This window comes from Ensifer sp. MJa1 (assembly GCF_037026475.1).
Lineage (GTDB): Bacteria > Pseudomonadota > Alphaproteobacteria > Rhizobiales > Rhizobiaceae > Ensifer.
The window spans coordinates 385,597-441,695 of record NZ_JAKUMO010000001.1 but is presented as its reverse complement, the minus strand read 5'-3'; the positions used below and the strand labels follow the sequence as shown (position 1 = coordinate 441,695).

At 63.0% G+C, this 56,099-nt stretch carries 54 protein-coding genes (1 of these 54 running past the window's edge); 17 read left to right on the top strand and 37 right to left on the bottom strand.

Annotation, left to right across the window (positions count from 1 at the left end):
* On the top strand, window positions 1-927 hold the final stretch of the coding sequence (locus tag MKZ91_RS02280) for an arylsulfatase (RefSeq protein WP_336167532.1). 1,464 nt of this gene lie to the left of the window's left edge; 927 of the gene's 2,391 nt are visible here — the last part of the coding sequence; its start codon lies beyond the left edge, outside the window; it ends in the stop codon at window positions 925-927.
* 224 nt (window positions 928-1,151) lie between these two features.
* Here MKZ91_RS02280 and ccoP read toward each other — a convergent pair whose 3' ends face one another.
* The 4 genes from ccoP to ccoN are packed head-to-tail and all read right to left on the bottom strand — an operon-like array spanning window position 1,152 to window position 4,556.
* Window positions 1,152-2,015, bottom strand: a complete 864-nt coding sequence (gene ccoP, locus MKZ91_RS02275; protein WP_336167531.1) for a cytochrome-c oxidase, cbb3-type subunit III — start codon at window positions 2,013-2,015, stop codon at window positions 1,152-1,154.
* Window positions 2,015-2,170, bottom strand: coding sequence for a cbb3-type cytochrome c oxidase subunit 3 (locus MKZ91_RS02270; protein WP_336167529.1), 156 nt, complete (start codon window positions 2,168-2,170; stop codon window positions 2,015-2,017). The genes ccoP and MKZ91_RS02270 overlap by 1 nt, the downstream gene beginning before the upstream one ends.
* 13 nt (window positions 2,171-2,183) lie before the next feature.
* Window positions 2,184-2,915 (bottom strand): cytochrome-c oxidase, cbb3-type subunit II, encoded by a 732-nt coding sequence (gene ccoO, locus MKZ91_RS02265; RefSeq protein ID WP_336167528.1) that lies wholly within the window; start codon window positions 2,913-2,915, stop codon window positions 2,184-2,186.
* Between the two features lie 12 nt (window positions 2,916-2,927).
* Window positions 2,928-4,556, bottom strand: coding sequence for a cytochrome-c oxidase, cbb3-type subunit I (ccoN, locus tag MKZ91_RS02260; protein ID WP_336167526.1), 1,629 nt, complete (start codon window positions 4,554-4,556; stop codon window positions 2,928-2,930).
* 189 nt (window positions 4,557-4,745) lie between these two features.
* Between ccoN and MKZ91_RS02255 the strand changes: the two genes are divergently transcribed.
* The gene (locus tag MKZ91_RS02255) at window positions 4,746-5,246 is read left to right on the top strand and encodes a hemerythrin domain-containing protein (protein ID WP_336167524.1); all 501 of its coding nucleotides are present in this window, start codon (window positions 4,746-4,748) and stop codon (window positions 5,244-5,246) included.
* Window positions 5,247-5,452: 206 nt separating this feature from the next.
* Here the strand turns inward: MKZ91_RS02255 and MKZ91_RS02250 are convergent, their stop codons facing one another.
* From MKZ91_RS02250 to hemN, 8 genes are all read right to left on the bottom strand, one after another.
* Window positions 5,453-6,163, bottom strand: a complete 711-nt coding sequence (locus MKZ91_RS02250; RefSeq protein WP_336167522.1) for a PAS domain-containing protein — start codon at window positions 6,161-6,163, stop codon at window positions 5,453-5,455.
* 371 nt (window positions 6,164-6,534) lie between these two features.
* Window positions 6,535-7,464: a lipid A biosynthesis lauroyl acyltransferase gene (locus MKZ91_RS02245; RefSeq protein WP_336167767.1), complete on the bottom strand. Its 930-nt coding sequence runs from the start codon at window positions 7,462-7,464 to the stop codon at window positions 6,535-6,537.
* Between the two features lie 11 nt (window positions 7,465-7,475).
* Window positions 7,476-8,504 carry a zinc-binding dehydrogenase gene (locus tag MKZ91_RS02240; protein WP_275024109.1) on the bottom strand — a complete coding sequence of 343 codons (1,029 nt, stop codon included), beginning with the start codon at window positions 8,502-8,504 and terminating at the stop codon, window positions 7,476-7,478.
* Between the two features lie 102 nt (window positions 8,505-8,606).
* The gene (locus MKZ91_RS02235; RefSeq protein ID WP_336167518.1) at window positions 8,607-9,893 is read right to left on the bottom strand and encodes a beta-ketoacyl-ACP synthase; all 1,287 of its coding nucleotides are present in this window, start codon (window positions 9,891-9,893) and stop codon (window positions 8,607-8,609) included.
* 9 nt (window positions 9,894-9,902) lie between these two features.
* Complete coding sequence (locus MKZ91_RS02230) at window positions 9,903-11,105, bottom strand: beta-ketoacyl-ACP synthase (protein ID WP_336167516.1); 1,203 nt, start codon at window positions 11,103-11,105, stop codon at window positions 9,903-9,905.
* A 1-nt stretch (window position 11,106) separates the two neighbouring features.
* Window positions 11,107-11,592 (bottom strand): 3-hydroxyacyl-ACP dehydratase FabZ family protein, encoded by a 486-nt coding sequence (locus tag MKZ91_RS02225; RefSeq protein WP_192446370.1) that lies wholly within the window; start codon window positions 11,590-11,592, stop codon window positions 11,107-11,109.
* Between the two features lie 130 nt (window positions 11,593-11,722).
* Window positions 11,723-12,007, bottom strand: a complete 285-nt coding sequence (locus MKZ91_RS02220; protein WP_089044188.1) for an acyl carrier protein — start codon at window positions 12,005-12,007, stop codon at window positions 11,723-11,725.
* A 117-nt stretch (window positions 12,008-12,124) separates the two neighbouring features.
* Window positions 12,125-13,474 (bottom strand): oxygen-independent coproporphyrinogen III oxidase, encoded by a 1,350-nt coding sequence (hemN, locus tag MKZ91_RS02215; RefSeq protein WP_336167507.1) that lies wholly within the window; start codon window positions 13,472-13,474, stop codon window positions 12,125-12,127.
* Between the two features lie 216 nt (window positions 13,475-13,690).
* Here hemN and MKZ91_RS02210 point away from each other — a divergent pair, with 216 nt between their 5' ends.
* Window positions 13,691-14,428 (top strand): Crp/Fnr family transcriptional regulator, encoded by a 738-nt coding sequence (locus tag MKZ91_RS02210; protein WP_336167505.1) that lies wholly within the window; start codon window positions 13,691-13,693, stop codon window positions 14,426-14,428.
* 230 nt (window positions 14,429-14,658) lie between these two features.
* On the opposite strand, the gene MKZ91_RS02205 is transcribed toward MKZ91_RS02210, so the two are convergent.
* From MKZ91_RS02205 to MKZ91_RS02180, 6 genes are all read right to left on the bottom strand, one after another.
* Window positions 14,659-15,048, bottom strand: coding sequence for a L,D-transpeptidase (locus MKZ91_RS02205; protein ID WP_336167765.1), 390 nt, complete (start codon window positions 15,046-15,048; stop codon window positions 14,659-14,661).
* Between the two features lie 187 nt (window positions 15,049-15,235).
* The gene (gene cbiB / locus MKZ91_RS02200) at window positions 15,236-16,207 is read right to left on the bottom strand and encodes an adenosylcobinamide-phosphate synthase CbiB (protein WP_336167503.1); all 972 of its coding nucleotides are present in this window, start codon (window positions 16,205-16,207) and stop codon (window positions 15,236-15,238) included.
* Window positions 16,208-17,233 carry a threonine-phosphate decarboxylase CobD gene (gene cobD, locus MKZ91_RS02195; protein WP_336167501.1) on the bottom strand — a complete coding sequence of 342 codons (1,026 nt, stop codon included), beginning with the start codon at window positions 17,231-17,233 and terminating at the stop codon, window positions 16,208-16,210. It abuts the gene before it with no gap.
* Entirely contained in the window at window positions 17,230-18,534 is a 1,305-nt protein-coding gene (locus tag MKZ91_RS02190) for a cobyrinate a,c-diamide synthase (protein WP_336167500.1), read from the bottom strand. Before MKZ91_RS02190 ends, cobD begins: the two co-directional genes overlap by 4 nt.
* Window positions 18,531-19,370, bottom strand: coding sequence for a uroporphyrinogen-III C-methyltransferase (gene cobA / locus MKZ91_RS02185; protein WP_442892184.1), 840 nt, complete (start codon window positions 19,368-19,370; stop codon window positions 18,531-18,533). The genes MKZ91_RS02190 and cobA overlap by 4 nt, the downstream gene beginning before the upstream one ends.
* Before the next feature lie 136 nt (window positions 19,371-19,506).
* Window positions 19,507-19,974 (bottom strand): cobalamin biosynthesis protein, encoded by a 468-nt coding sequence (locus MKZ91_RS02180; RefSeq protein ID WP_336167496.1) that lies wholly within the window; start codon window positions 19,972-19,974, stop codon window positions 19,507-19,509.
* Window positions 19,975-20,439: 465 nt separating this feature from the next.
* On the opposite strand from MKZ91_RS02180, the gene MKZ91_RS02175 reads away from it, so the two are divergent.
* Entirely contained in the window at window positions 20,440-21,225 is a 786-nt protein-coding gene (locus MKZ91_RS02175; RefSeq protein WP_336167494.1) for a TSUP family transporter, read from the top strand.
* A gap of 51 nt (window positions 21,226-21,276) precedes the next feature.
* Here MKZ91_RS02175 and MKZ91_RS02170 read toward each other — a convergent pair whose 3' ends face one another.
* Window positions 21,277-21,609: a hypothetical protein gene (locus MKZ91_RS02170; RefSeq protein ID WP_336167492.1), complete on the bottom strand. Its 333-nt coding sequence runs from the start codon at window positions 21,607-21,609 to the stop codon at window positions 21,277-21,279.
* A 338-nt stretch (window positions 21,610-21,947) separates the two neighbouring features.
* Between MKZ91_RS02170 and MKZ91_RS02165 the strand changes: the two genes are divergently transcribed.
* Window positions 21,948-22,541, top strand: a complete 594-nt coding sequence (locus MKZ91_RS02165; protein WP_336167490.1) for a methyltransferase family protein — start codon at window positions 21,948-21,950, stop codon at window positions 22,539-22,541.
* A 50-nt stretch (window positions 22,542-22,591) separates the two neighbouring features.
* On the opposite strand, the gene MKZ91_RS02160 is transcribed toward MKZ91_RS02165, so the two are convergent.
* The 7 genes from MKZ91_RS02160 to MKZ91_RS02130 all read right to left on the bottom strand — a co-directional run bounded on the left by MKZ91_RS02160 (window position 22,592) and on the right by MKZ91_RS02130 (window position 32,228).
* Window positions 22,592-23,038, bottom strand: a complete 447-nt coding sequence (locus tag MKZ91_RS02160; protein WP_336167488.1) for an EamA family transporter — start codon at window positions 23,036-23,038, stop codon at window positions 22,592-22,594.
* A 78-nt stretch (window positions 23,039-23,116) separates the two neighbouring features.
* Window positions 23,117-23,761: a cob(I)yrinic acid a,c-diamide adenosyltransferase gene (gene cobO / locus MKZ91_RS02155; protein ID WP_043617391.1), complete on the bottom strand. Its 645-nt coding sequence runs from the start codon at window positions 23,759-23,761 to the stop codon at window positions 23,117-23,119.
* 143 nt (window positions 23,762-23,904) lie between these two features.
* Complete coding sequence (gene cobN / locus MKZ91_RS02150; RefSeq protein WP_336167482.1) at window positions 23,905-27,723, bottom strand: cobaltochelatase subunit CobN; 3,819 nt, start codon at window positions 27,721-27,723, stop codon at window positions 23,905-23,907.
* A 102-nt stretch (window positions 27,724-27,825) separates the two neighbouring features.
* On the bottom strand, window positions 27,826-28,890 hold the full coding sequence (cobW, locus tag MKZ91_RS02145; RefSeq protein WP_336167480.1) for a cobalamin biosynthesis protein CobW: 1,065 nt from the start codon (window positions 28,888-28,890) through the stop codon (window positions 27,826-27,828).
* A gap of 3 nt (window positions 28,891-28,893) precedes the next feature.
* Entirely contained in the window at window positions 28,894-29,418 is a 525-nt protein-coding gene (gene cobU / locus MKZ91_RS02140) for a bifunctional adenosylcobinamide kinase/adenosylcobinamide-phosphate guanylyltransferase (protein WP_336167478.1), read from the bottom strand.
* Window positions 29,419-30,048: 630 nt separating this feature from the next.
* A complete protein-coding gene (locus MKZ91_RS02135; protein ID WP_336167477.1) occupies window positions 30,049-30,675 on the bottom strand; it encodes a class I SAM-dependent methyltransferase in 627 nt (208 codons plus the stop codon).
* 95 nt (window positions 30,676-30,770) lie between these two features.
* Entirely contained in the window at window positions 30,771-32,228 is a 1,458-nt protein-coding gene (locus tag MKZ91_RS02130; protein ID WP_336167475.1) for a cobyric acid synthase, read from the bottom strand.
* A 250-nt stretch (window positions 32,229-32,478) separates the two neighbouring features.
* Here MKZ91_RS02130 and MKZ91_RS02125 point away from each other — a divergent pair, with 250 nt between their 5' ends.
* From MKZ91_RS02125 to MKZ91_RS02105, 5 genes are all read left to right on the top strand, one after another.
* On the top strand, window positions 32,479-32,622 hold the full coding sequence (locus tag MKZ91_RS02125) for a hypothetical protein (RefSeq protein ID WP_336167473.1): 144 nt from the start codon (window positions 32,479-32,481) through the stop codon (window positions 32,620-32,622).
* A gap of 175 nt (window positions 32,623-32,797) precedes the next feature.
* Window positions 32,798-33,160, top strand: a complete 363-nt coding sequence (locus MKZ91_RS02120; RefSeq protein WP_336167471.1) for a hypothetical protein — start codon at window positions 32,798-32,800, stop codon at window positions 33,158-33,160.
* A gap of 323 nt (window positions 33,161-33,483) precedes the next feature.
* A complete protein-coding gene (locus tag MKZ91_RS02115; RefSeq protein ID WP_336167469.1) occupies window positions 33,484-34,482 on the top strand; it encodes an ABC transporter substrate-binding protein in 999 nt (332 codons plus the stop codon).
* A gap of 287 nt (window positions 34,483-34,769) precedes the next feature.
* A complete protein-coding gene (locus tag MKZ91_RS02110; RefSeq protein ID WP_336167468.1) occupies window positions 34,770-35,681 on the top strand; it encodes an ABC transporter permease in 912 nt (303 codons plus the stop codon).
* Window positions 35,674-36,720 (top strand): quaternary amine ABC transporter ATP-binding protein, encoded by a 1,047-nt coding sequence (locus MKZ91_RS02105; RefSeq protein ID WP_336167466.1) that lies wholly within the window; start codon window positions 35,674-35,676, stop codon window positions 36,718-36,720. Before MKZ91_RS02110 ends, MKZ91_RS02105 begins: the two co-directional genes overlap by 8 nt.
* Before the next feature lie 350 nt (window positions 36,721-37,070).
* Here the strand turns inward: MKZ91_RS02105 and MKZ91_RS02100 are convergent, their stop codons facing one another.
* Window positions 37,071-37,940 carry a D-alanyl-D-alanine carboxypeptidase family protein gene (locus MKZ91_RS02100; protein WP_336167465.1) on the bottom strand — a complete coding sequence of 290 codons (870 nt, stop codon included), beginning with the start codon at window positions 37,938-37,940 and terminating at the stop codon, window positions 37,071-37,073.
* Between the two features lie 382 nt (window positions 37,941-38,322).
* On the opposite strand from MKZ91_RS02100, the gene MKZ91_RS02095 reads away from it, so the two are divergent.
* The gene (locus MKZ91_RS02095) at window positions 38,323-39,666 is read left to right on the top strand and encodes an O-antigen ligase family protein (protein ID WP_336167463.1); all 1,344 of its coding nucleotides are present in this window, start codon (window positions 38,323-38,325) and stop codon (window positions 39,664-39,666) included.
* Between the two features lie 83 nt (window positions 39,667-39,749).
* Window positions 39,750-40,766: a betaine--homocysteine S-methyltransferase gene (gene bmt / locus MKZ91_RS02090; RefSeq protein ID WP_336167461.1), complete on the top strand. Its 1,017-nt coding sequence runs from the start codon at window positions 39,750-39,752 to the stop codon at window positions 40,764-40,766.
* A 94-nt stretch (window positions 40,767-40,860) separates the two neighbouring features.
* Here bmt and MKZ91_RS02085 read toward each other — a convergent pair whose 3' ends face one another.
* The 3 genes from MKZ91_RS02085 to MKZ91_RS02075 all read right to left on the bottom strand — a co-directional run bounded on the left by MKZ91_RS02085 (window position 40,861) and on the right by MKZ91_RS02075 (window position 44,992).
* The gene (locus tag MKZ91_RS02085) at window positions 40,861-42,828 is read right to left on the bottom strand and encodes an acyltransferase family protein (protein WP_336167459.1); all 1,968 of its coding nucleotides are present in this window, start codon (window positions 42,826-42,828) and stop codon (window positions 40,861-40,863) included.
* A 223-nt stretch (window positions 42,829-43,051) separates the two neighbouring features.
* The gene (locus MKZ91_RS02080) at window positions 43,052-44,197 is read right to left on the bottom strand and encodes a pyridoxal phosphate-dependent aminotransferase (protein WP_336167458.1); all 1,146 of its coding nucleotides are present in this window, start codon (window positions 44,195-44,197) and stop codon (window positions 43,052-43,054) included.
* A gap of 159 nt (window positions 44,198-44,356) precedes the next feature.
* On the bottom strand, window positions 44,357-44,992 hold the full coding sequence (locus MKZ91_RS02075; RefSeq protein WP_336167456.1) for a helix-turn-helix transcriptional regulator: 636 nt from the start codon (window positions 44,990-44,992) through the stop codon (window positions 44,357-44,359).
* 178 nt (window positions 44,993-45,170) lie between these two features.
* Between MKZ91_RS02075 and MKZ91_RS02070 the strand changes: the two genes are divergently transcribed.
* Entirely contained in the window at window positions 45,171-45,518 is a 348-nt protein-coding gene (locus MKZ91_RS02070) for a hypothetical protein (RefSeq protein WP_336167455.1), read from the top strand.
* A gap of 346 nt (window positions 45,519-45,864) precedes the next feature.
* On the opposite strand, the gene MKZ91_RS02065 is transcribed toward MKZ91_RS02070, so the two are convergent.
* The 6 genes from MKZ91_RS02065 to MKZ91_RS02040 form a co-directional block, all read right to left on the bottom strand.
* On the bottom strand, window positions 45,865-47,925 hold the full coding sequence (locus tag MKZ91_RS02065) for a vWA domain-containing protein (RefSeq protein ID WP_336167453.1): 2,061 nt from the start codon (window positions 47,923-47,925) through the stop codon (window positions 45,865-45,867).
* Window positions 47,922-48,449, bottom strand: coding sequence for an RNA polymerase sigma factor (locus MKZ91_RS02060; RefSeq protein WP_336167451.1), 528 nt, complete (start codon window positions 48,447-48,449; stop codon window positions 47,922-47,924). The genes MKZ91_RS02065 and MKZ91_RS02060 overlap by 4 nt, the downstream gene beginning before the upstream one ends.
* A 133-nt stretch (window positions 48,450-48,582) precedes the next feature.
* Window positions 48,583-49,332 carry a phosphodiester glycosidase family protein gene (locus MKZ91_RS02055; RefSeq protein WP_336167449.1) on the bottom strand — a complete coding sequence of 250 codons (750 nt, stop codon included), beginning with the start codon at window positions 49,330-49,332 and terminating at the stop codon, window positions 48,583-48,585.
* A gap of 307 nt (window positions 49,333-49,639) precedes the next feature.
* Complete coding sequence (locus MKZ91_RS02050) at window positions 49,640-50,167, bottom strand: hypothetical protein (RefSeq protein WP_336167448.1); 528 nt, start codon at window positions 50,165-50,167, stop codon at window positions 49,640-49,642.
* Window positions 50,168-50,421: 254 nt separating this feature from the next.
* Window positions 50,422-51,126 (bottom strand): ferredoxin, encoded by a 705-nt coding sequence (locus MKZ91_RS02045; protein ID WP_336167446.1) that lies wholly within the window; start codon window positions 51,124-51,126, stop codon window positions 50,422-50,424.
* Window positions 51,127-51,233: 107 nt separating this feature from the next.
* Window positions 51,234-52,808 (bottom strand): trimethylamine methyltransferase family protein, encoded by a 1,575-nt coding sequence (locus MKZ91_RS02040; RefSeq protein ID WP_336167443.1) that lies wholly within the window; start codon window positions 52,806-52,808, stop codon window positions 51,234-51,236.
* Window positions 52,809-53,142: 334 nt separating this feature from the next.
* On the opposite strand from MKZ91_RS02040, the gene MKZ91_RS02035 reads away from it, so the two are divergent.
* Window positions 53,143-53,838: a corrinoid protein gene (locus MKZ91_RS02035; RefSeq protein ID WP_336167441.1), complete on the top strand. Its 696-nt coding sequence runs from the start codon at window positions 53,143-53,145 to the stop codon at window positions 53,836-53,838.
* Window positions 53,839-53,994: 156 nt separating this feature from the next.
* Here MKZ91_RS02035 and MKZ91_RS02030 read toward each other — a convergent pair whose 3' ends face one another.
* The gene (locus MKZ91_RS02030; RefSeq protein ID WP_336167440.1) at window positions 53,995-54,153 is read right to left on the bottom strand and encodes an entericidin; all 159 of its coding nucleotides are present in this window, start codon (window positions 54,151-54,153) and stop codon (window positions 53,995-53,997) included.
* Window positions 54,154-54,192: 39 nt separating this feature from the next.
* On the opposite strand from MKZ91_RS02030, the gene MKZ91_RS02025 reads away from it, so the two are divergent.
* The 3 genes from MKZ91_RS02025 (at window position 54,193) to MKZ91_RS02015 (ending at window position 55,959) form a co-directional block, all read left to right on the top strand.
* Complete coding sequence (locus tag MKZ91_RS02025) at window positions 54,193-54,813, top strand: DUF1638 domain-containing protein (RefSeq protein ID WP_336167439.1); 621 nt, start codon at window positions 54,193-54,195, stop codon at window positions 54,811-54,813.
* A 117-nt stretch (window positions 54,814-54,930) separates the two neighbouring features.
* Entirely contained in the window at window positions 54,931-55,110 is a 180-nt protein-coding gene (locus MKZ91_RS02020) for a hypothetical protein (protein WP_336167437.1), read from the top strand.
* 45 nt (window positions 55,111-55,155) lie between these two features.
* Window positions 55,156-55,959 carry a formyl transferase gene (locus tag MKZ91_RS02015; protein ID WP_336167435.1) on the top strand — a complete coding sequence of 268 codons (804 nt, stop codon included), beginning with the start codon at window positions 55,156-55,158 and terminating at the stop codon, window positions 55,957-55,959.
* The last annotated feature ends 140 nt before the right edge of the window (window positions 55,960-56,099 follow it).

The window sequence follows — 56,099 nt, the reverse complement described above, 5'->3', positions numbered from 1 at the left end:
ACAGGCATAACCGCCCCGGTCATGGTCGATGGCGTTGCCCAAAGGCCGATCGAAGGTGTCAGCATGGTCTACAGCTGGGACAACGCCCAAGCTCCATCTGCCCGCAAGACCCAATATTTTGAAATGTTCGGCAATCGCGGCATCTATAGCGATGGCTGGTATGCCTGCACGACACCGCCAGCAGCGCCTTGGTTGATGGGCACGACAGCGATGCCCGAGGTCGTCGATGGCTACAAGTGGGAACTGTACAACCTCACGGAGGACTATTCCCAGAACAACGACCTTGCCGCAAAAATGCCCGAGAAGCTGCGCGAGATGCAGGAACTGTTTCTTATGGAAGCGGCGAAATACGACGTCTTCCCCTTGGACAACTCGATCCTGGAACGACTTACCACGGCACGGCCGAGCGCCACGGCCGGACGGAAGGAGTTCAGCTACGCCGGCGTAATGCCAGGTATTCCGACAAGCAACGCACCCAGCATCATCAACAAGTCCTACACGATCACCGCCGAGGTAACCGTTCCTGAAAGCGGCGGCGAAGGTATGCTCGTTACCACAGGGGGGCGCTTCGGTGGATACGGGTTCTACCTCCTCAAAGGCAAACCCGTATTTCTGTATAACTTCGTCAACATGGAGCGCTTCCGCTGGGAGGGGCAGGACACCCTTTCATCCGGCAAGCACACGCTGGTGTTCGATTTCAAGTCCGACGGACCCGGCATGGGCAAGGGCGGCACTGGCGTCCTGAAGGTGGACGGCAAGGAGGTCGCGAGCGCGCAAATACCACACACGATCCCAGCGCTCATGCCTTGGGATGAGACTTTCGATGTGGGAGTCGATACTCGCACAGGTGTAGAAGAAACTGATTATCAGGTACCGTTCGCCTTCAACGGTGAAATCGCAAAGCTTACGGTCAATCTGCAGCCGTAGACCTTACTGCATGTCTCCTTAAATCGACCTCGATTTAAGGAGAAAGACATGCAGCAAATCAAAGTGTTACAGCGACCTTTGCGCGTCTGATTAGACGCGCGGCGCTGTAGTGTGCGGGCTTTGGGAATTTGCGTCCCAGAGCCCGCAGTCTCACACGTCAGACTTCAGAGTTTACCACGCGATATGCAGCATGGTGGGCCCGGAGGGGCCAGCACCCGTGACTGTCACTCACCCCCGCCCAGCGAATGCACGAACACGGCAAGCTGCTTGACCGTGGTATCGCCAAGCCGCGGCAGCCAGGCCGGCATGACGCCGTGCTTGGGTGCCTTCATCTGGGCGATAATCGCCTGCTCGCCCTCGCCGTTCAGCCACAGCGCGTCGGCAAGATCGGGTGCGCCGAACTCGCGGTTGCCCTTGGCATCCGCGCCATGGCACGAGGCACAGTTGGCGGCATAGAGCGCCTTGCCCGGCTCGACCAGCGATGCATCCGACGGCGTGCCGGTGAGGCTGACGGCGTAGGCGGCCGTCTGCTTGATCTCCTCGGGCTTGAGGATCTCGGCAAAGGACGGCATTTCCGAAACGCGGGTCTCGCCGTCGCCATTGTAGCGGATGCCGTGGGAGATCGTCTGGTAGATCTCCTCGGGCTTGCCACCCCAGAGCCAGTCGTCGTCGTTGAGGTTCGGGAAGCCAGCCGAACCGGCGGCGCCCGAACCGTGGCACTGGGCGCAGTTGACCTTGAACGCCGAGGCGCCGCCGGAGACGGCGAACTGCTGCAACTGCGGATCGGCCATGATATCGGCGAGCGAACTGGATGCGATCCTCTCCAGATTGCCCGCCTGGGCCGCCTTGGCACTCGCAAGCTCGGCACTGACTTCGGCACGGCTCGAATAGCCAAGCACGCCCTTGGTCGCGTCGGTCAGAAGCGGCACCGCCGGATAGACGATCATGTAGCCGACCGCCCAGACGATGGTCGCGTAGAAGGTATAGACCCACCAGCGCGGCATCGGGTTGTTCAGTTCGCGGATCCCGTCCCATTCGTGGCCGGTGGTCTCGACGCCGCTGATTTCGTCGACGTGTTTGTCCGCCATTACAAGTCCTCCTTGAGGGGGATGGCTGCGGCATCATCGGCGGCCTTCTTGGCGCCGGGCCGGAAGATGAAGGCGACAACGCCCAGGAAGAAGAGCGTCATGGCAAGGAGCGCCCAGCTGTCGGCGAACTGGCGCATGGCCGTGTAGGTTTCCATGTTGCGGATCTCCTTAGCGGTAGCCGGTGGTGTCGTCATAGGTGGAGAAGTCGACCAGCGTGCCGAGCATCTGCAGATAGGCCACAAGCGCGTCCATCTCCGTCAGCTTCTGCGGATCGCCGTCGAAGTCGCCGAGCTTGGCCTTCGGATAGCGTGCCTCGACGCCCGACGTGTCGGCATTCGGATCGGCCTGCGCCTTGATGTCGGCAAGCGCGTTGTCGATCATCTCGTCCGTATAGGGAACGCCGACTGCCTTGTTGGCCTTCAGGTTCGCGGCGATGTTGTTCACATCGAGCGGAGTCGCCCTGAGGAAGGCGTAGCTCGGCATCACCGATTCCGGCACCACCGAGCGCGGCTCGATCATGTGCTGCACGTGCCACTCGTTGGAGTAGCGGTCACCGACGCGCGCCAGGTCCGGCCCGGTACGCTTGGAGCCCCACTGGAACGGATGGTCGTACATGGATTCAGCCGCCAGCGAGTAGTGGCCGTAGCGCTCCACCTCGTCGCGGAACGGACGGATCATCTGGCTGTGACAGACGTAGCAGCCTTCACGCACATAGACGTCGCGACCGGCAAGCTCCAGCGGCGAATAGGGCCGCATGCCTTCCACCTTCTCGATGGTGTTTTCGAGATAGAACAGCGGCGCGATTTCCACGATGCCGCCGACGGCGACGACGAGCAGCGAGCCGACGAGCAGCAGCGTTGCGTTGCGTTCGAGCGTGGCGTGTTTGTCGAGTATGGACATTGTCTATGCCCCCTATTCCGCAGCATTCAGCGCCGGCGTCGCTCCGAAGATCGGAGCTTCGTCACGCACGCGGCCGAGGATGGTCATTGTTACGTTGAAGGCCATGAGCAGCGCTCCGGCGAGGAAGAGTGCGCCGCCAAGGGCACGCAGCACGTAGTAGGGCAGCATGGCCGCGACCGATTCCGCGAAGGAATAGACGAGGAAGCCCTGGTCGTCGTATTCGCGCCACATCAGGCCCTGCTGGATGCCGGCGACCCACATGACCGCCGCGTAGACGACGATGCCGAGGGTGGCGAGCCAGAAGTGCCAGTTGACCATGCGCACGCTGTAAAGCCGCTCGCGGTTCCACAGCTTCGGCACGAGATAGTAGATCGCGCCGAAGGTGATGAGGCCGTTCCAGCCGAGCGCGCCCGAATGCACGTGGCCGATGGTCCAGTCGGTATAGTGGCTAAGCGAGTTGACGGTCTTGATCGACATCATCGGACCTTCGAAGGTCGCCATGCCATAGAAGGCAACAGCCATTACCATCATGCGGATGATCGGGTCGGTGCGGATCTTGTCCCAGGCACCCGACAGCGTCATCAGGCCGTTGATCATGCCGCCCCAGGAGGGCATCCACAGCATGATCGAGAACACCATGCCGAGTGTCTGCGCCCAGTCGGGCAGCGCCGTATAATGCAGGTGGTGCGGACCCGCCCAGATGTACATGAAGATCAGCGACCAGAAGTGGATGATCGACAGGCGGTAGGAATAGACGGGGCGGTTGGCCTGCTTCGGGATGAAGTAGTACATCATGCCGAGGAAGCCGGCCGTCAGGAAGAAGCCGACGGCATTATGCCCGTACCACCATTGCGTCAGCGCGTCCTGCACGCCGGCAAAGGCCGAATAGCTCTTCGAGCCGAGGAAGGACACCGGCACCGCCAGGTTGTTGACGATGTGCAGCATCGCGATGGTGACGATGAACGCGAGATAGAACCAGTTGGCCACATAGATATGCGGCTCCTTGCGCGTCAAAAGCGTGCCGAGGAAGACCGCAAGATAGGCGACCCAGACGATGGTCAGCCACAGGTCCACATACCATTCCGGCTCCGCATATTCCTTCGACTGGGTGATCCCCAACAGGTAGCCGGTGGCGGCCATGACGATGAAGAGCTGGTAGCCCCAGAACACGAACCAGCCGAGATTGCCGCCGAAGAGGCGCGCGCGGCTGGTGCGCTGGACGATGTAAAAGGATGTGGCGATCAGCGCGTTGCCGCCGAAGGCGAAGATCACGGCCGAGGTGTGCAGCGGCCGCATGCGGCCGAAGTTGAACCAGGGCTCGATATTAAGGTCGGGAAAGGCGAGCTGCAGCGCAACCACGACGCCCACGAGAAAACCGACGACGCCCCAGAAGACGGTGGCGATCACGCCATATTTGACCACCTCGTCGAAATACTCCGACTTTGGTGGTGGTGGTGGCGTCCTGCCCGCTGAAACCGGGCTGAACTCGATGCGTCGCATCAGCATGATGGTGCCGGCGAGAAGCACGAAGAACAGCACCCACATATGGGCTTCAAAGTGCCGGTCCTGGGCAAAACCTGCGCCGACAAGCGCAAGGAAAGCCCCGACCCCGAGCAGGATCATCTCGAAAGTGTATTTCATGGTTGGGTCCCCAACTTGGTCCGAACGCATGCGGCAACACACCCCTTGGGAAGGCACGCCACCGCAGCTGGCCGGAAAGTGTCAGAATCAGGGCGGCTGCACCTTGATTCAGATCAAGGCTGCTCCACCTCGAATGGATCATCCTCGGCAAACAATAGGGAGCGCCGTGGGAGCTGGCGTCGAAAGCCAATGAAAAAGACTTATGAGCAAGGGCGTATCCGCAGCCGGCTGGAGCCGCCTGCCCGGCCCGTCGCGACGACCGAGCCGTTCGCCTGGCTTGCGCGTGCCCATGAAGAGCAGCTTGCGCTCTGCAACTGTCTCGAGGAGATCGCCGACAGCCTGCCGGGCGAAATCGACCGGCAGAAATGCGTCTACGCCGCCAAGGTGCTTGAGCCGATGATCCGCGAGATGCATTCCGGTGAGGAGAGCCTCGTTTTCCCGTGGATCGAACGCACCTTCCGCGGAGATCCGACCGTTGGCGCGACCCTGGAGAGGCTCAAATACGAGCACTGCGAGGACGAGTGCTTCGCCGAGGAATTGACGGAAATGCTGGAGCGCCTTGGCGCCTCCGACCAGAGCGTCAATGCCGAGACCGCCGGCTATATGCTGCGCGGCTTCTTCACCAGCCTGCGCCGACATGTTGGCTTCGAACAGGAATGTCTGCGCAGTATGACGGCGCCGGCGGGGTGAACGGCCTTCCGGCGACAGCGCGGGCGTCTTGATCGGATGCGCAACGGTCGCCGTGCGACTTTCAACGGCTGCCGTTTCTGCCGTCACCTCGGCTAGGCTTTAGGGAAACAGGCAGCCGGCAAGCGCCCGAAAAACAGAACGCCGCGCGACCGTTTTTCGGGCGCGCGGCGTCGTCATTTTCCGATCCAATATTCAAAGGCCGCCTATCAGGCGGCGATCGCCCGCCGGCGGTCGGCATGTTCCTGGATCACCAGGATCGCGCCGATGAGCTTGCCGGTACTGGACGTGCAGGGCGTCATCCGGCAGCGAACCACCACGGTGCGCGCATCGACGGTCTTGGCAAAGGTGTAGTCGACGATCTCGCCGGCGAAACAGCGGTCGAGATAGGACTTTACCCTGAGCTCGAAGCGCTGGATGCCGATGAACTCGACGATATGCCGGCCGATCAGGTCCATCGGGCGGCTGTCCAGATGCCGGGCATTGTGCGGATTGGTGTAAAGATAGCGATAATCCGGCGTGATGACGGCGATGCGATCGGGAAGACTGTCGAGGATCGCCTCGTTGAGCAGGCCTTCGTCCGCCCTGCCCTTGTGCGGCTGCACCGGCAGCCGCTCCAACTGCAGGTCGGCCAGCTTGACCGCGCCGGTGGCCGCGAAATAGCGGTTGATCAGCGACTGCAGAAGCTGCGAATGTCTGAGCACGCAGGAGATATCGTCGGCTTCGACGCGCAGGATATCAATCAGGAACTGAAACTGAAGACGGGCATCCTCGACGCTCACTGCCTTCTCGTCGTAGACGGAACGTAGGATCGGATCCAACTCGCGATCCAGGATGCCGATCAGGTGCTCGTCTGCTGTACGTACGGCATACTGCAGCTGCGAATATTTGAACCAGAACAGCTCAATCAGTGCGTTCAATTCGAAACCCCAATTCCCCACGGCAAAGCCGCTTCGATGCACTTAAAACTCAGGCGTTGATGCTGCGTACACTGATGTAGACTTTGATGATTCCCCACTCTTTTCGCGTAAAACTGTGCCGCTTCAGCCACCCAAAGCGCTTGCAGTCTTTCCCCCGCGAGCCAGTTAAGAGTTTACACTCATTGCGTTAGCGTTCAACAGCAGAAAGAAAAACTCGCTGGCTTGAAGCGTTTTCAGGAAAAACCAGCTGCCGACGTTGCGAAATGCCCGATGAATTCGGCACTCCGCCAGGCGATATCACGCTTGCGAGAGTTTCAAGCAGGGCGTGCAGAACGCTGCAATTGGGAAGGACTGGCGCGCGCCGAAGGGAATCAGTCCTTGAGATACCGCTTGATGTGCCAGCGATCGTGGTACCAGAGCCATTGGCCCGGATATTCCCTGACCCAGCTTTCGACCTTGTCGTTGAGCAACTGCGCCGTGGCGGTGACGTCGACATTGCCGTCGGCCCTGCGCGGGATCTCGATCGCCGGCTCCAGCTCCAGCCGGAAGCGGCCGCCGGGCAGCCGGATGCAACGGGCCGGATAGACCTCGCAATTGAACTGGCGGACGAGCTTGGCCAAGAGCGGATTGGTCTGGACGTCCTGGCCGAAGAACTTGGTCTTCAGCCCCTTGCGGAACTTCTGGTCGACGAGTACGCCGACACCAAGACCGCGCTCGAGCTGGCGGGCAAGCGCAAAGGACGAGCCGGCATGGGACGGCACGAGGTTGCCCATGCGCTCCTCGCGGAACTTGAACACCTTTTCGGCGACATAAGGATTGTTCGGCGGGCGGAAGAGCACGGTGACGTCAAGGCCGAAGGCGGAGCCTGCAACCGGCAACATCTCGAAATTGCCGCTGTGGGCGGTAAAGACGATGAAGGGCCGCGGATTGTCGCGCAGCTCGAGGAACAGCGGGATACCCGAAACCTCGACGCGGCCGGGCGTCGTGCGCTCCGGATCGAAATCGAACAGTCGATCGAGGAACACGTACTCGGCCGCCATGCGGCCCATATTGCCCCAGCTTTCGAGCGCGATCTCGTTGATCTCCGCTTCGCTCTTTTCCGGGAAGGCATTGCGCAAATTGGTCAGCGTCAGCTTCTGCCGGCTGGTCTTTGGGCCGATGAAGCGCACGGCGCGGTCCATGAAGTTGATCGCGCCGTCGGCGGGAAACATCTTCAGGACCGTCAACAGCAGGAAAACGAACTGCGCGATCAGCCACTGGCGGGTACGATCCGCCGCCAGCACCAGCCGTGTGATCAGCATGCGCACGTCGATCAATCCATCTTCAGGATGATCTTGCCGAAGATCTGGCGCGATTCCATGCGCTCCAGCGCCCGGTCTATCTGATCGAGGGTGATTTCGGTGTCGATCACCGGATGCACGAGACCGCGCGCCATCTTCTGCATGGCGTTGGCCATGTTCTCCATGCGGCAGCCGAACGAGCCGAGCAGCTTCAGCTGCTGCTGGAAGAGCATCATCAGGTTCATGTCGGTCGAGACACCCGAGGTGGAACCGCAGGTGACGAGACGGCCGCCGCGCTTCATGCAAAGCATGGAACCGGCCCAGGTGTCCTTGCCGACATGTTCGAACACGACGTCGACGCCCTTCTTCTTGGTGAGCTTGCGCACGACGCCCTCGAAGCGGTCGGTGCGGTAGTTGATGACGTGATCGGCGCCGAGCGCCTTGGCCTTCTCGATCTTGTCGTCGGAGCCGACGGTCGTGATCACGGTGCAGCCGATCTTCTTGGCAAGCTGGATCGCCGCCGAACCGATGCCGGAGCCGCCGGCGTGAACGAGGATGGTTTCGCCCGGCTCGAGCTTGGCATTGTCGAACAGCATGTGCTCGACGGTCCCGAAGGTGACCGGAGCAAGGGCTGCGGCAACAGCATCGACGCCCGGAGGGGCCGGAACCAGCAGACGCGCCGGCAGGTTGATCTTTTCCTGCGCGAAGCCGTCGAGATGGAAGCCGTGCACGCCGCCGACATGTTCGCAGAGATTGTCACGGCCTTCCTTGCACGGACGGCAGAGACCGCAGGTGCGCGCGCCATAGATCGAAACGAGCTGGCCCGGAAGCACGCTCGAAACGCCCGGACCGATGCTATCGACGACGCCCGACGCTTCTGCGCCGATGACAAGCGGCATCTTGCGCTTGGCGAACGCCATGCCGCGCCAGCCCCAGACGTCGATGTGGTTGAGCGCAACCGCCTTGACGCGCAGCGTCACCTCGCCCGGGCCCGGTGCTTCCGGTTCCGGAATGTCGGTGATTTCGAGCTTGCGGTCATCGAGCAGTTGCAGGGCGCGCATGGTTCTTCCTCTGCCTTGGCGGCATGTTTGCGTCTTGAATTTTCACAGCGCCGCGCATCCATCGGGACGCGCAAGGGCGCTGCAACTCGTTACGTTTCCGGCTTAGGCCGGCTCGGCGGTCATGACAAGGCTGGCGTTCTGGCCGCCGAAACCGAAGGAGTTCGACAGAACCGCAGTCACCTGCTGGTTGCGCTTCACGTTCGGCACCACGTCGAGCACGATCGCCGGATCGGGGTTCTGGTAGTTGATGGTCGGCGGCAGCGTGCCGGTCAGCATCGTCTGGATCGAGAACACCGCCTCGACGGCACCGGCGGCCGTGAGCGTGTGGCCGATCATCGACTTGTTGGACGAGACCGGGATCGACGGCAGGCGCTCGCCGAAGACGGCCGACATCGACAGGTATTCCATCTTGTCGTTTTCGGGCGTCGAGGTGCCGTGGGCGTTGATGTAGCCGATGCCGTTCTCATCGATGCCGGCGTCGGCAAGGGCCGCACGGATCGTCGCGATCGCAGGCCCACCGTCCGGAGACGAGCGCGTGCGGTGGAAGAGGTCGGCCTTCTCGCCGCAGCCCTTCAGGATGCCGTAGACGCGGGCGCCGCGGGCAACGGCCGCTTCGAGTGATTCCAGGACGAGCGTTGCCGCGCCTTCGGCAATGACGAAACCGTCGCGATCCTTGGTGAAGGGCTTGGAGGCCTTTTCCGGCGGATCGTTCTGGGTGGAAAGGGCCGAAAGCAGCGCGAAGCGGATCAGTGCTTCGGCGCTGACCGAACCGTCGGTCGCAACCGTCAGCGCCCGGTCGGTGCGGCCCTGGCGGATCGCCTCGACGCCGAGCTGGATGGCGGTCGCCCCCGATGCGCAGGCGGTCGACAGCGTCACCGGCAGGCCGCGCGTGCCGAAGCGGTCGGCCAGACGCTCGGAGATCGAGCCGAAGAGCACGGCCTCATGGAACACCGGATCGGCCTTCTGGCGCATGGCGGCGAGGAAGCGGTTATAGGCGTCGCCCGGGCGCTCGGACGGCGGCGAACGGTCGGCAAGCTCGAAACGGGCGCTCCATTCCGGCTCGACCGGCGGGGCCGCCAGGAACAGGGGGCCGTTGAAATCGCCGGAAATGCCGGCCTGCGCCAGCGCCTCAAGCGTCGTTTCGCGCGCCATGGCATAGGAGCGCTCGACGGAGTTATCAGCCGGAATGTCGATGAAATCGACCGTGCCGGAGATGCGGGTGTTCAGCCCTTCCGTCGGGAAGCGGGTGATCTTGTGGATACCCGAGACGCCGCCCGAAAGCGCTGCCCAATTGTCTTCGACGCCCTGGCCAAGCGAGGTGATGACACCCATGCCGGTAATCGCGATGATCGGGCGGCCGAGATGGTCCTTGTAAGCGTTGCTCATCATCCGCTCCTGTTATTCGGCCGAAAGAACGGCGACGCCTTCGCCGCGCGAATGGCCGATGGTGGTGACCACCGCCGCCTTGGCTGCCGATGTCATCGGCTTTTCCGCACCGGCGTCGAAGGCCGGCACCTTGGCGCCTTCGCCCAGCGTCAGCGCGGCGAGCGCCAGGCCCAGCGGGAACTGCGCCTCGATGCTGTGGCCGACAAGGCCGCCATAGGCGCGCACCGGCGCACCGGCGAATGTCTTGTCGAGAAAGGTCTTCTCGCGCGCCACGAGATCATGGAAACCGGAGGTACCGGAGAAGATCACGGTCGAAGACGTGTCGAGGTCGGACGCAGGCTTGGCGAGGTCGGCAAGGCGGGCTTCCAGCTTGCCGCCATCGCGCGCGCCGCGGTCGCCGCCGATCGCGTCGATCGTGGCATAGATGCGGGCGCCGCGGGCTTCGGCATATTCGCGCGATTCCAGGACCAGGAAGGCACCGACCGAACCGAGGATCATGCCGCCGCCATTGTCCTTCCTGCGCGACCAGATCGGGTGCCAGTCGCCAAGCGCGTGGCCCTGGATCGCTTCGATCAGCAGAATGATGTCGAGACGCTCGGCCGAGAACGCACCGCCGACGAGCGTGTGCGTCGACTGTCCGGCCTTGATCCGGGCAAAGGCGGTTTCGATCGCCGAGATGCCGGCCGCCTCTTCGCCCATGAAGGTGCGCGACGAGCCGGTGACCTTGTGGACGATCGAGATGTTGCCGGCAAGAAGGTTGGAGAGCTGGGCGAGGAACAGCGTCGGGCGCAGCTCCGTCGTCAGCTTCTCATTCAGAAGCTGTTCGCGGTCGTTGCGCTTCAAGGCTTCGTCGACGATCAGCGAATCGACATTGATGTCGCGCTCGCCGCCGCCGGCAGCGACGATCATGTCCATGCTGCCGCAGGCTTCGAGATTGTCCTTGAGGCCGGCGTCATCGAGCGCGAGACCAGCGGCAAACACGCCGAGGCGCTGCCAGTTTTCCATCTGGCGCTGGTCGCCGCGCTTGGCGATCTGCTGCGACCAGTCGATTTCCGGCAGCGGATGCACCGGATAGGGGCTGAACTTCTCGGTCTCGACCCTGACGGCCGGCGATGTCCCGGCGGAAAGCAGCGCCAGATGCGGCTCAACGCCGACGCCCTGGCTGGTGACGATACCGACGCCGGTAATGACAACGTCGTTTGCAGATTTGCTCATCTTACTTCTCCGAACCGGCTGCCGCCGAAAGAGCTGCCATCAGACCCACTTCGCCTGCCCGTTTGCGCACGATATCGCCGAGCGGAACCTGGTCGAACGGCATGGTCCGCAGTTTGAGCTGGGCGTCGCAGACCTTCTTGCCGGCAGAGGTAATCTTGGCCTTGGTCACCGCAAAGCCCGAACCTTCATGCTCGAGGAAGGCCTCGATCTCGAGCTCGGCACTGGGCTCGACGAAAGTGCGCATCTTGGCGCCGTCGACCGACATCAGGAAGGGCATGGCGGCGAAATTGGTAGCAGCCAGCACCAGGAAACCGGAGGCCTGTGCCATGGTTTCGATCAGAAGCACGCCCGGCACCAGCGGGTAGCCTGGAAAATGGCCTTCGAACACCGGGCTCTTTTCAGGAACCACGGACCGCGCCGTCAGCCGGCCAGCCGAAAGATCGACCGTTTCGACACGATCGATCATCTGGAAGTATTCAAGGAGCATTGAGGCTCACCCTGTTGGTTTTTAGGCCGTTGGTTTCGGGCTCAAGTAAAAACGCCAATGCCGCCTGTCAAGCGCGGGGCGCGACGGGCGGCATTGGAAATCGAGTGGCAAGGCTTGGGCGAAAGCCCAATCAGCCCTTGGCAGCCCGCAGTTCGTCGATCTTGGCGCAGAGGTTCTTCAGAACGAAGTACTCTTCGGTCGAAACCTTGCCTTCGTTGACTTCCTGCGTCCACTGCTCGAGCGGGATCTTGATGCCGAATTCCTTGTCGATCGCAAACACGATGTCGAGGAAGTCCAGGCTGTCGATGCCGAGATCGTCGATCGTGTGGCTTTCCGGCGTGATCGTCTCGCGATCGATCTCGCTCGTTTCGGCGATGATGTCGGCAACCTTGTCGAATGTAGCTGTCACGCGCATACCTCTAATATCTTATGTCGAGTCTCGGCGATCCTATAGGTAAATGCGCCGCAAAAGCCAATGGGCTAGATGGCAACGGTTTGCAAATAGGAGTGTGGTGTTGCCGCAGAACATAGGTCAGACGGCCACCGAATGCCGGCCGCGCCCGTTGCCGAGATAGGCGTCGAAGGCTGCCGCCACGGAACGGGCGAAGGGCCGGCCGCGCTCCGTAAGTCGGAAAAGCCCGTTCTCGATGACTGCCAGTTGGTCACCGTCGCGCGCCCGGAAGAGCCGCGCTTCCTCGATCACGGCACCCGCCAGCCCCGGAAACGCCTGCTCGACTTCGTCGAACGAGAAGGCAAAGCGGCACATGATGTCGGCGATCACTTTTGCTCTCATCCGGTCGTCGGCCGTGAAACGGTAGCCGCGCAGAGCGGCGATCCCGGTTCCTTCCACATGGCGCAGATATTCGCCGGTCGCCGGCATGTTCTGGACATAACCTTGACGAAACTGACCGATCGCCGAGGCGCCAAGACCAATCAGCGTCTCGGCCGCATCGTCGGTATAGCCCTGGAAATTGCGGCGCAGGCGCCCTTGCCGGCTGGCCCGCGCCAGACTGTCTTCAGGTCTGGCAAAATGGTCGATACCGATGGCCTCGTATCCCGCCGCCACAAGCATTTCTGCCGCCCGCGTCATCTGGGCGAAGCGCTCGACGATGCCGGGCAGGCTTTCATCCGGGATCATCTTCTGATGTGTCTTCATCCACGGCACATGCGCATAGCCAAAAAGTGCGACGCGATCGGGATTGAGCGACAACACCGCCGCCATCGTGCGCTCCAGCGAGGAGAGGCTCTGATACGGAAGCCCGTAGAGGACGTCGCAATTGACCGAATGCACGCCCCTCGCCCGCGCCGCCTCGATCGCCGCGCGCGTCTGCTCGAATGTCTGGATGCGGTTGATCGCCTTCTGCACTTCAGGATCGAAGTCCTGGACGCCGAAGCTTGCCCGCGTCATGCCGATCGCGGCCAGCGCATCGTGCCGTGCCTCGTCGAGGTCGTTCGGGTCCATCTCGACGCTGATCTCGCAATCCGGTGCGAAGGTGAAGTGATCGGTGAAAGCGCGCTTCAAGGCGATCAGATCTTCGGGTCGCACGAGCGTCGGTGAACCGCCACCCAGATGCAGCGCCGCCACCTTCGCCTCGCGGCTCACCCGCCCGCCGATCTCCGCAACCTCGCGATGCAGCCCCTGCAAGTAGGTTGCCACCGGATCATAGCGCAGCGTCTGCTTGGTATGGCAGGCGCAGAACCAGCAGAGCCGGTCGCAATAGGGCACATGGGCATAGAGCGAGATCGCCTCATCAGGGCGGATCGCGTCAAGCCAGCTTTCATAATCGGCCGGCCCCACGTCCCCGGAGAAGTGCGGGGCGGTCGGGTAGCTGGTATAGCGCGGCACGGGGCTTGAATGCTTGAGGATAAGCGCGTCTTCCATCGGTCTCTCCGCTGTCTTGAAGACGGCATAGGACGGATGCGCGAACGGGCCTTTGATTTTGATCAAGTCGCCGCATTAACACGTTAAAATTGACAATGCTCAAGCCAGCATGAGACATTGTTTCGCGCTTTCGGAATTAGCACCTGTCAACTCTTGATTTAACGACCGGCATCCTCTTTGGTCTTCCAGAGAGCAACGACATGCAGGTAGAAAGAATTGCAGATCGTGAACGAACATCGCCGCAAGGATATCCATAACTCGGACATTCCGACCGTCTGCGCCGCCTGCGAGGCGCGCCATGGTGGTGTTTGCGGCACGCTCACCCCGGATCAGCTCCTCGACCTCAGCCGCCATTCGACCCGCCGCAGCATCGAGCCGGGCCGCGAGGTCATCGGCCAGGGCGAGACAACCGAAAGCTATGCCAACATCATCAACGGCGTCGTCAAGCTCAGCAAGGTTCTGGCCGACGGCCGCCAGCAGATCGTCGGCCTGCAGTTCGCCCCTGATTTTATGGGCCGCCCCTTCACCCGCGAAAGCGCGCTGACAGCGGAAGCGGCCGTCGACACCGATATCTGTTGTTTCCCACGCACGGTCATCGACCGTCTCGTCTCGGAAGCTCCCGGTCTCGAGCACCGGCTGCACGAACAGGCGCTGAAGGAACTGGACGAGGCGCGAGACTGGATGCTGACGCTCGGCCGCAAGACGGCGCGGGAGAAGGTGGCGAGCTTCCTCTACATCATCGCCACCCATATCGATCCCGAAAAGGGCACGGCGAGAGAGTTCGACCTGCCGCTGTCGCGCGCCGATATCGCCGATTACCTGGGTCTCACCATCGAAACCGTCAGCCGGCAGATCACCAAACTGCGCAAGGACAACGTCATCCGCATCGAAAACAGCCGCCACGTCAGCGTGCCGAGCCTCGACCGGCTGATGCATGTGGCGGGGATTGATTGAGCGGCGCTCGACGTCACCCGTGATGCGCGCGGATCTGCCACCAACACCCTAAACTTGAGCCCGCGAGCTGCCCCTCACCCTCTCCCCGCTCGCGGGGAGAGGGGACGAGTTCGCCGTAGCGTCCCGTCGTCACGCTAGATTGGTGCGATACAGTGCCGCACGTCCCTTCTCCCCGCCTGCGGGGAAGGTCCCGGCAGGGGGACGAGGGGCCAATGTTCTCGCAGACGGCGTCAGCGCGTGATCACGATCCGGGTGTTCTTCAGCCCGTGCTCCTTCGTCAGCGCAAAAAACTCGGCAGCATTGTTCGGATGCAGCCGCACGCAGCCGTGCGATGCCGGACGGCCGAGCCGCTTGATGTCATAGGTGGCGTGAATGGCATAGCCACCGTTGAAGAACACCGCATAGGGCATCGGCGCATCGTCGTATTTGCGCGAGCGGTGATAGCGCGAGAGCCATTTGGCGCGCCAACTGCCGCGCGGCGTGACATAGCCCTTGCGCGCCGTCGACACTTTCCAGCGATACATCACGACGCCGTATTGCCGCACGGTCATCGTCTGCGAGGAAAGGCTGATATCGGCAACGAGATTGGCGGCACTCAAGGGCTGAGCGGGAAAATGCATCAGAGCGGCAACGACCAAAGTCAAAAACGCCTTGCGCATGCTTCTCTCTCCGGGATGACAAACACTTACCGGCGGAACCAAACGTCCGAAGAGAATAACCGACCAAATATGATATGATCCTAATACATATTGAAAGAAAAGTCTTAATGCGAAGGTCAGTTTCGCAAAGACAAAAGGCGCTCCTGGATCAAATCATCGCGATAACAACAACAGCTGATGTCATCACCGTGCAGGCGCCGTAGAATACAGCGATGCCACCATCTATGTCTTCGCGCGTTGCAACAGCGCGCCCCGGACCGTTGATCATCGGCTCGCTCACCTTGACGCCGCCATAGATGCGCGGGCCGGCAAGTTGCAGGTCGAGCGCGCCGGCCATTGCCGCTTCGGGCCAGCCCGAATTCGGCGAGCGGTGCAGGCCATGATCGCGGAGCGCCACCGTCAGTGCGTCTTTTGCAGCGCGTGCGCCACGATGGATCAACGCGCCGGCGGCAATGAGCAGGATCGAAAGCCTTGCGGCAGGCAGATTGGCAAGATCGTCAAGCCGCGCCGATGCCCAGCCGAAATGCAGGTACTTCGGCGACTTGTGGCCGATCATCGAATCAGCGGTGTTCAGCATCTTGTAGGCCAGTAGCCCGGGCAGACCGAAAACCGCATACCAGAAGGCCGGCGCCACCACACCGTCGGAAAAATTCTCGGCGAGGCTCTCGATCGCCGCCCGGCAGACCGCCGGTTCGTCGAGCGTCTTCGGATCACGACCAACGATCATCGAGACCGCCGCACGCCCGCCTTCAAGCCCGCCTTGACGCAAGCCGATCGCAACGCGCTGCACATGATCGGCAAGGCTCTTCTGCGCCAGGAAAACGGCGACAACCACCGCTTCGAGCACGAAACCGATCGGCCCGAACACAGCAAACAGACGGTGCAGCAGGTGGCCGAGCCAGGCGCTTAACCCAAGCAGCAGCAAGATCGTGATGACACCACGAAGCTTGCGCGCGCCATCTTCCAGGTCCTCGCCGTTGAGGCGCGCATCAAGAAAGCCGATCGCCTTGCCGAAGAACACAACCGGATGCGGCACCCGCGCCCAAAGCCAGTCCGGATCGCCGACCATGCGGTCGATCACCAGCGCCAGCGCGAGGATGAGCAGGATCGTTTCCGACACTCAGCGCTCCATGCGGCAAAGCGCATCCGCCAGACGCCGGTCGCCTTCCGCATCCGGCGCAAGCCCGATCCGCAGCCAGGTCGGCGCATAGTCGAACTTGCGCGTGAGGATATGCGCTGCGCAGAGCGCCTCATGCAGCCGCACGGCATGGCGATGTTCCACCAGCACGAAAAGCCCGGTGCCACCGATCCGGGTCATCCCTGCCCCATCAAGCACGGCATCGAGCCCGGCACGGCGTTCAAGAATGCCGGCTGCAATCGCCTTCGTATCGCCTTGCATCAGGGCTTTCGAAACCGTCAGCGCCGGACCGGAAACGGCCCAGGGGCCGAGCCACTCGGCAAAAGCGGCAAGCACCGGCTCCGGCGCGACGACGAAACCGAGGCGCAAGCCCGCCAGCCCGAAGAACTTGCCGAAGGAGCGGAAGACGACGAGGTTGCCTTGTTCTCGCACATGGCCGGCAACGCTCAATTCCGGCTCAAGGTCGCCGAAGGCTTCATCGACCAGGAGCGCGCCGCCGTTCGCCTTCAGCCTTGCGGCGATCGCGAGAATGTCTGCAGGCCTAAAGGACCGCCCGGTCGGGTTGTTGGGGTTGACGATGATGGCGAGACCGTGCCCCGGCTCGATCGCGCTCGCATCCTCCACTGGGTCGACCGAAAAACCGGCGGCCGCAAGCACGCGGGCATACTCTCCGTAAGTCGGGCCGAACAGCGCGACGCGGCTGCCCGACCTTGGCTCGGCAGCCGCATTGAACTGCATGAGCCGCGGCAGCAACTGGATCACCGATTGGGTGCCAGGTACCGGCAAAGGCAAGACACCGTTGGTACGGTAGTAGACGGCAGCCGCCAGCCGCGCGTCGTCGACCGTCTGGCGGTCCGGCAGCCGGTGCCAGGCGCGCTCGGGGACTGGAGGCAGGGCGACGGGGCACGGATTGATGCCGGTCGACAGATCGAGCCAGTCTTCGAGCCGTCCGCCATAGCGGGCTGCGGCCTCGGTGATGCCGCCGCCGTGAAGGATCGGTGCGCTCATGATCGGGCCGCGATATCGATGAGGTGCATGAAGGAGCCGGCAACCGTTCCGCGTCGAAGGCCCGCCTGGCCGAGATTGTCGCCGGCGGCATCGCTCACGGCAAACAGCCTGTCGGCCGCGCCTTCGGCAACGATGGTCGCATAGTGGAATTCGTGCGCAGTCATGGGTCCATCGAAAAAGGTGTTGTCGACAGGCACGACGCGGCGGTAGCCGAGGTGCCGCCTGCGCTCGGCAAAACTGGTCGTCAGCGGCAGCAGGCCAAGCATCTCGTAGCGCGCGCCGTCGGCAGCGACAAGCCCCTCGCCGAGCGCCATGTAGCCGCCGCATTCACCGAAGATCCGCGCGCCCCGTTCCGCCGCGCAATGCATGCCTTTGCGGAACGTCGATGCCGCGCTCAACTGGCCCGCATGCAGTTCCGGATAGCCGCCCGGCAGATAGACGGCGTCGGCCAGAACATCGGGCGCCTCGTTGGCAAGCGGCGAGAAGAACGAGATCTCGGCACCCCGCCGGCGCCAGCCGAACAAGAGATGCTCATAGGAAAAGGCAAAGGCGATATCGCGCGCGACCGCGATGCGCTGGCCGAGGGGCCGCAATCGCTCGATGTTGGCCGGTGTCACCTGCTGCGGGAAAATCGTCGCGGCCCGGCGGATCGCGTCGAGGTCGCAGGCCCCCTCCACCCGGTCGGCGGCCGCCTCGATGAAGCCTTCGAGCGCGGAATGTTCACCCGCTTGCACCAGTCCCAAATGGCGCTCCGGCAGTTGCAGCGCCTTGTCCTGTCGAAGAACGCCGAACACCGGCATGCGCACCCGTTCCAGTGCATCGAGAAGCATCTTCTCGTGCCGGTCGCTGCCGACCTTGTTGAGGATGACGCCAACGACACGAATGTCGTTTCGATGGTCCGCATAGCCGCGCACGAGCGCTGCGACCGAATGGGACAGACGGGCGCAATCGACCACGAGAATGACGGCAAGGTCGAGTGCTGCGGCAAGATCGGCCGGCGCGCCGGATCCGTCAGCCGCTCCATCATGAAGCCCCATCATCGCCTCGATGATCAGCGTGCGGCCACCGGCTGCCGCATGCGCCGCATTCGCCTGCAACAGGTCTGGCCGCATCGCCCAGGGATCGAAATTGAAGCAGGGCTCACCGCTCGCCGCCGCATGGAAGGCGGGATCGATGTAATCAGGCCCGGCCTTGCCCGGCGCGATCAGGGTGCCGCGTTTCTTCAGCGCCCGCATCAGACCGAGCGTCACCGTCGTCTTGCCCGAGCCCGACGACGGTGCTGCGATCAGCAATCCGCTCATGCCGGGTTCCTGAGAATGCGATTGGCGAAGGGATCCGCGGCAAGCCTGCGGCCGTCAAGCGCACCGATCCAGTCGAGCGCTGTGCGCAGCCGCACGACTTCGCCGACGACGACGATCGCCGGTGGCTCGAGCCCGGCGGCTTCGACATCGGCCTCGGCGCGCGACAGCGTCGTTTCCAGTACCGCTTGGCTCGGCGTTGCCGCATTGCAGACGAAGGCGACCGGCTCATCTGCCGAGCGTCCCCCAGCAATGAGGTTGGCGGTGATCGCACCGATATGCTTCATCGCCATGTACATGACGATGACAGGCGAGCCGGCAGCGATCGCCTGCCAGTTGATCCGGTCGGGCACGAGACCAGAGGAATCGTGGCCGGTGAGGAAAGTGACGGCGTGATTGACCTCACGGTGGGTGACCGGAATGCCGGCATAGGCAAGCCCGCCGATGCCAGCGGTGATTCCGGGCACGATACGGAACGGCACCTGGTGCTCGACCAGCGTCAGCGCCTCCTCGCCGCCACGGCCGAAGACGAAGGGATCGCCGCCCTTTAGGCGCAGCACGCGATTGCCGGCGCGTGCAAGCTCCACCAGTCTCAGCGAGATGTCGCGCTGCTTCGGCGACGGCTTGCCGCCGCGTTTTCCGGCAAACTCCAGCACGGCACCCGGCCTGGCGAGCTTCAGGCAATCCTCGTTGACCAGCGCGTCATGGACGATGACATCCGCCTGGCACAGCGCATTGGCGGCATGCAGCGTCAAAAGGCCCGGATCACCCGGACCGGCACCGACCAGCCAGACCGAGCCTTTCTCGAGCGCCGGCAATCCGGCAAAGAGGTCGTCGATCATCCGTGCTGCCCCATTTCTGCTCCGGCGTCCTCTGACAGAGGCGCCTTACCTGACATCGCTTGCAAAGAACCGGATTCCATCTGCGAGAAAATCCGGACAAAAGATTGATTCAATTCAACAACATAAGAACGCATCAGACACGCCCCGCAGCTTGGCGACGCGGCATTTCGGCCATCGCTGCCGGGCCTGCCAGCGCCGCCGTTGCATGGGCCGAGGTGATCTTCGGCACGATCAGCACGGCATCACGACCGGCGCCGACGAGGGCTGCCCCTTCGGCCACGCCATGGCAGCCGGTATAGGCGAAAACCACCTCGGAGGGATTCTCAAGCCGCGAGGCTTCCGCTTCCAGCGTCGCTGCGTCGTAGAAGGCGGCCGGAACGGAAAAATGCGCAGCGGCTGCCAGGATAGCCGGCTCCTTGGCACGGGCATCGAGCGAGGCGACCAGCCGCAGATCGGCAACATCGGCACCGGCATCGGCCATGGCGCGTTCCGCAAGCGCGATCACCTGCTCAGGCGGCGTACCGCGCTCGCAGCCAAGCCCGAGCACGAGAGCCGCACTTTCGGCTGTATTGCTTGCTGATCCGCTGCGTTCCGATGGCACGATGGCCGGCCCCCTTCGTCGGTTCTTCTTAACGAAGCGCCGGCGGGAATGAACCATTCCCGAGCCGATCTGGACAGCACCGGTTAAGAGCCCCCTTTCTGGGTCGGCCGCACCGGACGCTTTTTCAGTCCGCCAAAGCGGACGCCGTCGCATGGCTGTCATTTTTACCTAAGCGTCGAGAGGCGGTCAAACCGGATTGCGCCATCGGCATGTCGCGTTTGGGGAAAGACGATGCCCGTCGGCCAAACGCGTGCAATGCCGGATCCGGCCGATGGCCCGGCGCGTGCACCTCAATCCGAAAACCCAACGACTGAGCACAAGGTTCTGATTTTCCGAAAGTTTCCGCCGCGCCCGGCAAGCATCGCGATCGCACCGCGTCAGAAGGCTTTGCATTTCGCTGCGGGCTCTGACACAAGGCGCAAAGCCCCTCGACGCCTCGTTCCGCCCTTTCTTTGAGTCCCGCCCGTGCAAGATCTCGCCCTCCACCTGCTCGTCTTCCTGTTCGTTGCTGCCTTCGTTGCCGGCTTCATCGATTCGATTGCCGGCGGTGGCGGCATGATCACCATTCCGGCGATGCTGATTGCCGGTATCCCGCCCCTGCAGACGCTCGGGACCAACAAGCTGCAGTCGCTGTTCGGCTCGGGCTCGGCGAGCCTTTCCTATGCGCGCAAGGGCCACGTGAACCTGAAGGAGCAATTGCCGATGGCGCTGATGTCGGCTCTGGGCTCAGTGTTTGGGGCGCTTCTCGCCACCGTCGTCCCCGGCGACGTGCTGAAAGCGATCCTGCCCTTCCTGCTGATTGCCATCGCGCTTTATTTCGGCCTGAAGCCGAACATGGGGGACGTCGACCAGCACCGCCGCATCACCCCCTTCGTCTTCACGCTGACGCTGGTGCCGCTGATCGGCTTTTACGACGGCGTCTTCGGCCCGGGCACCGGCTCCTTCTTCATGCTCGGCTTCGTCACGCTTGCCGGATTCGGCGTGCTCAAGGCGACGGCGCACACGAAGTTCCTGAACTTCGGCTCCAACATCGGCGCCTTTGCCGTGTTTCTTTCCTTCGGCGCCATCCTCTGGAAGGTCGGCCTGATGATGGGTGTCGGCCAGTTCCTCGGCGCCCAGGTCGGCTCACGCTACGCCATGGCCAAGGGCGCCAAGATCATCAAGCCGCTGCTCGTCGTCGTCTCGATCGCCCTTGCCATCCGGCTATTGGCCGATCCGACGCATCCGCTGAGGATGTGGCTGGGGCTTTGACCCGGTTTTGACCTCGCCATTCGGAGGCCCCTCGACCGCGCCCAGGTTGGGTCATCGTCTCGCTGTCAGGCCGGCATCGGGCGCACCGGTCTTCGACCAACACGAACACGGTTCCCCCACGGCGCCCGCGCCATAGTTGCACTGAGTGTTGCGCGTCTCGCAGATCCGCGGACGGCGAGCCTCGGCGAGCGCCTTGGCCTTGGCTTCATCCGCCGCCTTCTGCTTACGACTGGTCTTGGGCTTGGGGGTCGCCTTCGCCTTTGTTGTCGAGACCTCGGTCCTGGAAGCCCCGGCCTTCGTTGTTTGGGAAAAGCCCGCGTCACCGGACGACACGAACAGAAAGACCGATGCGGCAGCAACCGCAATTCTGAAAGCGATCTTCAAGGTTCACCCGCTATTTAGATAATGGTGAGCCCTTAAATGGATGCGCGCATGGAGTCCATCAAGCGCGTGCGACGAAGGTATACGAATGATTTTCGGCAGTCGGCGACCATGGCGGGATAGGGTGACGCCGGTGCCAGGGCCCTGCGGGTGTCAAGACGGCAGATCGCTGGTGAAAATCCGGTAACCAACACAAAAGCCGAGCAGATCGCGCCCTTGAATCTCAAGCCACTAGAGATTGCAGAGTGGCGCAAATGCTTCGCTAGTGGCAGGCGACGGTCACAAAGAACCACCTGCCCGGCAAGCGTCACGCTGTCATTCCGTTTGCTGCCGAGGTTCCGATGTCAACCACCCTTCCCGCCATCCTGATGCTCGTCGTCGGGCTGTTTACCCTGGCGCTGGTGCTCCTGCGCCGCGTGCAATCCGGCCGCTCGCCCGTCGTTCTAACCTATGGCGACGATGCGGAAGGCTTTGCCGGCAAGCTCTTTCGTATGATCGTCGGGGCGCTGGTCATTCATCTCCTGGCGGTCGCCGCCTTTCCCGAAGCCGTGAGCGCCTCGCTCGGCCGGATCCCGGTGCTCGACAAGCCGCTGCTTCATGCCGCCGGTCTCGTGCTGATGGCACTCGGCGGCTTCCTGACGATGCTGTCGCAATGGACGATGCGCCATTCCTGGAAGATCGGTATCCCCGAAAAGCAGGACGCGCCTCTCGTCACCTCAGGCCTCTACGCCTTCTCCCGCAACCCGATCTATGTCGGCATGGTCTCAGCACTGATCGGCAGCGTGCTTTCGGTTCCCAACGTCGTCTCGGTGGCGCTCGCCCTTTCCGCCTGGATCTCGATCTCCTACCAGATCCGCATGGAAGAGACGCATCTCTCCCGTTCGTTCGGCGAAGCCTACACCGCCTATTGCGGGCGCGTTCGCCGGTGGGTCTGATTTCAACGGAAGCGTTCGCGTGCTCGCCCCCCGCGCGAAGACGGCCAGCCTCAAAACACCGCCAGCAGCAGCGCACCGGCCGCAATAAACACAACCCCAAGCCAATTCATCAGGTTGAGCTTTTCGCCAAGGAACAAGACACCGAAGATCGCGACCATGACGATCGAGAGCTTGTCGATCGGGGCGACGCGGGCGGCGTCGCCGAGCTTGAGCGCGCGGAAATAGGCAAGCCAGGAGGCGCCGGTGGCAAGACCCGACAGCGCGAGGAACAGCCAGGTGCGGCCAGGAACTTCCGACGGTTTCTGCCAGTGCCCGGTCGCCGCCACGATGCCGGCGAGCACGAAGAGAATGACGACGGTTCTAATCAGCGTCGCGAAGTCGGAATTGACCTGCGCGACGCCGACCTTGGCGAAGATGGCCGTGAGCGCAGCAAAGGCCGCCGAGAGCAGCGCACTGCATGATCCCTTAATCGCCTGCCGATTTAAGGGAAAAATCATGCAGATTCTAAAATGCTACAGCGACCTTTGCGCGCCCAAAGGACGCGCGGCGCTGTAGAGACTGCCAACTCTGGCTCATCAGAACTCGACGCCCTGCTGCGCCTTGATGCCGGAGCGGAATGGATGCTTGATCAGCTCCATTTCGGTGACGAGATCGGCGATCTCGATCAGGTCTTCCTTGGCGTTGCGGCCGGTCAGGACCACGTGGGTCATGTGCGGCTTTTCTTCCTTCAGGAAGCGCACGACTTCGGCGACGTCGATATAGTCGTAGCGCAGCGCGATGTTGATCTCGTCGAGCAGCACCATCGAGTTGCGCTCGTCGCGGATCAGTTCCTTGGCCTTTTCCCAAGCCTTCTCGGCCATCGCGACGTCGCGGGCACGATCCTGCGTTTCCCAGGTGAAGCCCTCGCCGAGCGTGTAGAACTGGCAGACATCACCAAAATGCTTTTCGATCAGCTCACGCTCACCGGTCGCCATGGCGCCCTTGATGAACTGCACGACGGCGCAGGGCATGCCATGGGCGATATGGCGGAAGATCATGCCGAAGCCGGCGGTTGACTTACCCTTGCCCTTGCCGGTGTTGACGATGATCAGACCCTTCTCGTCGGTCTTGGTCGCCATGATCTTTTCGCGCGCCGCCTTCTTCTTCGCCATCTTCATGGCGTGGCGGGCATCATCCTTCTCGGCCGGGGCTTCGCCGCCTACTGTCGTCTCGTCGCTCATGATAACTCCCTCAGCTCTTGAATTCGCGGGATGGGCGGAGCCTCGTCCCGCTCCGGTTCTGTTCCGTGCTTCAGTGAACAGCGAAACGGAACCAGATCTTTGCTTCCACGCAATTCCGGACGAAAACCTCGCCCGGAACCGCTCTATTCATTGCCGGCGCGAAGCCGGGTTGCGGCCGTGCCGATGGCGGCAAGTTCAAAGCGCGCCGAGTTCGAGCGCGGGGTCCAGAGATTGCGGTCGATCGCTTCGAGGAAGCGATCGGCAAGCTCGGCAAAGGCGGCCGGGTTCTTGTCCCGCAAGAAATCGGCCACGCGCTCGTCGACGATGAAGGCCTGATAGGCCGCCTCGAAGTGATGGTCGCGCACAGCACCGGTGGTCGCGGCAAAGGCGAACATGTAATCGACCGTCGCGGCGATCTCGAAGGCACCCTTGTAGCCGTGGCGCATGACGCCATCGATCCACTTGGGATTGACGACGCGCGCCCGGACCACACGGCCGATCTCTTCCTCCAGTGAGCGAATGACCGGCTTTTCCGGCCGGGAATGGTCGTTGTGGTAGATCGCAGGCCGGGTGCCGCCGAGATGTTCGGCGGCAGCGCTCATGCCGCCTTCGAACTGGTAGTAATCGTCGCTGTCGAGCAGGTCGTGCTCGCGGTTGTCCTGGTTCTGCACCACCGCCTCGATCGTGCGCAGGCGTTCTTCGAAAAGGTCGCGCTCGGCCTTGCCCTCCTCGCCGGCGCCATAGGCATAGGCGCCCCAGGTGAGATACGCCTCGGCAAGATCGGCCTTGGTTTCCCAACCCTTCTCGTCGATCAGCGCCTGCAGGCCGGCGCCATAGGCACCGGGCTTGGCACCGAAGACGCGGTAGGAGGCGCGGCGGGCGGCCTCGGCAGTCTCCACGCCTTCGGCCTCCAGCCGCCGGGATTCGGCCCGCATGCGCGCGGCGATCATGTTGTCGGCATCGTCCTCTTCCAGCGCGCCCACAGCCCGGATCGCCTTGTCGAAGAGGGCGATCTGTTCCGGGAAGGCATCGCGGAAGAAGCCGGAAATGCGCAAGGTCACATCGACACGCGGCCGCCCGAGCATGGCAAGGGGCACGATCTCATAGCCCGTCACCCGGCGCGAGACCATGTCCCAGACAGGCTTGGCGCCGATCAGCGCCAGCGCCTGGGCGATGTCGTCACCACCAGTGCGCATGTTGGCCGTGCCCCAGGCGGTCAAGCCGAAGGAGGACGGCCACTCGCCATGGTCCTGCAGATAGCGGCGGATCAGCAGTTCGGCCGATTTCTTGCCGAGCTCATAGGCAGCCGGCGTCGGCACCGAGCGGCTGTCGACCGAGTAGAAATTGCGGCCGGTCGGCAGCACATCGGGGCGGCCACGTGTCGGTGCGCCGGAGGGTCCGGGCGCGACAAAGCGGCCGTCGAGGCCGGTGAGGAAGCCCGCCATTTCGGCGGTGCCGGAGCCGGAAATCGAGGGTTTGAGGCGGGTCTCGATTTCATCGAGCACGGCGCGGGTGTGGACCCAGCCATTGGGGCAAGACTGCTCGCCCGAGACGAGTTTTGCGGCCAGCAACTCGATGCGTTCGACTGTGTCGCCATTGGTGCGCCAGGGGGCGTCCAAGAGGTCGGCAAGAATTGCCGGTTTCGAGCCGATCCAGGCGTCCGACATCACGCAATCGAGCGGGTCGAAGGATTGTCCTTCGGGAGCGATCTCGCGCTCAGCGCCCCTCAACCCCGCATCCGCCGCGATCGCCCGCTGCAGGCTCTGATCGCCGCCCTCGCCGAGCCCGCGCGGAACGCGCGCCAGCGCCACGGTCAGATCCGTCAGCAAACGCCCCTCCGGCGCCACGCCGAAAATGTGCAGGCCGTCGCGGATCTGCATTTCCTTGAGGTCGCAGAGATAGGCGTCGAGCTTTTCCAGCGCCTTGTCGTCGCTGTCTCCCTTGTCGATGCCGGCGTCGCTGTCGAGGCCGATGTCGCGCACGAGGTCGAGGATCTGGCGGCTGAGCAGCCGCAGGCGCCGGGGATCGCCACCGGCGGCGTCGTAATATTCGTCCACCAGCGCTTCTAGGTCCTTGAGCGGCCCGTAGGATTCGGCGCGCGTTAGAGGTGGCGTCAGGTGGTCGATGATGACGGCGCTGGTGCGGCGCTTGGCCTGCGTGCCTTCGCCCGGATCGTTGACGATGAAGGGATAAATATGCGGCAGCGGTCCGAAAATCGCCTCGGGATAGCAGGTTTCAGACAGCGCCAGCGCCTTGCCCGGCAGCCATTCGAGATTGCCGTGCTTGCCCATATGCACGATCGCCTGCGCTGCGAATTGCTGGCGGAGGAAAGCATAGAAGGCGAGATAGCCATGCGGCGGCACGAGATCCGGCGAATGGTAGCTTTCCTTCGGATCGATATTGTAGCCGCGCGCCGGCTGAATGCCGACGATGACCTCGCCGAAGCGGGCAAGCGGCAGCGCAAAGGCTCCATCGAGGAAGAACGGATCGGCTTCTGGTGAACCCCAGCGGCCGCTCACTTCATCCTTTATCTGTTTCGGAAGCGAATCGAAGAAAGCCTTGTAATCGCTGAGCGAAATCCTCTCGCGGATTTCGCGGTCGCGGCCTGCTGCATTGGTCGGCCCGGCCATCAGGTAGCGCATCAGCGCGTCGCCGTCTTCGGGCACCTCGCCGACCGAATAACCTTCGCGCGACATCGCCCGCAGCACCTCGACGGTACCGGCCGGCGTGTCGAGCCCGACGCCATTGCCGAGGCGACCGTCGCGGTTCGGATAGTTGGCCATGACGATGGCGATGCGCCGTTCGGCAGGTTTTGCCCGGCGCAGCTTCGCCCAGTTGACGGCAAGGCTTGCGGCAAAGCGTACCCGGTCTTCGAGCGGCTCATGCCCGACGATATTGGCTTCGACCTTGGCGTCATAGATCGACGCAGCCTTGAACGAGACGGCGCGGGCGAGAATGCGGCCGTCGACTTCGGGCAAGGCGACGTTCATCGCGAGATCGCGCGCCATCAGCCCCTGCGGCGAGGTTTCCCACTGCGCCCGGGACGAGCCGGAGAAGATCACCTGCAGCACCGGCGCGCCGGTTGATTCCAAGACCGTCGGCTGCCGGTCGGCGCCGGGCGAGGAAACGGCAAAGCCGGTGGCGTTCATCACCACGTCGGGCGCGGCCTCGGCGAAAATCGCCTGCAGCGTGCCGACGGACACCGCATCCTTGAGGCTGGAGACGAAGACCGGCAGTGCCCGGACACCTTGGACGGCCAGAGCATCGATCAGCGCTTCCACCGGCCGCGTCTCGCCGCTCTGGACGAGGGCGCGGTAGAAGCAGACGGCGACCGTAGGTTCGACTGCCACCCTGTCGGCCTGGCGGGCAGCAGCGCGACCAACCATCTCCAACCATTCGGCAGTCCCGATCACGCCTCTGCCCGGCCACCAGATGCCGGCCTTCAGCAAAGGCTTGGCCGGCTGAGGCTTCTCGGCGCCCGTTACCAGCGCCTCGGCATAGTCGAGGAACAGGCCGGCATTGTCGGCGCCGCCTTCGGTGAAATAGGCCCAGAGGCGCTGACGATCATCGGCTGCAGCAGTGGAGAAGGGCTCGAGGCCCGGGTCTGGCTTGTCGTCGCCGGGCAGCACCGCGATCTGGAACCGGTGGGTCACGGCGGCGGCATGGAGGGCTTCGAGCAGATAGCGGAAATAACTGGCGCCACCGAGCGGCCGAACCACGATCAGCTTCGCATGCCGCGCCGTGCGCTCGACATAGGTGTCGACCGACATGGGGTGCATCAGGCTCATGAGGCTGGCGATGCGCAGACTCAGGCCACCGTCGCGGCGGCCATGGGCGGCGGCGATCGAGGAGAGCTCGGTGTCGGCGGCAGACAGGAACAGGATGTCGGCCGGCGTTTGCCCGAGGTCGATCGCCTCGTTGCCGTCGGCGATCGTTCCTTTCTGGGCGAGAAGCAGATGCATTCGTCTTGTCCGTTCGAGCAATCCCGAACGAAGTCGCGTGAAGCGGCTTTCGTCCGGAACTGCATCATTTCAATGCGTTAGATCGTTCCCTTCAAAGAAGGATCAGACGAGTGCGGCAATGGCAGCGCGAACCGCGGCCTCGTCCATGTCGTGCAGGCCGATGACGACGAGGCGCGTGCCGCGCCTTTCGCCGGCAGCCCAGGCACGGTCGTAATACTGGTCGATGCGGGCGCCGACCGCCTGGATCAAAAGGCGCATCGGCTTGCCGGGCACATCGGCAAAGCCCTTGAGGCGCAGCACGTCGTGCTCGGCGATCACGACCTTCAGGCGATCGATGAAGGCGGCCGGATCGGCAATGGCGCCGAGCTCGACGACGAAGCTGTCGAACTCGTCGTGGTCGTGCTCCTCGCCGGCCTCATGCTCCATCTCGTGGTGCGACTTGCGGTTGGCGATATCGCTTTCCGTGCCGACGCCGAGGCCGAGCAGGATGGCGGCGGCGACTTCGCCGTTCTTCGCTTCGATCATGGCCGGCTTGCGGCTGGTGCGCGAGGAGACCTCGTCGCGCACGGCCTTGAGGCCGGAAGCGTCGATCAGGTCGGTCTTGTTGAGCACGATGAGGTCGGCAGCCGTCAGTTGGTCCTCGAACAGTTCCTCGATCGGGCTTTCATGGTCGAGATTGTCGTCCTCGACGCGCAGCGCATCGACCTTGTCGTGGTCATCGGCAAAGCGGCCGGCGGCAACGGCGGCGCTGTCGACGACAGTCACGACGCCATCGACGGTGACTTCGCTGCGGATATCCGGCCAGTTGAAGGCAGCAATCAGCGGCTGCGGCAGCGCCAGGCCCGAGGTCTCGATGATGATATGATCCGGACGGTTTTCGCGCTCAAGCAGCTTGGTCATCGTCGGGATGAAATCGTCGGCGACCGTGCAGCAGATGCAGCCATTGGTGAGTTCGATGATATCGTCCTCGGTGCAGGCCTCGGCACCGCAGCCCTTCAAGACATCGCCGTCGACGCCGAGATCGCCGAACTCGTTGATGATCAGCGCGATGCGCTTGCCGTCGGCGTTCTGCAGCAGGTTGCGGATCATCGTCGTCTTGCCGGCGCCAAGGAAGCCGGTGATGACGGTCGCCGGGATCTTGCCATGGCTGGTTCTTGCGGTGGTCATTATTCAACCCTTCATTTTCAGCGGCAAACCGGCCGCGATAAAGTAAACTTCAGCGGATTTCTCCGCAACGATCTGGTGAAGCCGGCCGGCATGGTCGCGAAACTCGCGCGCCATGCGGTTCTCGGGCACGATGCCGAGGCCGACCTCGTTGGAAACAAGGACAAGGCGCGCCCGCGCTTGCGGAAGGTACGCGGCAAGGCTCGCGAACTCCGCCTCGATGTCGCGCTCCTCGAGCATGAGATTGGTGACCCACAGGGTCAGGCAGTCGATCAAGACGACATGGCCAGGATCATCGATGCGCTGGAGCACGCCGACGAGGTCGACCGGCTCCTCATGCGTCGTCCAGCCCTCTCCTCGGCGCGTCCGGTGAAGGTCGATGCGTTCGCGCATTTCGCCGTCCCAAGCGCGGCCGGTGGCGACATAATGTCTGGCGAGACCGGACGCTTCGACGAGCTTCTCGGAGAAGCTGGATTTGCCGGAACGGGCGCCGCCAAGGACCAGGACGGGTCCGGCGCTGGGATTGCTCATCGTCGCTGCCTCAAGACGCAAAGGTCAGCGATTGATGGCAACAGCCAATCGACGCACCGGCGGCGCGTTGGGGGAAATATCTGAAAGCCAAAACAACCTCCGTGATGGCGTTGGAGACAAATCATCTCCCCGGGCGGAATGCCCATGCCGGATGGCAGGTCTCCTGGCTCACGGAGTCACGGGGCCCAGCATCGCCTCGCCCCAATGGAGCGAGGTTCCGATGTCAGGACCCGAGCGGCCCGCCTCACCTTCCCGGCGTTTTTTAAAGTTCGTGAAAGGCGGACGATTCGTAGAAGAAGAGGCGTCCAACCCGGCTGATCACGATGCCACGCCAGTGGCTTTTCCGGCTCGATCCCAATCTTGGCGTCGACTGCACCATGCAATCGCCTGACAAAGCTGAGCTTGAGCCCGATGGCGAACCCTGACCGTTCTACAGTCGCGGGGTCGGCTGCGATAAGGATGCCCGATTTGGGTCCATCCGTCACATTCCCAATTATTCCCCCGTGTCGCCACGACGCGGAGGAACCATCCAACATCCGATGATTAGGAAGCAGCCCGCGCAAAGTCAATCGACGCTTGCGACGCCTCCCCGGCCGAGTTGCGCCACGCGACGTTTTGTCGATGCCCGCGCTAGCCGCTTAGCCGCTGCCATACGCTGAATTGAAAGGCCTGCAACGTCTTCGAGGGTGTCTGGTGGTCATGCCGCAATGCTTCGACCAGCCGGAAAGAGGGCCCGATAACGCGGCCAAGCGTCGCCGCATCGTAGCGCACCACCGGCAAGCCACTGCAACGCTCGGGGCCATCAGGTGCAAAGGTGGCGATGATTGCATATCCGCCCGGTTTGACAGCCGCCGTCAGCCGCTCGACATAGGCGGCCCGGTCGACCGGATCCGTCAGAAAATGGAATGCGGCGCGGTCATGCCAGAGGTCGTAGGCGTGGTCCGGTGTCCATACGGTCACATCGGCGGCGAGCCATTGCACGCGGCCGGCCCGAGCTCCAAGCCTTGCCCTGGCGGCTTCGAGTGCTGCCGGTGACAGATCGAGCACGGTGACCGCGTTCGCGCCTTCGTCAAGCAGCGTATCGACCAGCCGCGAGGCGCCGCCGCCGATATCGATCAGCGACGACGACCGAACGGGTGCATATTTCCGGATAAGATCGAGGGAGACAGCCGGCTTATCCTCGAACCAGCTGACGCCCGCCTCACCTTTGGTTCGATAGGCCGCGTCCCAATGGGTTCGTCTGGTTTCGTCCGTCATCGGAGGATCCGCCTGTCGTATTTCTTGGCATCGAGCGCCACGTCGTCGCGCATTCTAGCCCACCACAATCAAGATTGTTCGGAATTTCAGCATTCCTACTGCCCAAGCAGCCCATCCAGCCAACGCTGGTCGAGCACGGCCTCCAGTTCGCTTGCGACTTCATCGAGTGCCGCGTCGACCGATTGGCGGTAGTTGCTGGCGCCGCCTTCGATGCCGAAACTCTTCAACAGCGCTGCGCGATAGGCATCGCTGGTGAAAAGCCCATGCAGATAGGTGCCCATCACCCGGCCATCGACAGACAGCGCGCCGTCTGCCCTGTTGTCGATGCGCACGGATGGGCGGTCACAATCAGGCCCTTGCGTCCGGCCGAGGTGGATTTCGTAGCCCTCGAGCGCCACGTCGTGCTCCAGCGACCAGGCGCGGCTGTTGCGCACGGTCTTTTCCGGCGCCATCTCGGTTTCGACGTCGAGCAGTCCCAGTCCTTCGACGGCACGCTCGCCGCCCTCGATGCCGAGCGGATCTGTGACCTTGCGGCCGAGCATCTGGTAGCCGCCACAGATGCCGATGACCCGGCCGCCGCGGCGCACATGGCACTGAAGATCGCGGTCCCAACCCTGAGCGCGGAAATCGATGAGGTCGCCAATGGTCGATTTCGAGCCGGGGATGACGACGAGACCGGCATCATCAGGGATCGGGCTGCCCGGCCGCACGAAGACGAGGTCGACCTCGGGCTCGGCGATCAGCGGGTCGAGGTCGTCGAAATTGGCGATGCGCGACAGTACGGGCACTGCGACCTTCAGTGCCCGCCCCTCGCCGCGCGTCAGCTTCTCGAGCACCACCGAATCCTCGGCCGGCAGCCGTGCGGCCGCCTTCAGCCACGGCACGACACCGAAACAGGGCCAGCCGGTGAAGCGGTTGACGGCGGCAATGCCATCATCAAACAGCGTGACGTCGCCGCGGAACTTGTTGATGAGGTATCCTGACACCATGCGCCGGTCTTCGTCGGACAGAATCGCGTGGGTGCCGACCAGCGAAGCGATGACGCCGCCGCGGTCGATGTCGCCGACGAGCACGACCGGCACGTCGGCGCGGGTGGCAAAACCCATATTGGCGATATCGCCGGCGCGAAGGTTGATTTCGGCCGGAGAGCCCGCGCCCTCGACCACCACCAGATCGGCGCCAGTAGAGATCTGTTCGAAGCTCTCCATCACAGCACCAAGCAGCCTGGGTTTGAGCGCCTGATATTCGCGGCCCTTGGCCTGCCCCGCCACCTTGCCCTGCACGACGATCTGGCTGCCGACGTCGGATTGCGGCTTCAAAAGCACCGGGTTCATGTGCACCGACGAGGGCACGCGGGCGGCCAGCGCCTGCAGCCATTGCGCCCGGCCGATCTCGCCGCCGTCGTCGGATACGGCGGCGTTGTTCGACATGTTCTGCGGCTTGAACGGCCGGACCTTCAGGCCCTGATTGGAAGCGAGCCGGCAGAGCCCCGCCACCAGTACCGATTTTCCGACATCCGAGCCGGTTCCCTGCAGCATGATTTTGCGTGTCATGGGACAACCGGTAACACTGAAACGGCCGCCGTCAAAGGTCTGTTTCGACACGATTTCGCCGCAATCGGACAAGGGCGCTCACGCATTGTGTCACCCCTTTGCAAGGCTTGTCGAAAATGTCGCTCGCGGTAGCCAGAATGCGACATCGCATGGCGAGTTTGGTGTTCCGTTTTTCGCAGCGCACACCTATATCAGCGCCATAGCAACAAGCTCCGGAGCAAAGGCCTCCGGCCTCTCAAGGTTCACGTCCATGCTGTACATCTTCAGCAAGCCCAACTTCGTCCAGATCGCCTGGAACTCCAAGGTTCCCTCCAGCCAGTCGCGCGTGCGAAACCTCGTGGCATCGGCTCCCTTCGGCCCGCTCGGCGTCATCCGCACGTCGAACGTCGGCTAAGCTGCGATCTGCCAAAGTTCGCCATTTATGAGCTCTCCTCCCGGAGCCTCTCCAACCGCCCCTCCCGGGGCGGTTTTTTTATGGGCGACGATGGGTGGCGCAATGACCAGAATGGCTGAGCGGATGTGCATTGACACCAGATCCGACGACACCGGCTCCGACGCCAGCGGGAAAAATGGAAGACATCCTGAAATGCGAAGGCCGCATCGACCTCAAAACGAGGGATGCGGCCGCCAAAAAACGCTGGTCGCTTCGGAAAAACACACCGAAGGTTCGCTCAAAGCCCGGGACGCAAAACCTGATCCGGACCGGCGGCAGTTCCCCTGCCGCGAGAGAACAATTAGCTCGACATCGTTACCGGATGGTTATTGAGGATCTAACCAAAGATGAATTCCGGCACTTTTCGAATTTTTTTCGCGACATGCGCGACAATTACGGTGACGCAATCACGATAGGAAACGTCACGTTCTCGACACGCATGGCAACGACGCGGTGCCCGGCGCCGAAATTTGCGGCAGGAATTGTCGCTATTGCTTAAATTGAGCCTCTCTCATGCGCGCAAAGCATGCGACGGCGATGTCGCAGACAGAACGCGCAGACCCCGCCGATCGCGCAGGGTTCCGATTGAAGAGGTTGATTTCTCAACGAGAATACTTAGGCTTGCATGACGGTATAAGAGGAGATGGCCGGCGACAGGGTTCCGCGGCCAGGACGAGAAGAAAACTCCCCACCGCCCGCAGCAGAGGCGACCCTTGGCTGACGCCGAACCCCGAGCTGCACATGGACTCCGGGTGTCGGGATGCGCAGCACCCACCGCCCCTTCGAACGTTGGCTGCATAAAAGACTGGGAGGTCTTGCAACATGAAGAAACTCCTCGCTTCCACCGTCCTCGCCGCGGGCCTTTATGCCCTGGCGGGTTCCGCGCAGGCCGCGGATTGTGGTGAAGTCAGCATTGCCGAAATGAACTGGGCTTCTGCCGGCGTCGCCGCCCAGGTGGACAAGTTCATTCTGGAAAACGGTTACGGCTGCACCGTGACGCTGGTTACCGGCGACACCATGCCGACCTTCGCCTCGATGAATGAAAAGGCACAGCCCGACATGGCGCCGGAACTGTGGGTCAACGCCGTGCGCACGCCGCTCGACGCCGCGATCAAGGAAGGCCGCCTCATCGAAGCCGCGCCTCTGCTCAGCGAAGGCGGCGTCGAAGGATGGTGGATCCCGAAGTTCATCGCCGACGCCCATCCGGATATCAAGACGGTTCAGGACGCGCTGAAGCACCCCGAACTGTTCCCGTCGCCGGAAGATTCCTCCAAGGCTGCGGTCCACAATTGCCCGTCCGGCTGGAACTGCCAGGTCTCGACCGCCAACCTCTACAAGGCACTCGACGCTGAAAAGGCAGGCTTCGTGCTGGTCGATACCGGCTCGGCTGCCGGCCTCGATGGCTCGATCGCCAATGCGTTTGAAAAGAAGACCGGCTGGCTCGGCTATTACTGGGCACCGACCGCCATTCTCGGCAAGTACGAAATGACCCGGCTCTCCTTCGGCGTCGAACACAACAAGGCCGATTGGGACGCCTGCACCGCCGTTCCGGATTGCCCGACCCCGAAGGTCAACTCCTATCCGGTCTCTGACGTCTATACCGTCGTCACCAAGTCGTTCTCCGAAAAGGCAAGCGTCGCCATGGACTATGTCAAGGTACGCAAGTGGGACAACGGCACGGTCAACAAGGTTCTCGCCTGGATGGACCAGAACCAGGGCACCAACGAGGATGCCGCCAAGCACTTCCTCGAAGAGTTCCCGGACATGTGGACCACCTGGGTGAGCCCGGAAGTGGCCGAAAAGGTCAAGGCAGCGCTCTGATCCTGAGCGCATGGCAGGCGGGCGGCGCAAGCCGGTCGCCTGTCCATCGCAGGCGGTCTCCGTCAGGAACAGGAGTGCCGGCCCGCGAGGGAACGCAGATCGTTCCAGAGGCGGCGAACCGTGGCTCTTCGCGTCGCAATCAGTAAAGCGGATGCCACATTTCGCTGACAACATTTCAAACGCCGGGACCCGAAGAGGTCACCCGCAAGTGTGCGCAGCCATCGACGATAGTCGGTGCCGAGACGCAACCGGCGACAACAAGACTTCCGGCCAAGAAGGGGAAACAAATGGCATCCATCTGCAGTGTCTTGCCAGAGTTGCTCTGCAAGTTCCCTGCCATTGACGACGGCATGATCCGCCTGGCGCGCAAGACCATTGACGACGGCTTCAAGGGCTTCGTCCGTTCTTACGGCGACGCCATCGATACCGTGGTCCAGCCGCTTCAATGGTTCCTGAATTATCTCGAGGGCCTGTTCGTCGGCTCGCCCTGGATCCTCGTGCTGGTCCTTATGGTAGCCGTCGTCTATTTCGGCAGCCGCAACATCGCCATCACCATCGGCACGGCGCTGTCGATGATCGCCATCGGCCTTGTCGGGCTTTGGAACGACACGATGATCACGCTCGCCATGGTCACCGTCTGTACGCTCATTTCGATCCTGATCGGCATTCCGATCGGCATCCTGATGGCGCGTTCGGACCGGGTGCAGGCCTTCGTCAACCCGGTCCTCGACGTCATGCAGACGATGCCGAGCTTCGTCTACCTGATCCCGGTCGTGATGATCTTCGGCATCGGCAAGGTGCCGGGCCTGATCGCGGTCGTCATCTATGCCGTGCCGCCGATGATCCGGCTGACCAATCTCGGCATCCGGCTCGTCGACCAGGAAGTGCTCGAGGCGGCCGACGCCTTCGGCTCCTCCACCTGGCAGAAACTGAAGAACGTGCAGATGCCCTTGGCACTGCCGACCATCATGGCCGGCATCAACCAGACGATCATGATGTCGCTGGCAATGGTTGTCGTCGCCTCGATGATCGGTGTCGGTGGCCTCGGCAAGAACGTGCTGCAGGCGATCGCCAACCAGTTCTTCACTGTCGGCTTCCTCAACGGTTTTGCCCTCGTCGGCATCGCCATCATTTTCGACCGCACCAGCCAGGCCTTCGGCAAGCGGCTGCAGAAGCACTCGGAGGTTATCCATGGCTAGTCACGCGATCGAGGTGAAGAACCTCTACAAGATCTTCGGGCCACGCGGCGCCGACTTTGTCGATGCGGTCAAGAAGGGCATGGGCAAGGCCGAGCTCAACGAGCAGCACGGTCACGTGCTCGGCCTGCAGGACATCAACATCTCCATGCCCGCCGGCGGCGTCATGGTGGTGATGGGGCTCTCCGGCTCCGGCAAGTCGACGCTGATCCGCCACATCAACCGGCTGATCGACCCGACTGCCGGCGAAGTGCTCTATGACGGTGTCGACGTCTGCAAGATGAACGACAACGATCTTAGGGAATTCCGCCGCCACAAGACGGCGATGGTGTTCCAGAAGTTCGCGCTGCTGCCGCATCGCACCGTGCTCGACAACACCGTCTACGGTCTCGAGATCCAGGGCATCGAGCGCAAGGAAAGCGAGAAGCGCGCCCGCGGCTGGATCGAGCGTGTCGGCCTCAAGGGCTTCGAGAACCACTTTCCGAACCAGCTTTCGGGCGGCATGCAGCAGCGCGTGGGCCTCGCCCGGGCGCTGACCAACGATGCCGACATCCTGTTGATGGACGAAGCCTATTCGGCGCTCGATCCCTTGATCCGTGTCGACATGCAGACGGTGCTGCTCGACCTGCAGAAGGAACTGAAGAAGACCGTCGTCTTCATCACACACGACCTCGACGAAGCATTGCGGCTTGGAGACAAGATCGCCATCCTGCGTGATGGCCGCGTGGTGCAGCAGGGCACCGGCCAGGAAATCGTGCTTTCGCCGGCGGACGACTACATCACCGCCTTCGTCAAGGAAGTGAACCGCGGCCGGGTCATCAATGTCGAGACGATCATGCGGCCGCTCTCAGGCAACGCCGAAGGCGTGCCTCTGGTGAGCGGCACGGTGCTGGAATCGGCGGCCCGCACCATGACCGCCGCCCGGGTCTCAAGCGCCCATGTGGTCGACGCGAATGGTCGGCCGATCGGCGCGCTCGACCTTTCGGCCATCATCGCCGCCATGGTGACGCCGGTGAGCCACGAGGACCGCGCCGCGGCGTAAATTGCGAGGGGCGGTCTATCTGCCCTTCTCGACGCGGCAAGAGAAGCGCGCCTCATCCGCGCGGTGAGGAAGCCCCTCATCCGCCTGCCGGCACCTTCTCCCCGTTCTGACGGGGAGAAGGGACACGTGGCAACGCCGAAGTCCCTCCTGCAAGACCTTATGAATCGCCAACTCAAGTTCTGGCGGCCCGCAACAGTTCTCGTCCCCTCGCCCCGCCTGCGGGGAGAGGGTTAGTCCTCGGGTTAAAGCCGATGAGAGGGGGAAACCTTCACGCTCATCGGCGAGCCGAACGGTTAGACGACCGAGTCTCGAGAAAAGAGCCCTGCCGCCTAACAAGACAGATCGTGCAATCAGTTCGTCGTGGTCGCCGCCGCCGCAGCAGCGGCCGGTTCGGCAACGCCTGCAGCGCTTGCCTCGTCCTTCGGCGGCAGGAACTTGTCGAGCAGGCCGATCATCTCATCGTCGCGCGCCTGTGCGGTCTTGCCGCCCAGGACAACGGCGACGAGTCGCGTGCCGCCACGCTTGGCCGAGGTCACGAGATTGTAGCCGGACGCGTCGGTGTAGCCGGTCTTGATGCCGTCGACGCCTTCGTAGCGCTTCATCACGCCGTTGTGGCCGCGCAGCTTCATGCCGCGAAACTCGATCGTCTTGTTGGCAAACAGCTGGAATTCCTGCGGAAAGTCGCGCATCAGCGCCAGGCCGAGGGTCGCCATGTCACGCGCCGTCGTCACCTGGGCCGGATCCGGCAGGCCGTTGGCGTTCTTGAACACCGTGCGGCTCATGCCGAGCGTCTGTGCCTTGCGGGTCATCATCGTGCCGAAGGCAGGCTCGTTGCCGGCGAGCGTTTCGCCGATGACCACGGCCGCATCATTGGCCGAGAGCACCACCATGCCCATGACCGCCTCGCGCACCGTGATCTGGCGACCGGCGCCAACGGCAAGCTTGAAGGGCTCCAGGCTGTTGGCATGCTCCGACACCGTCAGCTTCTGGTCCCATGCAAGCGTGCCGTTCTTCAGCGCTTCAAAAGCGAGATAGAGGGTCATCATCTTGGTCAGCGACGCCGGGTAGTTCAGTTCATCGGCATTGTCCGCCTCGAGGATCGAGCCGGTCTCGGCATTGACGACAAAATGCGCCTGGCCGGCTGCGGCATAGGATGCGCTGCCAAGAAGCAGGCTCACAGAGACCGCGGCGGACGCGACCATACGGTATAAGGACTGCATATCGTGTTTCTCGTTTCGACGCTCTCGAACGATCTCGGGAGGAAGGATCGTGATCGCATATTGGAAGACATGCCGCAGAATACGGCAACGGCCGCGCTTTTCAGCGGCCGACACACCCCGCCTTTTTACGGGCGCGGGGGCCAGGCGGCAAGCGCCTGCGGCAATCAGTGCGCATTTATCGATGCCTGGGACATAAAGGACACGGGTGCCGGTGGAGCGTGAAGCGCCCGCCCCTTGCTCGTCCGTTTCACCGAGACTTAACCTGAATGCGCCAAGGTGGCATCGCATCCCTGCCCGCCCGTGCCCGCACGGCCGCCGGACGGGGCCCGCAATCGACGCCGCATGACCGCGGCAACCTTGCCTCATCCGTTTCGGCGTCGCCATGCACGTAAACTCAGCCACGGCCAACCTTTCCAGCAAGCGGCAGCCCGTGCCGGCCGCCGTCGATGCCGGCCTCATCGAGCTTGTCCATGGCCTTGCAGCGCTGCTCTCCGGCCTCGGTCTGTTCCTGATCGTCTTCACGCTGATCCCGTTCCAGGGTGCGGTCACGACCGATCCCAATGCGGCCAACGAAGGCAACATCATCAACCAGGTCGGCTACCTCGTGCTGGGCGCCGTCTATCTCTTTGCCATGTGCATGGTCGTCGACCGGCGCGTGCTTTCACGCCTCGTCTCGCCCTCCTGGATCGCGATCTTCGCGATCGCCTATCTCTCCTGCCTTCAATCCTATGATCCGGCCGCCTCCGCCCGCGGCCTGACGCTGAGCCTGGTCGCCATGATCATGGTGGCGGGCGTGCTGGTGCTGCCGCGCAGCGAGAAGGATTTCGTCAACGCCGGCGCCAATGCGATCCTCGTCCTGATCCTGATCGACTATACGGCCCTGATCGTTGCGCCCGACCGCGCCATCCATTCGGCCTTCGGCGACGAGCCCTGGCATGCCGGCTTCTGGCGTGGGCACCTGTTGCACAAGAACGTCTCGGCGCCGGTCTTTTCCATTCTGTGCATGTTCGGCATCTATTGCCTGCGCGCCGGCGCGCCCTTGCGCGGCTGGGCGATCACGCTGCTGGCCGCCAATTTCGTGCTGCACACCGGCTCGAAGACGACGATCGGCTTCCTGCCGATCGCCATCGGCCTAGTCTTTGCCGGTCGCGCCGTGCGCAGCCCCGGGCTGATGATCCTTGCCCATCTCGGCATGTCGGTGCTGGTCTTCGGCCTGACGCTCGGCAGCATTTACTCCAATACTCTACATGCCATCACCAAGGCGCTGATCGACGACCCGACCTTCACGGGCCGCGACGACATCTGGAAATTTGCGAGCGCCAGCATCGCCGAGCGGCCCTGGCTTGGCCAGGGTTACGCGAGTTTCTGGCTGTCGCCGGTCATCATGGGACTGGAGGCGAATTTCGAGGCAAGCTGGGACGTGCGCGGCATCGTCACCGGCCACAACAGCTACCTCGATGCCGTGCTGATGTTCGGCGTGCCGGGCGGCATCCTCATGACGCTGCTCATCTTCGTCAAACCACTGGTGGACTATGCCCACGCCTACCGCCGGCCCGAGGCCCGGGTCTTTGCCGATTTCTGCGTCATGGTGGTGATCTTCATGACCTATAACGCCATGCTGGAAAGTTTCTTCCTCAATCGCGCCGACCCGATGTGGCTGTTGACGGCGCTCGCCGTCTTCGGGCTCGGCCTTGCCGGCCGCATGAGCCTGCGCGCTCAACAATAGTTGCCGCCCGCACGTGAACGGCTTGCAAAGACATAAAGATATCTTTATATCTTGTTGCAATTCATTCTAGCCGGGAAAAACCGATGACCGCAGCCACCAATGCCCTCTCCGCCCTGCTTGCCGAAAAAGGCGTTCTCCTTGCCGACGGTGCGACCGGCACCTCGCTCTTTGCCATGGGCCTGGAGGCTGGCGAAGCACCGGAACTCTGGAACGAGACGAAGCCTGACAATATCACCAAGCTGCACCAGGATTTCGTCGACGCCGGCGCCGACATCATCCTCACCAACACCTTCGGCGGCACCCGCCATCGCCTGAAGCTGCACCAGGCCGACGATCGCGTGCATGCGCTGAACAAGCGCGCCGCCGAGATTGCCCGCGCCGTTGCCGACAAGGCATCGCGCAAGGTCATCACCGCCGGTTCTGTCGGCCCGACCGGCGAACTTTTGATCCCGCTCGGCGCGCTGTCCTATGAGGATGCCGTCGTGGCCTTCGTCGAACAGATCGAGGGCCTGAAGGCCGGCGGCGCCGAAGTCGCCTGGATCGAGACCATGTCTTCGCCGGACGAAATCCGCGCCGCGGCTGAAGCAGCCATCAAGGTTGGCATGCCCTATGTCTACACCGGCTCCTTCGACACCGCCGGCAAGACGATGATGGGCCTGCACCCGAAGGACATCCACGGCGTTGCCAGCGACCTCGACAACGGCCCGATTGCCGTTGGCGCCAATTGCGGCGTCGGCGCCTCCGACATTCTCTCCTCGCTGCTCGACATGACCGAGGCAGCGCCTGAGGCAACCGTCATCGTCAAGGGCAATTGCGGCATTCCGGAATTCCGCGGCTCGGAAATCCACTATTCCGGCACGCCGCCGCTGATGGCCGAATATGTGCGGCTTGCCGCCGATGCCGGCGCCAAGATCATCGGCGGCTGCTGCGGCACCACCTGCAGCCACCTCGCCGCCATGCGCGTCGCACTCGATGAGCATCAGCGCCGCGAGCGCCCGACGCTCGACCTGATCATCGAGAAGATCGGCCCCTTGCGCAACAAGACCGCCAACGAGACGGCCGCCGCCCCGAGCCGCGAGCGCCGCAGCCGCCGCGCCTGATCGGCAAGCGCCGCAAGCCAGAAACGAAGACGCCCCGGCATCGAAAGATCCGGGGCGTTTCTTTTGTCCACGTGCCGCCATGCTGGCGGCACTGTCACGAGCCGGCGCTCTCGAAAGCGGCTGGCTGAGCAGCACGTTGCGACAGCGTCTCGTCCTTCGCCGCATCAATGAAGGTTCGGTAGAAATCGAACGACCGGCCCATCTGGCGCGAGCCCTGGGCGGAAAAATGCCCGCCATCTTCAAACAGCGCGACGCCCTTGTCCTCGACCTTGCAGGAAGCCGCGTCGCAGAGGTAGTTGTTGAAACTGACGACCGGATACTCGTCGGCGATATCGGCGACCACGGTGAGCACGTCGCGATCATGGCGGCGCACGTTCTCGAGCGCCGGCTCGCAGCGCTGGTCGGGCTCGTCCAGCAACCGCGATCTGGCAACGCATAGCCCGGTGTCACGGCCGTCATGCGGCGTGGGCGCCACGAAAACCGGCTCGAAACCATTCTCCTTGAGCCATGCGAGCGTCGCCCGCAGCCCGTCACTCAGAAGCCTGGTCTCCGACGGCACCTCTTTGTGCCCATCGACGAGCACCCGCTCTTCCTTCAGGTACTGGCTGAGCGACGACGACAGGACGACGTAGCGGATCGACCGGTTGGCCAGAAGGAAGCGGCGCACGTCGCTGTTATAGCGGACACAATCCTGCGGCCAGTCACGGCCAAGCCGCGGGACGACCGGCGCGAGATTCACGAACGGCCCGCAATTGTTCTTGGCCAGTTGCACGAGCTCAACGTCCGGCTTCGAGGCGATGATGCCATCGACGAGATGGCGGGCGAAGGAATCGCCCCAGACCGCAACTTCCGGCGCCGCGCTGGTGGCGCATTTGAGATCGGCCACCGCATCGCAGGTCTTGCCGAGACCGACGCTCGGCCGGGTAAGCTCGGCAAGCGCACGATTTCTCGACACCAGCCCATCGGAGCCGTCGAAGCCGAGACCGAGTGCGATGGCCGCCGATCCCGCGGCAAGCGTTGCGCCGAAGACGGCACCGCGGCCGAAACGCACGGGCTTGCGGAAGGGCTGCTCGACGAAGCGCCAGCTGAGAAACGCAAGCACGAAGCAGAGCCCGATCAGCACCACGTAGCCACTCTCCGGGATTTCCTCGATCGCGCGCAACCGTGCAAAGGCAAAGACCGGCTGGTGCCAGAGATAGAGGCTGTAGCTGATCAGCCCGATCGCCACCAAGGGCTTGAGCGACAGCAGCCGGCCAACGACGGTATCGCCGCGGCCAAAGGCAAGAACGAGCGCGGTGCCGAGCACCACCGGAACCGTCGCCCAGCCGGGATAGAAGGCGGATTCCTTGACGAACGCATAGCTCGCGACAATGGCTGCAAGACCGAGCGTTGCGAGCAGCTCACGATGGAACTTCTTCACTTCGAACGTCTCGACACCGGCAAGCGCCAGGGCCGCGCCGATGCCCAGTTCCCAGAAGCGGCTTGGCAGCAGGTAGAAATTTGCCGCCGGATCCAGAAAGGCCAGGAGCTGCGTGCTGCCGAAACTCACGAGGATCAGGGCCGCCATGACCTTCAATGTCGTTGCCGGCGAGAAGCGGCGAAGCAGGAGCAGAAGCAGCGGGAACACCAGGTAGAACTGCTCTTCGACCGCCAGCGACCATGTGTGCAACAGCGGCATGAGGTCGGTACTCGGCGCGAAATAGCCGGTCTGGTCCCAGAACACGAAGTTCGAGGCAAACAGGTTCACCGCGTAGAGGCTCTTGCCGAAATTGTTGAGCTCTTCCGGCAACATCCACATCATCGCGAACGGTATGCAGACGGCACAGACCAAGAGAAGCGCGGGCGCCAGCCGACGCGCACGCCGCTCGTAGAAGCTGACAATGCTGAAGCGCCCCTCGCGGATCTCGCGGTGGATGATCGAGGTGATCAGGAAGCCGCTGATGACGAAGAAGACGTCAACCCCGGCAAAACCGCCATCGACAAGGCCAAAGCCGGCATGGAACAGGAGCACTGGGACCACGGCAAGCGCGCGCAGTCCATCGATTTCGGGTCTGTATTGCATCAGGGGGGAAATACTCGAGAGGCAGAAGCGGTTCCGTTAACACGGCCTTACCATTCGGGCCACGGGCCGCTTGTCTATATCCACACCTGTGCAATTTCTGGGCAGGAAGCGGGCCATAAGGCGGCACTCTGCTGCATCCGGCTGTGCGGCCGCGATCCTTCAGCGTCGAGCCAAGCAAGGCCGGATGCGGCCGCGCCTTGCGTGATCCGGCCCTGAGAATGCGTCAGGCAGCGGCGCCCACCCCGCTCAAATGCCGGCGCCAGGCGTCGAGGCCAACCTCGATATTCGTGCGACCGAAGCCGACGCGGAAGCGGTCGGTCGCAACCGGCAGCAGGTCCGAGACAAACAGGCTCGACGGCAGGAGGAGCACGCCCGCCTCCTCTACCAGCCGCCGGCAGTGGGTCTCGACCCCGTCGGCGCCGAGATAGCGGGCAAAGCCGACGCAGCCGCCATCGGGTGCCCGCCATTCGTAAAGGCCAGGGAACTCGGCGAAGAAGGCGCTGAGCTTTTCGAGATTGGCCGACACAAGCGCCCTGTTGCGCTCCAGGATCGTCGTGCGGGCTTTGAGTGCAATCGTTGCCAGCACTTCAGACGGCCGCGAATTGCAGATCGACAGGTAGTGCTTCATCTTCTCCATGCGGTGAAGCAGCGCGTGGTCGCGGCAGGCGATCCAGCCGATCCTCAGGCCCGGCAGGCCATAGGCCTTGGACATGACGTTGAGCGAGATGCCGCGCTCGAAGAGTTCGGCCGCCTGCGGCAGGCGCAAGCCCGCGTCTCGCTCCAACCCGCGATAGACCTCGTCGCTGAAGAGATGGATGCCGCGCTCGGCGCAAAGCTCAGCCAGCGCCGCAAAGGTCTGCTGGTCGGCGATCGCCCCTGTCGGGTTGTTGGGGAAGTTGACGCAGATGAGCCGGGTGTTCGGGCGCAAGGCAGCGCGCACATCGGCAATGTCGAGCCGCCAGTTGTTCTCCGGGCGAAGCGGCACGCCGGTCACAGAACCGGCAATCGTTACCGGCAGGGTCTCCATCGACTGGTAGTTCGGCACAGTCACGATCGCATGATCGTCGGGCCCAAGCAGCGCCAGCATGGCGCAATAGAGCCCCTCTTCCGCGCCGGCAAAGCAGAGAATATCGGCGGCCGTTAGCCCCTCGTAGGTATCGGCGATCGCGGCCCTCAGCGCCGGCGCGCCATAGGTCTCGGTATAGCCGAGCGTCACCGTCTCCCAAGCGGCGCGATCCTCATCGTCGGCAAGCGCCAGGAGGTGGCTCATGGTCATCGTCTGGCTGTCGCTCGCCGTCATATGGTGGCGGGCATTGAACTCCCAGCGGGAGAAATGGGTTTCGAGCCGGAAGTCGGGCAAAGTCGTCATGGCGGATGTCCTCCTCTCGCAGGCAGGTCCTGCCATGCGAGGCGATTGCAAATGGGCCCGGCGCATCCTTGTCCCAAGTGGAGCCACTCGAGGCAGAAAGATGCCCTAGAATCAAAGTGCCAGAGCGCCCTTTGTACGTTCATGCGAACCTATGGCGCTCTAGCGGTTCTCGCCGCGTGCTGCGGCGAGGTAATTGTAGATCGAGGCGCGCGAGGCGCCGACCAGGCTTGCGAGGTGATCGACGGCGTTGCGCGTCTCAAACAGGCCGCGCGCGTCGAGTGCTGCCACCAGCGCGACGCGGTCGCCACGCTTCAGCGCCGAGAGTGCAAGCCCGCGCTCCCTCAGCCAGCCATGGAGCGCCGCATTGATCTCCTCGCGCCAGTCGCGCGAAAACAGCGCCTGCGGCCTTGGCTGTTCTGCCCCGGCGAAGGCCGAAAGCAGCTTCAGCGCATTGTCGATCATGGAAACGTCGAGATTGATGCAAAGCAGTCCGATCGCTTCGCCCTCGCCATCGCGCAGCACCGCAGAGATCGACTTGAAGCGTTGACCGTCAGGTCCGGTCTTTTCATAGGGGCCGAGCACCATGTCCTTGGCGGAGAAACGGGTGAACTCCGCCTCGATCAGCGAGTCCTCACCGACGGAACGGCCGGAGAAACAATTCCAGATCGCAGCAATCGTTCCTGCCTTGAGATCGTGCAGCACCACTTCCGCATGCGGATAGAGCAAGGCGCTGATGGCACTGGCGGCCGGCGCGTGCATGGCTAGGCGAAAATTGGTGACGGGTTCCCTGTTCATGGGACGGAGATGCAGCAATTTGGATCAAATGTCAATATTGGACTAAATGTCCAGAGCGCATATTTGCAGATGCTTGCACAGCGCAAGCGGCTGGCCTATCCCCAAGAAACAACAGATTCGCCCGACAGGTCGATCCCGGGCGAAGCGTGCATGCACATCACTCGACGGAGACACTGACATGAATGCCGGCCCAGCCTCCTTCCCCGACCGGGACACCGTCGCCGAAAAGCTCGCGGTTCTTGGCGAGGCAGAGCAGTCCTTCCTTCGCCTGCTGATGGAAAACCCCGAACAGGACGAGCGGCTGATGGACGGCCTCTACCGCCACCTCGACCTGGCCTCGGAGGCCAAGTTCCTCAATTCGCTGAAGCTGGAAAAGCTCGGGACATGGCTCGGCAGCACCGCACCGGCGCGGCTGCAGATGCGGTTGATGGAAGCCGGCCGCTCCAGCCAGCACGCCGCCTATCAGGCGTTCAAGGCGGGACTGTCTAAAGCCGATGGATTGGGCCGCGCCTTTCCGAAGGCGTGAGGCCTCCCAGCGCTCGACGCTTTGCTCGACGCCTCTCACCTTACCCCTCTCCGCCAATGGCAGAGGGGACGGCAGACCAGGCGGATCGGGGCTAGCGCCGGAGAAATGCCCCTCACTGTCCTGGAAATGCCCCTCACTATCCTGCCGGACATCTCTCCCCGCAAGCGGGGAGAGAGCCGCTGGCCGCACCCTTCGCGAGATCCCAGGCTCCAGTCCTCACAATCTCAGCCGCCGCGATGGTCGAGACCGTCTCCGCGTGTTCCCTTCTCCCCGTCATGACGGGGAGAAGGTGCCGGCAGGCGGATGAGGGGCTGGCCTCACCACACGGTCGCCCCGCCTCAGTTCCTCAGTTGCCGCCGAGCCCCTTGGCCAGCCGCACCAGGTTGACGAATTCGCCGCGGTAACCGAACGGGTCGGCGCCCTTGGCGGTTGACGCAAGGTCGATGACCGCATCGTAGGAATAGTCAGCAAGAGCCGTCACGCCTGAAAGCTTCTGGCCAAAGGCGGCGACAGCCACCGAGAAGCGCACGTCATTGGACGCCTCGGCGAGCGACGGCACCGCATTCGCCTCGGTCACCGGCGTGGTGATCAACTCACTCCTGTCGCCGTCCGGCTTCTTGTAGCGGATCTTCAGGAAGGCGAGTTCGCCGCCATGCGGGCTGGCTTCGGCTGCTGGTCTCTGCGCCTCGGCATAACGCAGGTCGTCGTTGAGCACCGCCGGGCTGCCCTTCGGCGTCACTTCATAGATCGCCGTGACGCTGTGGCCGGAGCCGATGTCGCCCGCATCCACCTTGTCGTTGTTGAAGTCCTCGCGTTTCAAGGCCCGGGTCTCGTAGCCGATCAACCGGTACTCGGCGATTGCCGCCGGATTGAACTCCACCTGCAGCTTGACGTCCTTGGCGATCGGGAAAATCGACGAGCCCGCCTCTTCCACCAGCGTCTTCTGCGCTTCGGCAAGGGTATCGATATAGGCGGCGGTGCCGTTGCCGTTCTGGGCAATCGTCTGCATCAGCGCATCGTTGTAGTTGCCGCGGCCGAAGCCGAGCACGGAGAGGAAGATGCCGCTCTTGCGCTTCCCTTCGATCAGTTGCTTCAACTCTTCGTCGCTCGACGGACCGACATTGAAATCGCCGTCGGTCGCCAGCATGACGCGGTTGACGCCACCCTTGACGAAGGCCTTTTCGGCAAGGGCATAGGCCGCGCCGATGCCTTCCGCACCGGCAGTCGATCCACCCGGCTGCAAGGTATCGATTGCCGAAAGGATCTTCGCCTTGTCCTTGACGGCGGTCGGCTCCAGCACCGTGCCGGCATTGCCGGCATAGGTGACGATCGAGACCGTATCCTCGGGCTTCAATTTCTCGACCAGCAGTCGGAACGCACCCTTCAGCAGCGGCAGCTTGTCCGGCTCGTCCATGGAGCCGGAGACGTCGATCAGGAAGACGAGGTTTGCCTTGGGCGCCTCTGCCGGCACGACGTCATAGCCCTTGATCGCCACATGCATCAGCCGCGTGCCGCCGTTCCAGGGCGTAGGCGTCACCGTCACCGTCGCCTTGAACGGCTCGGCAGCATTTGCCGGGCGCGGCCAGTCATAGGGGAAGTAGTTGACCATCTCCTCGACCCGCACGGCATCGCGTTCCGGCATCTGGCCTTCCATCAGCGAGCGGCGGACGAAGGCATAAGATGCCGTGTCGACATCGACCGAGAAGGTCGAGACCGGATCGGTCGCAACGCTTTTCACCGGATTGCTGTCGGCCTTGCCGAAGCGCTCGCGGTTTTCCTCAAGCGCGGCGAGCTTCTCCTCGGCCACCGGCGCCGGCAAAACGGTCATCTGCGGCTGAGCGCCGCCGATGGCAGAGAGTGGGGCGGCACTGTCCTTGGCGACACGGCCGGCCATGACCTCGGGCGCCGCGGCTGGCGCCTGAGCCTTGCTCTCGACGTCTGCGACGGCGCGCGCCTCCTCGGTCTTCGCCTGGTGCTGGCGGGCGAGATCCTCGGCAGCCGCCTTCTTGGCTGCGGCCTCGGGCGCCGCCACTTTGGCGTCGGCCTCGGTCGTTGCCGTCTGCTTCGGCTTTTCCTTCAGCGCAATCTCCTGCCCGCTTTCGCCAAGCGAACCATTGCGCGTGAGTTCCAGTGTCAGGAAGGCGGCAGCAGGCACGACCAAGAGCGTGGCAAGCGCCGATCCGGCAAGCAGTTTCCGGTTCATGATGGGGCTCCATATCCAGTTGAAGATGGAGCTTTGACGATCAGGCGCTGCTGATCCTTGGGCCGATCCCTGGATGGCAGCCGAATTTTCTTGCTGCTCGTCGAAGGCCTGCATCGCGACGGCAAGCGCACGGGCGCGCGCTTCCGGAGAAGCCTTCGGCGGGGTAAGCCGGCCAAGCTTTTCGAAATCGTCGCTCATGGTCACACTGCCTCCTTGCCAAGCAATGTCTTCAGCCGCTTGCGTGCCTCATGCACATGCCAGGATATGGTTGCTTCCGAACAGCCGAGCACGTCGGCGGCGGCCTGATGGCTCAGCCCTTCGGCATAGACGAGCAGCACCGCGTCGCACTGCTTTTCCGGCAGCTGCCGCACCGCTGCCCACAGCGCTTCGCGCTGCTCTTCGTCCGGGTCCTGGGGCGGCGCTGCCACCGCCTGTTCGCTGGCATAGGCTTGCATCTGCCTGCCGTCGCGCACCTGCCGACGGCGATGGTCGCGCGCCGCGTTCAGCGTCAGTGTGTAGAGCCAGGTGCGAAACCGGCTCGTGCCACGAAAGCCGCGGATCGCCGCGCCCAGGCGCAGGCAGACATCCTGGGCGATATCCTCCGCATCCGAGACATTGCCCGACCACCGCCACGCCACCGCATGGACAAAGTCATAGTGTCGCTCGACAAGCTCACCGAAGGCCTGTCGGTCGCCCTGCACCGCTTTCTCGACGAGTTCAGCGTCCAATTCCGTGCCCGCTCTCACATCACCTAGACCTTAGACGTTGCAGGCCGCTCATTCCTTGGGTGGAAAACAGAAAAAAATGTACGGGAGACGAAAAAACTCCGCCGATCGCCAATCGCCTGCGCGCCGGCCTTGCTCAACGCGGAAATGTGCCGACGACGGCGATCATCGGCCCCATTGGAAACAGCCGGTCGTGGCGGTTGATATCCGGCGCGTAGATGCTGGAAATCGTGCCGTCCAGGAACAGCGCATTGGGGCAGCCGAGCGTGTCGCGGAACAGCGTCGCGAAATCGTGGAAGCGCACCGGGCGCTTGGAGACGACGAAGACCACCTCGCCTTCTCCGGTCACGCCGACACCGTTGCGGGTCTTCAGGCTGGTGCTGTCGGGCAGGAAGCGCGGATGCAGCTTGCCGTCGATTACCAGCATCGGCCCGGACTGGGTGGCAAAGCGGGGGCTAAGCCTGGCATCGCGATAGGCCTCCGCCGAGATCACCCCAGCCTTGCCGTCACCGACATAAAACACCCCGTTCGGCAGCAAGTGGAAATTTCCCCAGCCCGTGTTGGTGTTGAGCGGCGCTTGCGCCCGCCCGTCCTCGATGTGCAGGCCGACCGGCGACAGGTCCTCATGGTACATGCCGCCATTCATGGCAAAGGCGATGTACTCGTCGCGGTGGCGCAGTTCCAGCGACAGCGCCCGGAAGGAGCGAAAGGGCACGCCCGCCTGGTCCTTGTTGTAGACGCGGATGTCGCTCTCAGCCGGGTCGAAACTGCAGGCCACATAGTCCTGCCCAAGGTGGCTGACATCGCGGCAGGCGCCGAGTGCCGGTCCCGCAAGACCGGCGGACAGGACAGCACCAACGAGAAAGGGTTTTGGAAAAAGCGGCATGGCGAAAGGTCCAATCGAATCAGACGTCAAGCATGCCCGAGATTGCGGCGGTTCTGGCGCAGGGTCGGGAAGAATGCCATCTGATCAATGCTCAAGGACACTGCCGTTCGAACCGTGCCAACTAGAGGGGCCTTTCTGCCCGCAGTTCCCACCTGAACGCAGGATGCCCTGGCATCGCTCACCCCGGACCCCGCTCGGCAAGGTGAGGCGCGATGGGGCGTGCTGGGTCAGTGAAACCGTCCGGATATGCGCCTGGAAGCTGGAGACGTAATCCAGCGTCGACGGGTGGACATACGGGAGCGCAGCGTCAACCGGCGGCAAGCCGCCCCATGGTGATCACAAGCCCGTAGCATCCGGCCGCTGCCGCAAGTCCGAAGATGACGCAAAGGCAGGCAAAGCCACCGACGCCGGAAAGCACATAGGACTTCGGGTCGCGATCGAGCACATCCTGCGACAGCGATGGCAGCAGCCGCTTTTCGCGCAGCGTCGTCGCGAGCTTCACCGCATGGCGCCTCGTTTCCTTTCGCACCACGCGGTAATTGCTGCCGATGGCCCAGACGGTCAAAAGCAGGCCGAGCGTGCTGACCGCGAGTGCAAACATCCTCAGGATTCCGATCGCATCGGGAAGGAAGCCTCCGGCGAAGACCGAGCGATCCACCAGCGCGTCGAAGCCGGTGATGCAGGCCGCAATGACCGCCACATGGCCGGCGCCAATCGCCAGCAGGCGTTTGTAGGCCTCGCTCAAGATCTGGCTGTTGGCGGCGTGAATGCTGTCGAGACGGGAAATCTGCGCTTCCACCTCCTCACGCGACAACTGCGGAGGATAGTTACTCACGGATACGACTGGGCTGCCTCTCATACGATGGACTCCAACGCCACGCCGTCCAGATCGGTGTAAATTTGATAATATTATCTTTCCAGGACATCTCCAATTTTAGTCATTTTGGAGATTTCCACCATCTTTGCGGGCAGAGCGCTTGGCCGGATCGCTGCGACCATGGTGATTTCATGGTCGACGCCGCCAAATCATAAACGTGATCGATTCTCGTGGGTTAGGCGGGGTGCAGTCGAACGGCCAGAAAGACGCGGCTAGAGGCTGAGCGCCGCCATGTGGAAGCGAAGTTGCTCCAGCGGGTAGCAATAGTTGCGCCCGACTGGACAGGATTCGCGCGAGCGACAGCCCGAGGCCAGGCAGCCTGCCCTGCCCGCCTCGCTCCGCAGATGGCCGCGACAGAGGCCGACATCGAAGCGCTCATCCGCAAGCGCATTTGCCGGACAGGCCGAAATGCAGGGCTTCTCGACGCAGAGATCGCAAGGATGCGCCTCCGCGCGCGCTCCCGTTTCTGGAAACGGCCCGTCAAAGGCAAGCGCGCCGCGATAGCCATGCCAGAGGCCATATCGCGCGTGAATGAGGATACCGAGCGGAGATGGCTTCAGGCCCTCGGCCCGCATGGCCCATCGCTGGAACGGCTGCCACGGCGGATCGGACGGAAAATAGGCGGTGAGACCCTCTTTCGCGGCGATCGGCTGGATAACCGCCTTCGACCAGGTGTCGAGCGGATCGGCACCGCCGCCATCCGGTAGCGCCGCCCGCCAGGCCGCAAAGGGCTGCCAGAGAGATCCCCCGATATTGCCGATCAACACGGCGCTGGCCGCCCGCCGCCCGTCGGCCAGCAGCGGTGCGGCCTCGCCCGCCTCGAAATTTACGGTTCCGCGCAAAAAAAGTCCGTGCGGCGCTAACGCCGCACGGATCGTTTCAATCGTCTTGTCCGCGTCCGCGGAAGGCGCCGTCATTTCGGTTTCGGCCCCTGTAGTTCGTAATGCGGGCGCCAGACCTCCTTCTGGATCATGTCGGCCACCTGCGCCGCGCCGCCTTGCTCCCTGGCTCGCTCGGGACCCTTTCAGGTGAAAGCGTCCGGCATCGAGTCCTTGCGGCTGGCGATATAGGCCTTGAGCTTTTCGTCGATCTCCGGATCGAGGTAAGGCGCCTCGTAGTGTTCCAGCCAGCTGCGGCAGAGTGCATTGGCGCGCTGCTCGATGCGCTTTTCGCCTTCCACTTCCCACTGTTCGAAGGAATTGTTGTCGGCGAGCGGCGAACGGTAGAAGGCCGTCTGGAAGTTGGCCTGGGTATGGGCGCAGCCGAGATAGTGGCTGCCGGGGCCGACTTCGCGGATCGCGTCCAGCGCCTGGGCGTTTTCCGAAAGATCGATGCCCTCGGCCATCTTCTGCATCATGCCGAGCTGGTCCTGGTCGATCATGAACTTTTCATAGGACGAGACGAGACCGCCTTCGAGCCAGCCGGCCGCGTGCAGCACGAAATTGGTGCCGGCAAGCAGCGTCATGTTGAGGGTGCTGGCCGATTCGTGCGCGGCTTGAGCATCCGGAACCTTGGAGCCGCAGAGCGAGCCGCCGGTACGGAAGGGAAGCTTCAGGCGACGGGCGAGCTGTGCGGCACCATAGGAGACCAGCGACGGCTCCGGCGTGCCGAAGGTCGGCGCACCCGACTGCATCGAGATCGAGGCGGCAAAGGTGCCGAACAGCACCGGCGCGCCCTTGCGGATGAGCTGGGTGAACGAGGCACCGGCCAGAACTTCGGCTAGGATCTGCGTCAACGTGCCGGCAACCGTCACCGGGCTCATGGCGCCCGAGAGAATGAAGGGCGAAAGCACGCAGGCCTGGTTATGGCGGGCATAGACCTTCAGCGCCCCCACCATGGTCTCGTCGAAGACCATCGGCGAATTGGCGTTGATGAGGTTGAGCGTCACGCAATTGTTTTCGACGAACTCGTCGCCGAAGACGATCTTCGCCATGGCGATCGTGTCTTCCGCCCGCTCCGGCGCCGTCACCGAACCCATGAAGGGTTTGTCGGAGTACTTGATATGGCTGTAGACCATATCGAGGTGACGCTTGTTGACGGGGATGTCGACCGGCTCGCAGACCGTGCCGCCGGACGAATGCATCGACGGCGCCATGTAGGCGAGCTTCACGAAATTGCGGAAATCCTCGATCGTCGCATAGCGCCGCACACCTTCGAGGTCGCGCACGAAGGGCGGACCGTAGACCGGCGCAAAGATCGTTGCCTTGCCGCCGACCTGGGCACTGCGCTCCGGATTGCGGGCGTGCCAGGTGAATTCCGACGGCGCCGTCTTCAGCAGTTCGCGGCAGAGGCCCTTGGGGAAATGCACGCGCTGGCCGCGCACGTCGGCGCCGGCCTGTTTCCACAGTTCCAGTGCCTCGGCGTCATCGCGAAACTCGATACCGATTTCCTCGAGGATCGTGTCGGCATTGCGCTCGATCAGCTGCAGGCCTTCTTCATCGAGGACCTCGTATTCGCGAATCTTGCGCTGGATATAGGGCAGTGACGGACCTGGACCGCCGCCGGTGCGCGATGCGCGCCGTGCAGCCGCTCCCCGTCCCTCGCCCCGCGCGCGGCGACCGCCGCCTTCACCCGCGCCCTGTTCTGTCACGTCGCTCATTCGCTTTTTCCTCTCCCGCGCATCGCTTTTTGCGCCTTCAAGCATCCTTTGGCCCTAATGCTACCAAGCATCGGGGTCCTTGCGGGTCTCAATGCGCCAAGGAGTGGCGCAACTCGAACACTGCCGAGAAGCGACCACGCGACGCAAAAACCGCGTGGCGCGAATATATTGTTTTTGTTAAGAATATGCAGGCGCCAAAAGAAGGTGCCCTCCCGTCGCTTTTTGTCATATGCGACGTCGCTTTCGAAAACAGATTTTTAGACATCGACCGCTATGGATTGATGGACGCGTCCTATCTATCGCGCGACCATGCCAGGAACCGAGGAACCCCAATATGGCAGACGATGAAATCATTCTCGAGGACCTTTCCGACGAGGAACTTGTGCAGCAGATGCACGACGATCTCTATGATGGCCTGAAGGAAGAAATCGAGGACGGGACCCACATCCTGCTCAAGCGCGGCTGGACGCCCTATGACGTCTTGACCCAGGCGCTGGTCGAAGGCATGCGCATCGTCGGCATCGACTTCCGCGACGGCATCCTGTTCGTGCCGGAAGTGCTTCTGTCGGCCAACGCCATGAAGGCCGGCATGACGATCCTGCGTCCGCTTCTCGCCGAAACCGGCGCGCCGAAGCTCGGCAAGATGGTGATCGGCACCGTCAAGGGCGACATTCACGACATCGGCAAGAACCTCGTCGGCATGATGATGGAAGGTGCCGGCTTCGACGTCGTCGACCTCGGCATCAACAACCCGGTCGAGAACTATCTCGAAGCCATCGAGCGCGAGCAGCCGGACATTCTCGGCATGTCGGCGCTGCTGACCACCACCATGCCCTACATGAAGGTCGTTATCGACACGATGAAGGAAAAGGGCCTGCGTGACGACTACGTCGTTCTCGTCGGCGGTGCGCCGCTCAACGAAGAGTTCGGCAAGGCCGTCGGCGCCGACGCCTATTGCCGCGACGCGGCGATCGCGGTCGAAACCGCCAAGGACTTCATGAAGCGCAAGCACAACCGCCTGGCCGGCTGAGCTTCACCTGTGATGAAATGAAGCAGCCGGCCGCGGGGTGAAATCTGCGGCCGGCTTTCCTATGTCTGTCGAGCGTGCCCGAAAGGTGTGCCGACCCAGAATGATGACAACGCAATTCCGGACGGAAAACCGTTTCACACTTTTCCTGGAATTGCTTTAGTTGACGGAGTTGGCCACCTTCTTGCCGGCCGCCTGTGTCGCGTTCACCGTGTTTGCGGTATCCTGGCCGATGCCCCGGATGGTGTTGCCGCAGCTGCTCAAGGCGGACATGGCGGCGAGAACGGCGCCGATGATCGCAAGGCTCTTTACTGTCATGGTCAGGTTCCTTCCCGCTATTTGCCAAATGGAATCAAGATGGAAAAAGTATCGCGCGCAATAGAACGTGCACAACCGAAAAAAGTTCACGTGATCGGCTGCGGTGCCATCGCGCGCGAAATCCTGGCGGTCTGTGAGGCAAACGGGCTCAATCATATCGACCTCAGCTGTCTGCCGGCCATCTGGCACAACACGCCCGACAAGATCACGCCCGGCGTGCGCGACGCCATCGCCAAGGCACGCGCCGAAGGCTTCGAACGCATCTTCGTCGCCTATGCCGATTGCGGCACCGGCGGCCATCTCGACCGGCTGCTCGAGGACGAAAAGGTCGAGCGCATCCCCGGCCCGCACTGCTATTCCTTCTTTGCCGGCAACGCCGATTTCGCCAGGCGCTGGGACGACGACATCACCGCCTTCTTCCTCACCGACTTCCTCGCCCGCCAGTTCGAGGCCTTCGTGATCGAACCCCTCGGCCTCGATCGGCACCCGGAGCTGAGGGACATGTATTTCGGCCACTACCGTAAGCTGGTCTATCTCTCGCAGCAGGAGGACGAGGTGCTGCAGGAGAAGGCGAGGAAGGCGGCGGAGTATCTCGGCCTCGAATATGAGTACCGCTTAACCGGCTATGGCGATCTCACGTCTTCGCTGTTGAGTGCGTGAGCCAAAGGCGAAAATCAGCTCTTCCACAACCGCGATTCTGCGCTAACCTGCAGTTTGTCGATGTGCCGCCACATGGGAGCGTGAGCGCACAGTCGTATCCGCCAGGGAGGGGAACCGGTGAAATATTTCGACTATCTGCCCTACGCCCTTGGATGCGCCGCCGGCATGATTCTGGCACTGGTGATCGGCGCCGCCTTCAATCTGTCCGATGATGTGAAGCTCATCGAATCCGTCGCTCTCGTCGTGCTCGGGGGCGGCATCGCCGAATGGTACTGGAACGGGTTAAGCCGCCGGTAACGGGCATGCCCTCATAACTCGGGCCTGTTCACGCCCGGGGCCGCCATGACCGAAATCGCCAGTGAGAAACAAGCCGTCGGCAAGCGTCTCGGCCGCGTTGTCGTCGTGACGGCGGGTGGCGAAAATCCGTGGATCATGATCAACGCGCTGGCCGCGCGCTTTGCCGAGGTCACCGTCATCGAGGAGCAGGCGGAATCGAAGCGCCTGTTCCTCAGCCGCCGCGCGCGCAAGCTTGGCTGGTTAACGGCGCTCGGACAGTTCGCCACCATGATCGCCTCACGCTTCGGCAAGCGCTTCACCCGCAGCCGCGCAGCAGAGATCCTTGAGACCTACAAGGTCTCCGGCGCGCCAGATCCATCGCTCCCCGTTCGCTCGGTCGGCTCGATCAACGATGCCGAAGCGATCGCGCAGGTCCGCGCGCTTAAACCCCGCATCGTCTTTCTCATCAGCTGCCGCATGCTGAAGGCAGAGACGCTGGCTGCCATCCCCTGCCCGGTCATCAATTTCCATGCCGGCATCAACCCCGCCTATCGCGGCCTGATGGGGGGCTACTGGGCTCTGGTCAACGGCGACGCCGAAAACTTCGGCGCCACCGTGCACCTGGTCGACGCCGGCGTCGATACCGGCGGCGTGCTCTATCAGTCGCGCCAGTCGCCAGCCAAAAACGACACGATGCACACCTATCCGCTGCTGCAGACGGCCGCCTCCACAGAAATTGCGATCGCCGCAGTAGAGGATGCACTTGATGGAAACCTGCGGCCCGTCGATGTCGCAGGCCCGTCACGGCAATGGTACCACCCGCCGATCTGGACATGGGTCTGGAACGGGCTCAGGCGCGACATCTGGTAGGCGGGGCAAGGGGTTATCCGCCTCCTCGCATGCACGCTAAAAGCCTGAAACTGCGGGCAATCCGCTCCGATCGGCATTGACACCACGGACCACCCGGCCGACGCTCGCGCAGCGAAAAAAGCACGGCTGCGGCGGCTCGT

Excerpts from the sequence above, each read along its gene's own strand:
- ccoP (WP_336167531.1), bottom strand. The coding sequence starts at position 2,015 with ATGGCGGACAAACACGTCGACGAAATCAGCGGCGTCGAGACCACCGGC.
- MKZ91_RS02270 (WP_336167529.1), bottom strand. The coding sequence starts at position 2,170 with ATGGAAACCTACACGGCCATGCGCCAGTTCGCCGACAGCTGGGCGCTC.
- ccoO (WP_336167528.1), bottom strand. The coding sequence starts at position 2,915 with ATGTCCATACTCGACAAACACGCCACGCTCGAACGCAACGCAACGCTG.
- ccoN (WP_336167526.1), bottom strand. The coding sequence starts at position 4,556 with ATGAAATACACTTTCGAGATGATCCTGCTCGGGGTCGGGGCTTTCCTT.
- MKZ91_RS02255 (WP_336167524.1), top strand. The coding sequence starts at position 4,746 with ATGAAAAAGACTTATGAGCAAGGGCGTATCCGCAGCCGGCTGGAGCCG.
- MKZ91_RS02245 (WP_336167767.1), bottom strand. The coding sequence starts at position 7,464 with ATGCTGATCACACGGCTGGTGCTGGCGGCGGATCGTACCCGCCAGTGG.
- MKZ91_RS02240 (WP_275024109.1), bottom strand. The coding sequence starts at position 8,504 with ATGCGCGCCCTGCAACTGCTCGATGACCGCAAGCTCGAAATCACCGAC.
- MKZ91_RS02235 (WP_336167518.1), bottom strand. The coding sequence starts at position 9,893 with ATGATGAGCAACGCTTACAAGGACCATCTCGGCCGCCCGATCATCGCG.
- MKZ91_RS02230 (WP_336167516.1), bottom strand. The coding sequence starts at position 11,105 with ATGAGCAAATCTGCAAACGACGTTGTCATTACCGGCGTCGGTATCGTC.
- MKZ91_RS02225 (WP_192446370.1), bottom strand. The coding sequence starts at position 11,592 with ATGCTCCTTGAATACTTCCAGATGATCGATCGTGTCGAAACGGTCGAT.
- MKZ91_RS02220 (WP_089044188.1), bottom strand. The coding sequence starts at position 12,007 with ATGCGCGTGACAGCTACATTCGACAAGGTTGCCGACATCATCGCCGAA.
- hemN (WP_336167507.1), bottom strand. The coding sequence starts at position 13,474 with ATGGAAGACGCGCTTATCCTCAAGCATTCAAGCCCCGTGCCGCGCTAT.
- MKZ91_RS02205 (WP_336167765.1), bottom strand. The coding sequence starts at position 15,048 with ATGCATTTTCCCGCTCAGCCCTTGAGTGCCGCCAATCTCGTTGCCGAT.
- cobD (WP_336167501.1), bottom strand. The coding sequence starts at position 17,233 with ATGAGCGCACCGATCCTTCACGGCGGCGGCATCACCGAGGCCGCAGCC.
- MKZ91_RS02190 (WP_336167500.1), bottom strand. The coding sequence starts at position 18,534 with ATGAGCGGATTGCTGATCGCAGCACCGTCGTCGGGCTCGGGCAAGACG.
- MKZ91_RS02165 (WP_336167490.1), top strand. The coding sequence starts at position 21,948 with ATGTCAACCACCCTTCCCGCCATCCTGATGCTCGTCGTCGGGCTGTTT.
- MKZ91_RS02160 (WP_336167488.1), bottom strand. The coding sequence starts at position 23,038 with ATGATTTTTCCCTTAAATCGGCAGGCGATTAAGGGATCATGCAGTGCG.
- cobO (WP_043617391.1), bottom strand. The coding sequence starts at position 23,761 with ATGAGCGACGAGACGACAGTAGGCGGCGAAGCCCCGGCCGAGAAGGAT.
- cobN (WP_336167482.1), bottom strand. The coding sequence starts at position 27,723 with ATGCATCTGCTTCTCGCCCAGAAAGGAACGATCGCCGACGGCAACGAG.
- cobW (WP_336167480.1), bottom strand. The coding sequence starts at position 28,890 with ATGACCACCGCAAGAACCAGCCATGGCAAGATCCCGGCGACCGTCATC.
- cobU (WP_336167478.1), bottom strand. The coding sequence starts at position 29,418 with ATGAGCAATCCCAGCGCCGGACCCGTCCTGGTCCTTGGCGGCGCCCGT.
- MKZ91_RS02135 (WP_336167477.1), bottom strand. The coding sequence starts at position 30,675 with ATGACGGACGAAACCAGACGAACCCATTGGGACGCGGCCTATCGAACC.
- MKZ91_RS02130 (WP_336167475.1), bottom strand. The coding sequence starts at position 32,228 with ATGACACGCAAAATCATGCTGCAGGGAACCGGCTCGGATGTCGGAAAA.
- MKZ91_RS02125 (WP_336167473.1), top strand. The coding sequence starts at position 32,479 with ATGCTGTACATCTTCAGCAAGCCCAACTTCGTCCAGATCGCCTGGAAC.
- MKZ91_RS02120 (WP_336167471.1), top strand. The coding sequence starts at position 32,798 with ATGGAAGACATCCTGAAATGCGAAGGCCGCATCGACCTCAAAACGAGG.
- MKZ91_RS02115 (WP_336167469.1), top strand. The coding sequence starts at position 33,484 with ATGAAGAAACTCCTCGCTTCCACCGTCCTCGCCGCGGGCCTTTATGCC.
- MKZ91_RS02110 (WP_336167468.1), top strand. The coding sequence starts at position 34,770 with ATGGCATCCATCTGCAGTGTCTTGCCAGAGTTGCTCTGCAAGTTCCCT.
- MKZ91_RS02105 (WP_336167466.1), top strand. The coding sequence starts at position 35,674 with ATGGCTAGTCACGCGATCGAGGTGAAGAACCTCTACAAGATCTTCGGG.
- MKZ91_RS02100 (WP_336167465.1), bottom strand. The coding sequence starts at position 37,940 with ATGCAGTCCTTATACCGTATGGTCGCGTCCGCCGCGGTCTCTGTGAGC.
- MKZ91_RS02095 (WP_336167463.1), top strand. The coding sequence starts at position 38,323 with ATGCACGTAAACTCAGCCACGGCCAACCTTTCCAGCAAGCGGCAGCCC.
- bmt (WP_336167461.1), top strand. The coding sequence starts at position 39,750 with ATGACCGCAGCCACCAATGCCCTCTCCGCCCTGCTTGCCGAAAAAGGC.
- MKZ91_RS02085 (WP_336167459.1), bottom strand. The coding sequence starts at position 42,828 with ATGCAATACAGACCCGAAATCGATGGACTGCGCGCGCTTGCCGTGGTC.
- MKZ91_RS02080 (WP_336167458.1), bottom strand. The coding sequence starts at position 44,197 with ATGACGACTTTGCCCGACTTCCGGCTCGAAACCCATTTCTCCCGCTGG.
- MKZ91_RS02075 (WP_336167456.1), bottom strand. The coding sequence starts at position 44,992 with ATGAACAGGGAACCCGTCACCAATTTTCGCCTAGCCATGCACGCGCCG.
- MKZ91_RS02070 (WP_336167455.1), top strand. The coding sequence starts at position 45,171 with ATGAATGCCGGCCCAGCCTCCTTCCCCGACCGGGACACCGTCGCCGAA.
- MKZ91_RS02055 (WP_336167449.1), bottom strand. The coding sequence starts at position 49,332 with ATGCCGCTTTTTCCAAAACCCTTTCTCGTTGGTGCTGTCCTGTCCGCC.
- MKZ91_RS02045 (WP_336167446.1), bottom strand. The coding sequence starts at position 51,126 with ATGACGGCGCCTTCCGCGGACGCGGACAAGACGATTGAAACGATCCGT.
- MKZ91_RS02040 (WP_336167443.1), bottom strand. The coding sequence starts at position 52,808 with ATGAGCGACGTGACAGAACAGGGCGCGGGTGAAGGCGGCGGTCGCCGC.
- MKZ91_RS02035 (WP_336167441.1), top strand. The coding sequence starts at position 53,143 with ATGGCAGACGATGAAATCATTCTCGAGGACCTTTCCGACGAGGAACTT.
- MKZ91_RS02030 (WP_336167440.1), bottom strand. The coding sequence starts at position 54,153 with ATGACAGTAAAGAGCCTTGCGATCATCGGCGCCGTTCTCGCCGCCATG.
- MKZ91_RS02025 (WP_336167439.1), top strand. The coding sequence starts at position 54,193 with ATGGAAAAAGTATCGCGCGCAATAGAACGTGCACAACCGAAAAAAGTT.
- MKZ91_RS02015 (WP_336167435.1), top strand. The coding sequence starts at position 55,156 with ATGACCGAAATCGCCAGTGAGAAACAAGCCGTCGGCAAGCGTCTCGGC.